The following is a 55675-nucleotide window of genomic DNA, read 5'->3' on the forward strand; positions in this document are numbered from 1 at the left end:
GTTCCTGGGGAGCGCCGTCTCTCGCGTGCCCGGCTTGCGGGGTCAAGTCCGCCGCCCTTGCGCCGACGCGTCGCGGGGGGCAGGGTTACGCCATCATGCGCATCTACCTGACCGTCATCGACGACACGCCAGAGGCCGAGGCCGCATTGCGCTTCGCCGCGCGCCGGGCGGTCAAGACCGGGGGCGGGGTGGAGGTGCTGGCGCTGATCCCGCCGCAGGAATTCATCGCCTTCGGCGGGGTGCAGGCGACGATCGAGGACGAACAGCGCCGCCATGCCGAGGGGCTGGTGGCGAAGGCGGCGGGGACGCTGCTGGAGGAATCGGGGCTGCGCCCGACCGTGACGGTGCGCGACGGCGACGGGGCGAAGGTGATCCGCGAGATGATCGCCGCCGATCCGCAGATCGCCGCGCTGGTGCTGGGCGCCGCGGCGAGCGGGGCGCCGGGCGACCTGGTCAGCCATTTCGCGGCGGAGGCGGGGACGCTGACCGTGCCGTTGATGATCGTGCCCGGCGGGCTGGACCGGGAGGCGATCGACCGGGTCAGCTGATGACCCGGCCGACGGTCGGCCCCTGCGGCCGTCGCGGGCGGATATCCACGCGACGCCCGCGACGACGGATCAGCAGCGGCAGCCCTTGGTGTAGCGGCGGCCCTTCGCGTGCCGCACCGCGGCTTCCTCGTACACCTCCTCGTACATCTCCCCACCGCCCGAATGGACCGTGACCGTGGTGATCGTCGCGGGCGGCCAGTAATAGCCGTTGGCGATGTAGCCGCCGCCGGCGAAAGCCTGCGTGCTGCTGACCACGACGCCGTTCGGCAGGACGGTCGTGCCGGGGTATCCCGGATAGGCGCCGTACCCGGCGCCCGGCGCGGGCATCGGGGCGGGGCGATGGGCGGGCGGCGGCGGGGCACCGTAATAGGTCGTGCCCGAATAGGTCGTGCCGGCATAATCGCCGCCGTAGCTGCCCTCCTGATACGCCACCACCGGGGGGGCGTCGTGACGGACCACCGGGCCGCCGCGTACGGGCGGCGGCGGATAGGGCGCGCCGTATCGCGGCGCCGGGGGAGGCGCGTCGTAGCGCGGCCGCGGCGCGACCGGCACGCGGCCGGCGCGATCCGATCGGTCGATCGCCAGTCCCGCCAGCGCCCCCGCGCCCGCGCCGATCAACGTCCCGCCGAGGCCGCCGCCCGTGACCGCGGCGCCCGCGAGCCCGCCGACGACGCCGCCGATCGCCGCACCGCCGACGCCGTCGTCGGCGTCGCGCGTGGGATAGGCCAGGCGCGGCGCGGCCGGGCCGTAGCCCCGATCGTCATAGCCGTAGTCGGCGTCCGGTGCGTCGAACCGGTCCCAGCCGACCCCGCCGACGCTGTCGTAGACCGACCCGCGCGCATCGACGAGCACCGCATCGTCGTAGTAACGCGACCAATTGTACCCCTGCGGCGGCTGCGGCAGGCCGTAGCGGCCCCAGTCGGACACGTACCACGTCGGCGCGATCCAGTAGCTGGGCAGCGTCCAGCCGCGCACCGGCCGGCGATAGGCGCCCCAGCCGCCGGGGGCGCGCATCCCGCCCCACCAGCGTCCGCCGATCCGCCCGCCCCAGCGCGCGCCGCCCCCGGCGTGCCCGCGGTTCCATCCGTTCGCGCCCGCGCCCTGGCGCGGTTGCGCGTCGGCGAGGCCGGTGGCGCTCAGGGCGATCGCCGCAACCCCCAGCATCATGGTCCGCATGTGAAATCCCCTGTCCATGTCATGCCGCGCGCGATGCGCGCTTTCTTGACCGGTTGCGTACCATTCGCACCCGGTCGTGCGAAAGCAACGCGACAGTCCCGGTTCGGGACGACAGGGACAGTTATACTATAGCCGGGGTGCCAGCAGGGACATCAGCGCCTCGCACCCCGCCTCGTCCTCCGCGTCGAATCGGCCGACGACGGGGCTGTCGAGGTCGAGGACCCCGATCAGCCGGTCGCCGACCACGATCGGCACGACCAGTTCGGCGGCGCTTTGCGCGTCGCAGGCGATGTGACCGGGGAAGGCATGGACATCGGCCACGCGCTGCGTCCGCCGTTCCGCCGCCGCCGTGCCGCACACGCCCTTGCCCAGCGGGATGCGGATGCAGGCGGCCTTCCCCTGGAACGGCCCCAGCACCAGTTCGCCGTCCACCATGCGATAGAAACCCGCCCAGTTCAGGTCGGGCAGATATTGCCACAGCAGCGCGGCGGCGTTCGCCATGTTCGCGATGGCGTCGGGTTCGTCGGCGGTCAGTGCATCGAGCGCGGCGGACAGGTCGCGGTACAGATCGGCGCGGGTGCCGGCGGCGATGTCGAAGACGTACATGAAGCGTCAGGTAGGGCGGCGGTCGACCGCGGGGAAGGGGGGATGCGAAACCCCTGTCGCCGTTGTGGGTTGACCCCACGTGTTGCGTGAAGGGATCGATGGATGCTCGAACATGTTCCCCACTGGCTCGGCGCCCTGCTGCATGATGTGCGCGCGGGGCATTCGAAGCTGGTGATCGTGCAGGACGGCTTCGCGGGCGACGCGGAGCTGGACCTGCGCAGTCCCGCGTTCGGGAACGGCGCGCGTCTGCCCGAACGGTTCACCGCCGACGGCGCGGGCGTCTCGCCGCCGCTGGTGTGGGGCGACGTGCCCGCCGGGACCGCGGGTCTCGCGCTGATCGTGGAGGACGCCGACGCCCCGTCGCCGCAGCCGCTCGTCCACGCCATCCTGTGGGACCTGCCCGCGGACGAGCGGACGATCGCGGAAGGCGCGATCCGCGCGGACGGCGACGGGGCACCGGACGGCCGCGACGTCGGGCGCAACAGCTATCTACGCGAAGGCTGGCTGCCGCCCGACCCGCCGACCGGGCACGGCAGCCACGACTATGTCTTCCAGTTGTTCGCGCTGTCGCAAGTCCCCGACATCGGCGCCACGCCGGGCCGTTCCGAATTCGTGGAGGCGATCCGCGGGCGTGTGCTTGCCGCCGGAATGCTGGTAGGGACATATTCGCGCGGCGAACGCCTGATGACTGGTACGGACGCGCCGATGGTGCCCGCGATGTGACTTTCCCGGGCACTTTGTAAGAACACGACGGCGACTTGTAAGAAATAGCGGCGATGGGTGCTGGACAGATTCCGATCGTTTATCGATTGTCATTCCAATTCAATCGGATGGCGTGGGCATGAGCATTTCCTTCTATGAAATGCCGCCTACCATCGCGGACGAGGCGGAACGTTGCCGGGCGGTGGCCCGCTCGGGCGCGCTGGAGGCGACGGGGGATCCTGTCCTTTGCTCGATCACGGTCGAGGCGAAGGACCGGATGCGCGCCAGCACGTCCCTCGTGTCGATCGTGCAGGGCGACTACCAGCATCTGGTGGCGGCGACCGGGGTGGAGATGGGCATCTACAGCCGCCGCATGTCCTTCTGCGGTCATGCGCTGGCATCGGGGCAGCCCGCGTTCTGCGTCCCGGACCTGTCGCAGGACCGCCGTTTCGCGGGCAACCCCTACGTCAGCGGCGAACTGGCGACGCATCGCTTCTACGCCGCCGCGATCCTGTACGATCGCAGGGGGATGGCGCTGGGCGTCCTGTGCGTGCTGGACGACCGGCCGCGCGACCCGCCGTCGCCGCAGGAGGCGGCGATGCTGCGCGACCTGGCCGATGCGGTCGTGGCGCGGCTGGAACAGCTTCGCTCCGGCGACGACTGACCGCGCGCGTCAGTCGCGCGGCTTGCCCCGTCCGGCCTTTACCGCGGACCGGCGCACCTTGCCGTCGACGCGGCGTACCTGCGACGCGCGCGTCGGCTTCGTCGGGCGGCGCTTCTTCGGCACGATCGTCGCCTCGCGGATCAGGTCGATCAGCCGCGTCCTGACCTCCTGCCGGTTCAGCAGTTGCGACCGCGACCCCTCGCTGCGCAGCACCAGCACGCCGTCGCGCGTCATCCGCGATCCCGCCAGCAGGGCCAGCCGGTGCTTCACCGCATCGGGCAGGGTGGGGCAGGCGGCGACGTCGAAGCGCAGCAGGACCGCGCTGTCGGTCGTGTTCACGTGCTGCCCGCCCGGACCGGCGGACCGGGTGAACGTCTCGACCAGTTCGTCGCTGTCGATCGCGATCGCGCGGGTAATGGGGATGGCGACCATCGACCGGCGTCGTCAGCCTTCGGCGAAGCCGAGCGCGGTGAAGCGGTCGGGCCACGGCGCCTGTGCGCTGACCGGCTCCTTCGTCCCGCGCGGGACCAGCAGGGATTGCGCGTGGAGCATCATGCCCCCGGCATGGGCCTGTCCGTAGAAGGGGTCGCCCGCCACCGCGGCGCCCAACCCCTCCAGCGCGTGGACCCGGATCTGATGCGTGCGCCCCGTTTCGGGCCGGAACTCCACCAGCGCGCGGCCCTCCAGCACGCGCAGCAGTTTCCAGTGCGTCCGCGCCGATTTCCCCTTCCTCGCGTCGCCGGTCATGCGCCAGCCCGCCTCCACGCTGGACACCTTCACGAGCGGCAGGTCGATCGTGCCCTCTTCGCCCGCGGGCACGCCGTCCAGGATCGCGACATAGCGTTTTTCCACCGTCCCGCCCTCGAACGCCTGCTGGAACCGTGCGTGCGCCTTGGGATTACGCGACAGGAGCAGGCAACCGCTGGTATCGCGGTCCAGCCGGTGGACCGCCACGGGCCAGCGATGGAAGCCGAACGTCAGGGAGGCGAGATGATTGTCGAGACTGATCGCGCCGTCACGCGGCGGATCGATGGGCAGCCCCGCGGGCTTGTCCAGCACCATGGCCTCGCCATCGAGGAAGAGAATTCGTTCCTGCAACATGCGCGCGTCCTTGCCACTCGCGGGGCGTGGTGGAAAGCGCTCGTATCCGCCGCGCTCCTGGCCGCCGCCCCGGCGCAGGCGCAATTGTGCGATTCGACGAACACCCCGATCGCGGCGGACGGGCGCGCGCTGAACCACCTGCCCTATGGCGACGTCGCGCCGGGGGAGCTGGCGGCGCTTCCGTCGGACCTCGCGACGTCCGCCTGTTCGTTGCGGCATGCGGTGGTGCCCGATCTGCAACGGCTGCTCGCGGCCGCGGCGGCGGACCCCGCGGTGGGCGGGCGCATCCTGGCGCTGTCGTGCCATCGTTCGATCGCGCGTCAGCAGGGCGTGTTCTGCGCCGAGCGTGCGACCGCGTCGGATACGCGCGCCCTGTCGGTCGCACCGCCGGGGCACAGCGAACATGCGACCGGCTATGCGCTCGACTTCGCCTTCCGTCCGCGCCGCTCCGGCTGTCCCGATGCGGAGGCGTGCATCGCGGCGACGCCCGCGTTCCGCTGGCTGTCCGCCAACGCGCCCCGATACGGGTTCGAGATGTCGTTCCCGGCGGGCAATGCGCAGAACGTGAAGTGGGAACCGTGGCACTGGCGCTGGGTCGGGGCGACCGCCGCGGCGCCGGGGGCGGCGCAGGCGCGCGCGCTGTTCGCCCGCGCACGCCGCGACTTCGCCGCGAACCCCGCGGTCGATCCGGTATCGACCGCGGTCATCCTGCGCGCCGTGTCCGCGCCGCCGGTTTACATGGGGGCGATTCCCCCGCCCGAGTGTCGCCGCGGCAAGTGCCGGATGCCGAAGCGCAAGCGGTGACGGGACGGCCCGTTTCCCGGGCGCAGGCCGGGTCCCCGCCGGGGTACCGCTGCGCCGGGGGCGTCCGGGCTACGCCAGCTTCGTCGCGGTCTGCGCGATCCGCTTGCCCTGATAGCGCGCGCCGTCCAGTTCGACCTGCGACGGCTGGCGGCTGCCGTCGCCGTCCGCGATCGTGCTGGCGCCATAGGGGGTGCCGCCCTTGACCGCGTCCACGCCCATCTGCCCCTGGAAACCGTAATCCAGGCCGACGATCGTCATGCCGTGGTGGAGCAGGTTGGTGATGATCGAGAACAGGGTCGTCTCCTGCCCGCCATGCTGGCTGGCGGTGGAGGTGAAGGCGCCGCCGACCTTGCCGACCAGCGCGCCCTTCATCCACAATCCGCCGGTGGTGTCCCAGAACGCCGCCATCTGGCTGGGCATCCGACCGTAGCGCGTGGGCGCGCCGACGACGATGGCGTCGTAACCCGCCAGCGCGTCCGGACCCTCGATCTCGGGATGCGCGCTGTCCGCCTTGAAACCGGCGGCCTTCACCACGTCCGCGGGCGCGGTTTCGGCGACGCGGCGGATATCCACCTCCGCGCCGCCCGCGCGGGCGCCTTCCGCGATGGCGTCGGCCATCTGCTCGATATGGCCGTAGGAGGAGTAATAGAGGACGAGAACCTTGGTCATGGGAGTTTCCTTCAGTGGAGGGATACGGGCGATCGAGGGTCAGGCGGCGTCGACGAGGACCAGTTCGGCATCGTCGATCGCGGTGATCGTGACGGTCCGCCCGCCGGACAGCGCGGCACCGTCGCGGGCGTCGAAACGCACGCCGTCGATGTCGACCACCCCGGTCGCGGGGACGAGATAGGCGTGGCGACCGTCACCGACCTGATGCGTCACGGTCTCACCGGCCTTCAGCGTGGCGCCCATGACCCGCGCATCGGCGCGGATGGGCAGCGCGCCCTGCTCGTCGATGTCGGGGCGGAAGCCCGACGCCAGCGTCACGAACCGGCCCGACCGGTCGTCCTTCGGAAACGGCTTCGCGCCCCAGCTGGGGTTGCCGCCCGCGCGTGCCGGCTCGATCCAGATCTGGAACAGCGTGGTGGGCGCGTCCTCCAGATTGTATTCGGCATGGCGAACGCCCGATCCGGCGCTCATCACCTGCACGTCGCCGGCCTCGGTACGACCGGTATTGCCCAGCGAATCCTGATGCGTGATCGCGCCGCTGCGGACGTAGGTGATGATCTCCATGTCGCGATGCGGATGCGGCGGGAAGCCGCTCTTCGCGCCGATCGTGTCGTCGTTCCACACGCGGATCGCGCCCCAGCCCATGCGGGCGGGATCGTGATACCCGGCGAAGGAGAAATGATGACGCGCGTCGAGCCAGCCGTGATCGGCATGGCCCAGCGTATCGAATGCGCGCCGGTCGACGCCGGCGTCGGCGCGACCGGTGCTGGGGCGGGCGGTGGTGGGGCGGGTATCGGTGTCGATCATGGCGGCCTCCTTGTCGCGACCAACATAGGGACCCGCGGCGCGTGGAAAATGGAAACGATTGAAACGTATCGTTTCGCGTCATAGAAATCCGGCATGAATCTCCCCGACCTGGAAGCATGGGCGATCTTCGCGGCGGTCGCCGACGCGCGATCGTTCAGCGGCGCGGCGGAGACGATCGGGGTCAGCAAGGCGACGGTGTCGAAGGCGGTATCCCGGCTGGAGGGACGGCTGGGCGTGTCGCTGTTCCACCGCACGTCGCGCCGGCTCGCGCTGACCGAGGCGGGGACGGGACTGGCCGATCATGCGCGCGCGATCGTGGCGCAGGCGTTGGCCGCGGAGGAAAGCGCGCGGGCGGGCGCGACCGTCGCCGCCGGCCGCATCCGGATGGCCGCGCCGATGAGCTTCGGCGTGGCGCATGTCGCGCCCCTGGTCGCGGGCTTCCTGGTCGCGCATCCGGCGGTGGAAATCGAGCTGCACCTGTCCGACGCACGGGTCGACATCGTGGCGGAGGGGTTCGACGTCGCGTTGCGGATCGCCGACCTGCCCGACAGCAGTCTGCGCGCCCGCCGATTGTGCCAGATCGAGGCGCATCTGGTCGCCGCGCCGGCCTATCTGGCGGCCGCGGGGACGCCCACGCATCCGTCGCAATTGTCCGATCACCGTTTGCTGGGCTACACCAATGTCACCGGGCCATGGCGTTTCCGCGGCGCCGACGGCAGCGACATCGCGGTCCGCGCGCAGGGCCCGCTGTCCGCGAACAGCGGCGATGCGATGGTCCCGGCACTGCTCGCGGGACTGGGGATCGCGCGGCTTCCGGCGTTCATCGTCGATGCGGAACTGGCGCGCGGTACGTTGGTCACGATCCTGGACGAATGGGCGCCCGCGCCGGTGAACCTGCATCTGCTGACACCGCCCAGCGCGCTGCGTCCCGCACGGGTGGAGGCGCTGATCGCCTGGCTTGCGGAGCGGTTGCGCGGATAGACCGGGGGCATGTGACGGCGGCGTTACGGAACTGCAACCATCCTCGTGCCATGGACGTTTCTCGTGTAGGACAGGCAAGGTACGCAGATGTGCCTGCGTTTGGAGGGAATTCGGGGACATGACGGGTCGCAAACCCTGGCGCAGAAGGCTTCCGGTGGTGGCGGCCTGTACGCTGGCCATCGGGGTGACGGTCGCCAATTCGGGCCTCGTCTCGTCCCGCGGCATGTCCGCGGCGCGTGCGGCCGTGGGACGGGTCGCGCAGGTCGTGACCGATCCCGCCGCCCTGTTCGCCGCACGCTCGCCGGGCGCGCGCGACGGTGGCGCGCTGACGGATAGCAAACTCGCCTATTCCGATTCGTCGGTTCCCGATGCGCGTCAGCCGACGGAACGCGTCCTGACCAGCATCCGCGATCGCGCGCCGGTATCCGAGGCGGGCGAGCCGGGCGCGGTGCCGATCGACCTGGTCGATGCGACGCCCATCATCCCCTTCGTCGCGGCACCCCCGGGTAGCGACCTCATCGGCGGCGTGCCGATCGCGGGCCTGCCCGGCGGTGGTGGCGGCTTGATCGGCGGCGGCGGCGGCGGCGGCGGCGGTGGAGGCGGCGGTGGCGGTGGGGGCGGCGGCGACGGCGTGCCCGAACCCGCGACCTGGGCGATGCTGCTGATCGGTTTCTTCGGCATCGGTGCGGCGTCGCGACGTCGTGTCGCGCGTCGTGCGCATGGGGTGGCGTAGCCTCGCGGCGATCGCCGCTGCGGTCGCGGTTACCGGATTGTTCCTCGCCGGTCCCCGCCTCGCCGCTTCGCGAGTGGAGCCGGCGTTCGAGGCGGTGCCGCCCGCCCCGGCGCCGGGCGATGAGGCACGCGTCCGCTATCCGCGCGACCGGCAGCCGGTCCTGACCGCCCCGGACGGATCGCGCCGCCGGGTCGCGAGCCTGCTGAACGTGCGGCAGACGATGCACTATGGCGACTATGTGTGGGACGACGCGGGCATCGGTTCGGGGCCGGTGTGGGTGCAGGTCGACCTGTCGCGGCAGATCGTGTCCGTCTTCCGCAACGGGGAAGAGATTGGCTCCGCGGTGGTCCTGTACGGCACCGATGGCAAGCCGACGCCCAGCGGAGTGTTCCCGATCATGCAGAAGGCGCGCGACCACCGGTCCTCGCTATACGACGCCGCGATGCCGTTCATGCTGCGGCTGACCGGCGACGGGGTCGCGATCCATGCCAGCGACGTGCGGCGCGGCCGCGCGACCCATGGCTGCATCGGCGTACCGCCCGCCTTCGCGGAGAAGCTGTTCGCCGTCGTCGCGCACGGCGATCCGGTGGTCATCCTGCCGCCGACACGGTCAACCGCCGCTTAACCAGCCTCCACAACCGCGCCGACAGGATGCGCGGGCCACACCATCCTCCGTCATTGCGGAGGATCGGTCCCTATGCTCGCCCGGATGCTGTTGCCGCTCGCCGCCGCGCCGCTGCTTGCGGGCGCGAGCGCGGGGATCGAGGAGCGGTTGCTGGCGCGGCACAACGTCGAACGCGCCACGCGCGCGCTGCCGCCGCTGCGCTGGGAACCCGCGCTGGCGGTTTCGGCGCGCCGCTGGGCCGACGATCTGGCCGCGCGGGGGGCCTTCCACCACGCGCCCGAAAATCCGCGCGATCCGATGGGGGAGAATCTGTGGGCGGGCACGCGCGGCCGTTTCTCGCCCGAGGCGATGGTCGACGCCTGGGCACGCGAGAAACGCTGGTTCAAGCCGGGCGTGTTCCCCGACAACAGCATGACGGGCCGCGTCGCCGACGTGGGCCATTACACCCAGCTGATGTGGCGCGCGACGCGGCAGGTCGGCTGCGCGGTGGCGCGGGGCGCGCAAGAGGACGTGTTGGTGTGCCGATACGCGGAGGCGGGGAATTACCGCGGCGAGGTGGCGTTCTAGCGATCGCCACCCCGCGGCGGCGGACGTCAGTCCTCGCGCCGCTCCGTCTTGTCTTCCCGGTCCGGCGCATTCTCCGGCTGGACCCCGGCCAGGATGTTGCCCGGCTGCTTCTCTTCCGTCGCGCGCTCTTCCATCGCCGTCGCGGCGGTGTCGTCGTCGCCGTGCTTCGCTTCGTCCGCCATGTCGTGCTTCCCGTGAAATGGCCGGCGCGAAAGGGCATCGGCACCGTCCCAACGGACCGCGCCGGTCCGCGGGGGCAACGGACACAAAAAAAGGGCGGCCCCGCGCGGGACCGCCCTTTCGTCGTCCGTCGGATCGCGGCGGGAGGATATCCCGTCGCGGCCCGCCCGATCGTGCGGCTTACTTCAGCTCGACGGTTGCGCCGGCTTCTTCCAGCTGCTTCTTGACCTTCTCGGCCTCGTCCTTGCTCACGCCTTCCTTGACGGCCTTCGGCGCCGACTCGACCAGGCTCTTCGCCTCGGTCAGGCCCAGGCCGGTGATCGCGCGGACTTCCTTGATGACGTTGATCTTCTTCCCGCCGTCGCCGGTCAGGATCACGTCGAACTCGGTCTTCTCCTCGACCGCCGGGGCGGCGGCGCCGCCGCCCGCTGCCGGCGCTGCGACCGCTGCCGCGGCCGAAACGCCCCACTTCTCTTCAAGCAGCTTCGACAGCTCGGCCGCTTCCAGGACGGTCAGCTCGCTCAGGCTCTCAACGAGCGCGTTCAGGTCTGCCATGATAACTTCTCCATTGTGCCGGAGGCGACGCGCGCCCCCATCGTTTCGACGAATATAAAACCAGCTTGGCCTGACGGATCAGGCGGCTTCCTTCTCGGCGTAGGCCGACAGGACGCGCGCGAGCTGTGCTGCGGGCGCCTGCGCGATCGTGGCGATCTTCGTGGCGGGTGCCACGATGAGGCCGACGATCTTGGCGCGCAGCTCGTCCAGCGACGGCAACGTCGCCAGTGCCTGCACACCTGCCAGGTCGAGCGCGGTCGCGCCCATCGCCCCGCCGACGATCTCGAACTTGTCGGTCGTCTTGGCGAAGTCCACGGCCACCTTGGCGGCCGCGACGGGGTCGACGGAGGTCGCCAGCGCCACGGGACCGGTGAGCATGTCGCTCAGCGAGCCGTAGTCGGTGCCGTCCAGCGCGATCCTGGCAAGCCGGTTCTTCGAGACCTTGTAGGTCGCGCCGGCGTCCCGCATCCTGTTGCGCAAGTCGGTGGACTGCGCGACGGTCATGCCGAGGTTGCGGGTGACGACCACCACGCCGACCTCGGAAAAGGTGCGGTTCAGTTCGGCGACGGCCTGGGTCTTCTGGTCACGATCCATGCCATTCTCCACGTACATGGACACGCCACCCCGAAGGCGGGCGTGCCCGGTTGCTGAAGTCCAACGATGGGGAATGGCGGCGGACCGACTCGTCGCAACGGGCCGGTATCGAATGCCTTGCTCCCCGTCTCGGCGGGACATTAAGGCCCCGAAAGGCCACCCACTGTCTCGGACGGAGCGCCGGCCGCAGGGCCGACGCTTGGGCGGGCCGTTAGCGGCATCGTGCGCGATGGTCAAGGACCGCTGCGCCGATCACCGTTCGCCCCGAGCGATGTCGAGGGGCACGCGCAACGCTCAGGCTTCGACTTCGGCGCTTTCGCGCCGAAGTTTATCCTGAGCCTGTCGAAGGGCTCGGCCCGAACGGAAGGGCGCGCCCCCTGCCACAAAACCGCAACGCCCGCGTCACGCCCGCGTCGCGCAATTGCAACCGCGGTGCAGCACATCGCCGCCAAAGCCGCGGCAACGGCCTATCGGGGGACATCACATGACGACGACCATCCTCGCCTACGACGACGGCGATATCGATACCAACCGCGCGTCCAACCCGCACCTTTCCGACATCGTTTCCGAGCGTTACTCGCGGCGGCAGGCGCTGTTCGGCGGGCTCAGCGCGATGACGACCGCGGCGTTCGGCGCCAGCCTGCTGGCGGCGTGCGGCGACGACAAGGACGGCGCCGGCCGCGCCCCCGTCGTGGTGACCGCGGGACAGGACGTGTCGACGACGGCGGGCAAGCGCGTGACGCTGACCCCGCAGGCCAGCGACAATGCCGCGACCACCAGCTTCACGCAGGTCGGCGGCCCCGCGGTCACGACCACGACCGTGGGCAACGCCGTCAGCTTCGTCGCCCCCGCGGTCGCCGCCGCGACGCCGCTGGTGTTCGAATTTTCCGCGACGCTGAACGGCCGCACCAGCAGCGCGCGCTCGACCGTCACGGTCGCGCCCGCGACGCTCGATTTCGCCGCGGTGACGAAGAACAAGAACGACATCGTCACCGTCCCCGCCAATTATGCGGTGACAATCCTCTACCGCCTGGGCGATCCGATCGCGGCGGGCGTCTCCGCTTATGCCAACGACGGCCGCGACACCGATTTCGCGCGCCGCGCGGGCGACCATCACGACGGCATGAGCTATTTCGGCCTGGCCGCCGCCGCCGCCGCCCCGGCGCTCAGCAACACGCGCGGCCTGCTGGTGATGAACCACGAGAACATCACCGAAAGCTATCTCCACGCCAACGGTCCGACGAACCTGGTCACCGGCGGCGTGCGGCCGGAGGCGGAGGCGATCAAGGAGATCGAGGCGCACGGCGTGTCGGTGATCGAGGTCAATCGCGCCGCATCGGGGGCGTGGAGCTATGCGCAGGCGTCGGCGCTGAACCGTCGCATCACGCCCAATACGGATATGGTCTTCAACGGACCGGTGCGGGGCAATGCCGCGCTCGCGACCGTCTTCTCGCCCGACGCCACGCGCGGTCGCGGCACGATCAACAATTGCGCCAACGGCGAGATGCCGTGGAACACGTACCTGACCTGCGAGGAGAATTGGGCGGGCTATTTCCGCCGCGACACCGGCGACGCGGCGCGCCGCACCGCGAAGCAGAACCGCAGTCTCGCGCGCTACGGCATCGCCGAGGGGCGGGCGGGCAATTACCTGTGGGCCAGCGTCGTCCCCGCCGCCGCGGGCGACACCCGCTTCGCGCGCTGGAACGCGACCGCGGGAACGGGCGCCGCGACGCAGGATTTCCGGAACGAACCCAACCAGTTCGGCTGGGTGGTCGAGATCGACCCGTACAACGCCGCCTCCACCCCGCGAAAGCGTACCGCGCTGGGCCGCATGAACCACGAGGGCTGCTGGATCGGCCGCACCGTCGCGGGCGTGAAACCGGCCTTCTACATGGGCGACGATGCGCAGAACGAATATATCTACAAGTTCGTGTCGAACGCGGCCTGGTCCGCGGCGGATGCGACCGCGGCGGATCGCCTTGCGATCGGCGACAAATATCTCGACGCCGGCACCCTGTACGTCGCGAAGTTCGACGCCGACGGCACCGGCCGGTGGCTGCCGCTGGTCTTCGGTCAGGGCCCGCTGACCGCCGCCAACGCGGATTTCGCCTTCGTCGATCAGGCGGACGTGCTCATCAACACCCGCATCGCCGCCGACCTGCTGGGCGCTACGCGGATGGACCGGCCGGAATGGACCGCGGTGAACCCCGCCACGGGGGAGATGTACTGCACCCTCACCAACAACAGTTCGCGCACCGCCGCCACCGCCGACCCGGCGAACCCGCGCGCCTATACCGATCCGAAGACCGACGGCCGGTCGGCGGGCCGTGGCAACGTCAACGGCCATATCGTGCGCCTGCGCGAGAACGGCGACACGACGGAGGCGACCGCCTTCACCTGGGACGTGTACGTGTTCGGCGCGGGGGAGGATCTGCCCGCGGCCAACATCAACCTGTCGTCCCTGTCCGCGGACAACGACTTCTCCTCGCCCGACGGCCTGTGGTTCGGCGCGGCCACGAACCCCAGCGGCCAGGTGAACCCGTTGCTGTGGGTGCAGACCGACGACGGATCGTACACCGACGTCACCAACAACCAGATGCTCGCCGCCTTGCCCGGCCGCGTCGGCGACGGCGGCGCGCGGACGGTCGCGAACGACCTCGGCGGCGCGACCAGCAGTGTCGCGACCCGCATCGGCGCCGCGCCCGGTGCGCGGATGAAGCGCTTCCTCGTCGGGCCGAAGGAGTGCGAGATCACCGGCATCACCTCCACCCCCGACGGCGAGTCGCTGTTCGTGAATATCCAGCATCCCGGCGAGAACGGCGGCCCGTCGAACATCACCTCCAGCTGGCCCGCGACCCAGTCCGGCCAGCAGGGAACGAGCCGCCCGCGGTCGTCGACGATCGTCATCACGAAGGTCGACGGGAATGGCGTGGTGGGGCTGTAGGTCGAACAGGGACAGCTGAGAAACCCCTCCCCTGAAGGGGAGGGGCTTTAGGATCGATCCGTCCGCCTGGCCCCGGCCTCCCGCACGGCGGCGAGCGTCGGCCAGCCGTCGACTGCCATCAGCAGGTCCGCCTCCGCCAGCAGGCAGCGCAGCACATGCGCGCAACCCTCCGCCCCGCCGATCGCCAGGCCGTAGCTGTACGGCCGCCCCACGCCGACCATGTCCGCCCCCAGCGCGACCGCCTTCACGACGTCGCTGCCCGAGCGGATGCCGCTGTCGAACAGCACCGGTACGCGACCCGCGACCGCATCGGCGACCGCGGGCAGCATGTCGATCGCCGCGATCCCGCCGTTCGCCTGCCGCCCGCCGTGGTTGGAGACGTAGACGCCGTCCGCGCCGCTATCGATCGCACGCCGCGCGTCGTCGGGGTGGCAGATGCCCTTCAGCACGATCGGCAGCGTCGTCAGCGAGCGCAGCCATGCCATGTCGTCCCACGTCAGCACCTTCCCGAACGTCGCGCCCCACGTGCCGATGGCGGTGCGCAGATCGTCCTCGGGCGGCTTCGCCAGCAGCGCGCGAAAGGCGGGGTCGACGAAGTAATTCTTGAGCACGTGCCCGCGCAGCTGCGGGAAGTTCGAGACGTTCAGGTCGCGCGGGCGCCAGCCGGTGACCCAGGTGTCCAGCGTGACGACGATCGCCGCGTATCCCGCGGCCTCCGCGCGGGCCATCAGGCTGGCGGCGACATCCCGATTACGCGGGGTGTACAGCTGGAACATCGCGGGCACGTCGCCGCATGCCGCCTTCACATCCTCCAGCGGGTCGTTCGACAGGGTGGAGGCGGTCAGCGGGACGCCGGTCGTCGCGCTGGCGCGCGCCGCGGCGATGTCGCCGTGCCCGTCCTGCGTGCACATTCCCGTCACGCCGATCGGCGCCATGAACAGCGGGGAGGGCAGGTCCATCCCGAACGCCCGCACCGACAGGTCGCGCGTGGTCGTGTCGACCATCATCCGCGGCACCATGCCCCAGTGGCGGAAGGCGCGCGCATTCTCGTCCTGCGTATGTTCGTCGCCGCAGCCGCCCTGGACGTAGTTCAGGACGTGCGTCGGCATCGCCGCCTCCGCACGCGCACGCAGCGTCGCGAAATCGACCGGCCATTCGGGGATGATCCCCGACAGGCCCGCGCCGTAGATCGCCGTCTGAAGGTCGCCGAAATGCGCCATGCCCGCTCTCTCCCTCGTTTCGCGGAAGCATCGCGGGCCGGCGCATCCGGCGCAAGGGCTTCGGATCAGGCGATCGTCAGCCCCACGTCCACGTTCCCGCGCGTGGCATTGGAATAAGGGCAGATCTCGTGCGCCAGCGCGACGACCTTCTCCGCCTCCGCGCGGTCGAGGCCGGGCAGGTCGACGACCAGGTCCGCGGTGATGCCGAACCCGCCCGCGCTGCGCGGACCGATACCGACCGTGGCGGTCACCTTCGTATCGTCGGGTACCTTCGTCTTCAGCTGCGCGCCCGCGACCTTCAGCGCGCCGATGAAGCACGCGGAATAGCCCGCCGCGAACAATTGCTCCGGGTTCGATCCCGTCCCGCCCGCGCCGCCCAGCTCGCGCGGCGTCGACAGCTTCACGTCGAACGAGCCGTCGTCGACGGCGGCCCGGCCGTCGCGACCGCCGACGGCGTGGGCGGTGGTACGATATTTGACGTCGACGGACATGACGGCCTCCTGCACATCGCGATAACATTTGTCGCGATACATAGTTCGTACCGGCGCGGCGATCGGCTGTCCAGCAAAACATGTCGCGATAAACGATTTCGTGATACGCACGCCGCGCCACGGAGTTTCTGCCGCATGTCCCCGCCGCTGCCGCTCGACGACCAGCTCTGCTACGCGCTCTACGCCGCCTCGATGGCGGTCCAGCGGGTGTACAAGCCGATGCTCGACGAACTGGGCATCACCTATCCGCAATATCTCGTCCTCCACACCTTGTGGGAGGAGGACGGCCGCACGATCGGCGGGATCGCGGAGCGCTTGTCGCTCGATTCCAGCACGGTCACGCCGCTGGTGAAGCGGCTGGAGGCCGCGGCGTTCGTCGCGCGCCGCCGCGATACGCAGGACGAACGTCGCGTCGACGTCCGCCTGACGCCGCGCGGCCGCGCCCTGCGCGCCGCCTGCGGCTGCCTGGGCGAGACGCTCGTGGCGCGCGCGGGCATCGATCTGCCGGATCTCGGCACGCTCAGTCGCGACGTCCGCCGCCTGCGGACCGCGCTCGCAGGCGACAAGACCCAACATGATCCGGATAAGTCGTTGCCGCGTTGACTTTATCCGGGTCGCGGACGATCCTGATCGATGGGGGCGCCACGGCGGCCGATGCCCCGGGGAACCCTGCTTCGTCCATGACCGCCTTCCCGAACGGCCTGATCGACAGCCTGGGCGACACCGCCGTGGGCCGAGAAATCCTGGCGTGCGACTGGTCGCGCCTGGCGGTCGGGCCGCCGGACGGCTGGCCCGCCTCGCTACGGTCGCTGGTGACGATGATGCTGGCCTGCCCGACGCCGATGTTCCTGGCGTGGGGGCCGGACCTCAACTCCTTCTACAACGACGCCTATCGTCCGATCCTGGGCGTGCGCGCGGACGGCGCGATGGGACGGCCGTTCGCGCAATTGTGGGGCGATATCTGGGACGATATCGGGCCGCTTGTCGATGCGACGCGCCGCGGGGAAGGCGTCGGCGTCACCGACATGAAGCTGGACCTGCGGCGACGGGGCGTGGCGGAGGAAAGCTGGTGGAGCTTCACCTATTCCCCCGTGCGGGACGAGGACGGCGCCATCGCGGGCCTGTTCTGCGTCACGCAGGAAACCACCGCGCGCGTGCTGGCGGAACAGGCGCGCCACGCCGCGGACGAGCGGCTTCACCTCGCGCTGTCGGCGGGGAACAGCATCGGGGTCTGGGACTGGGACGTGGTCGCGGACCGGGTGACCGCGGACGGCCGGTTCGCGTTGCTGTACGGGCTCGACCCCGACGATGCCGCGGCGGGCGCGCCGGTTTCCGCCTTCTTCGACGGCGTCCACCCCGCGGACCGGCCGCGGGTGGAGGGCGAGATCCAGGACGCGATCGCGACCGGCACCGTCTTCGCCTCCGAATATCGCCTGCTCGGCCAGGCCGGCGCGGAACGGTGGGTGTCCGCGCAGGGCCGCGGCGTCTACGACGCGGACGGGCGCTGCCTTCGCTTTCCGGGAGTCAGTTTCGACATCACCGAGCGTCGGCGTGCGGTCGCGGCATTGCAGGCGGCGAAGGAGGAGCGCGAGTTCATCGTCGACCTCACCGCGCGGCAACGCAGCCTGACGGAGCCGGAGGCGCTGCTGCGCTTGTCGCTGGAGGCGCTGGGAACGCGGCTGGGCGTCGATCGCGTCGGCTTCTACCGCAGCCTGCCCGACGGTCGCGTGCGCCACGGCCCGTGCTGGACCAACGGCCGCCTGGCGCCGATCGTGGGCGACATGCCCGCCGACCGTTTCGGCGCGCGCATCCGGGCGTGTCGCGAACAGGGTATTACACTCGCCTATCCCGACGCGCGCGACGATCCCGGCGGGGGACTGGATGAACTGGCACGGGACGGGGTCGTCGCGGGGGTGTGCCAGCCGCTGATGCGCGGGGGGCGGTTCGTCGGGGGCATGTTCCTGCACGCAGGCGAGGTACGCGCGTGGTCCGCCACCGATCTGGCGCTGATCCGCGAGGTCGCCGAACTGACGATGCTGGCGGTCGACCGGACGGAGGCGACGATCCGGCTGGAACAGCGCGTCGGCCAGCAGGAGGACGCACTGGCGCTTCAGGCCGGGGAATTGCGCGACCAGACCGTGGGCCGCACGCTCGCGGAAAACCAGCTGCGCCAGTTGCAGAAGATGGAGGCGGTGGGCCAGCTGACCGGGGGGATCGCGCATGACTTCAACAACATGCTGGCGGTCATCATCGGCGGGCTGAATCTGATGCAGCGCCGCCTGGACCGCGGCGACATGAACGTCGGCAAATATGCCGATGCCGCGATGGAGGGTGCGTTGCGCGCCGCGACGCTGACGCAGCGGTTGCTGGCCTTCTCCCGCCAGTCGCCGCTGGCGCCCGAGCCGATCGATGCGAACGCGATGATCGGCGGCATCGCCGAATTGCTGGACCGGACGCTGGGGGAGCGGGTGCAGCTGGAAACCGTGCTCGGCGCGGGATTGTGGCGCGCGAAGGCGGATCCGAACCAGCTGGAGAATGTCGTCGTCAACCTGGCGGTCAACGCGCGCGACGCGATGCCCGACGGCGGGCGGATGACGGTCGAGACCGGCAATACACACATCGACGAACGGTACGCCGCGGACGAGGGCATCCAGCCAGGGCAGTATGTCATGATCGCGGTGACCGACAGCGGCACCGGCATGACCCCCGCGGTGATCGAGAAGGCGTTCGAGCCGTTCTTCACGACCAAGGACGTGGGCAAGGGGACCGGCCTGGGATTGAGCCAGGTGTTCGGGTTCGTCCGCCAGTCGGGCGGGCATGTGAAGATCTACTCGGAGGTCGGGCACGGCACGACGGTCAAGCTGTACCTGCCGCGCTATTTCGGCGACGCCCCCCCGGCGCAGTCCCGCCGCGTCCCGGCGGACATGCGCGGCGGGTCGCCCGACGAGGTGATCCTGGTCGTGGAGGACGAGGCGCGGCTGCGCAACTTCACCGTCGAGGCGCTTCGCGAGCTGGGCTACACCGTCGTCCATGCCGGCGATGGGGAGGAGGCGCTGGCGATGATCGACGCGGGGCAGGGGGCGACGTTGCTGTTCACCGACATCGTCATGCCCGGGATGACCGGACGCCAGCTGGCCGACGCCGCCGTGCCGCGGGTGCCGGGGCTGAAGGTGCTGTACACCACCGGCTATACCCGCAACGCCGTCGTCCATCACGGAACGCTCGATCCGGGCACCAACTTCCTGGCCAAGCCGTTCGGCATCGACGATCTGGCGGCGAAGGTACGGGACGTCCTGGACCACGATTAGCGTCGGACGCCGCCTGCCCGCGTTTCAAATCGGGTAATCGGGCGCTGCCCGACGGCTTCACAAACACCGATGCTTCGGCATGATGCGCGGGTGCCATGGGGATGGCGCGCAGGGGGGAATGCCGGATGGGGGCGGGACGATCGATCGTCGTGGCGGGGGCCGCGATGGTCCTGGCGGCGTGTACGCATACGAAGCAGATGGCCGACACGGGCTTCGTGCCGCCGGAGGGCAGCTACCGGTTGGTGGTGATGCGCCCCGACGTGTCGGTCGGATCGATCACGACCGGCGGCGGATTCGAACCGCGCGAGGAATGGACGACGCAGGCGCGCGCCAATCTGGTCGCATCGATCGAGCGCCAGCAGGTCGGGCGCGGCGGCGCGGTGACGATTGTCTCCACTCGCGCGCAGGCCGGGGCTGATCCGGCGCGGGTGGCGGACCTCGAACGGCTCCACGCCGCGGTGGGCCGGTCGATCGCGACGCATAAATATGCCGGGCTGAAACTGCCGACGAAGAAGGACCGCTTCGACTGGACGCTCGGCCGCGATGCGGTCGCCTATGGGCAGGCGACCGGCTACGATTATGCGTTGTTCGTGCGCGCACAGGACAGTTTCGCCAGCACCGGACGCGTCGCGGTGCAGGCGGTGGCGTTCCTGGGCTGCATGGTCGGCGTCTGCCTGATGCCGGGCGGCGGGCGGCAGGAGGCGTTTGCGTCGCTCGTCGACCTGAAGACCGGGCGCGTGGTGTGGTTCAACACCCTGTCGTCGGGCAGCGGCGACATCCGCGAGCAGGATGGCGCGGACAGGATGGTCGCCAACCTGCTGGGCCGGATGAAGCCGGGCCGCGACGCGAAGGGGGACGGCGACCCGCGCCCCGTATCCACCGCGACGCGATGACTGCGATGACCGTCGTATCGCGCCGCGGCTTCGTTGCCGGGGGCGCCTGCGCCTGCGCCTTCCACGGCGGCAGCGCCGCCGCCGCGGACGCGCGGATCGCGCCCGCATCGATGACCGCGCTGGCGCCGCCCGGCTTTCGCCCCACCGACACCGACGAACGCGGCATCTGGCACGCGTCCGAACGGCTGGAGGAGGAGGTGTCGAGCAGCGAGCTGCTGGTGAAATCGCCCGCGGTCCAGCGATATGCGAAGGACGTCGTCGACCGCGTGATGGGCGACCGCGCGCGCGAGACGCGCGTCTACGTCGTCCACGATCCCGACTTCAACGCGTCGATGGCACCCAACGGCATGATGCTGGTCCACACCGGCCTGCTGGCGCGGATGCGGGACGAGGCGCAATTCGCCGCCATCCTGGGCCACGAATGCGGGCATTACCTGCGGCGACACTCGTTGCAGCAATGGCGCGATACGAAGACCAAGAGCGCGATCATGGCGTTCGTGCAGGCGGGCGCCGCGATCGGCGCGGGCGTGACCGCGGGGATCGGCGGCGACGGCCGAAGCTGGATCGACCTGGCGGACTCGATCAACGGCTCGCTGGCTTTGTCGATGCTGCGGTTCGGCCGCGATCAGGAGCGCGAGGCGGATGCCTATGGCGTCAAGCTGATCGACACCGCCGGCTATCCGCCCGAGGCCGCGGGCGAGGTCTGGGCGCAGCTGATCGCGGAACGGCGGGCAAGCGCCGCGGCGCGGCGGAAGAAGTATCGCGACCGCAGCGCCGGGGCGCTGTCGACGCATCCCGCCAATGCGCTGCGGCTGGCCGACCTTTCGGCGTCGAGCCGCGAACTGCGCGATGTCGTCGTGACCGGCCGACGCTATGACGCCTGCAAGGCGCGGTGGAACGACGCGATGGCGCCGATCCGCGCCGACCTGCTGGCGGAGCAGGTGCGGCTGAACGATCCGGGCGCCAGCCTGTACCTCGTCAACGCACTGGCGGGGGACGGCTGGACCGGGCTGCTGCGCTACAACGAGGGCGAGGCGTATCGCCTGCGCGACGAGGCCGGCGACGCGGCCCGCGCATCCGCGGCCTATGCACAGGCCGTGGCATTGACCGACGCACCGGCGGAGGCGTGGCGCGCGCACGGCTACGCGCTGCTGAAACAGGGGCAGGGCGCCGCGGGAAAGGACGCGCTGTCGCGCTACCTGGCGGCGCGACCGGCCGCCAACGACGCGGGCATGGTCCGCTTCACTCTCGCCCAATGAAGGAGAATCGGGGCATGAACCGTCGTCGTCTCGCCGCGCTCGCGGCCGCCCTTCTGGCGCTGTCCGGCTGCGGCGCGAAATATGCGCTGGTTCCGCCCGCGCCGGTATCGGTCGCGAAGGGCGGCATGACGGTGACGCCGGGCATGGCGTGGAACCGGATCCCGAAGGGCGGCTACGACATCGCCTGGGAGGAGAATTGGACCGAGAACGGGCCGCTGCTCGATTCGATGGGCTTCGTCGCCGGACTGCCGGACGGGCAGGCGATCGCGAAGCAGCGCAAGAAGGACGACCGCAAGGTCCCCGTCTTCCGCGCCGACATGTCGCCGCAGGACCTCGTGTCGATGATCGAGAGCTTCTACCGCATCAAGGCGGGCGCGACCGTCTTCACCGCCGACGCCGTGGCACCGGCGACCTTCCTGGGGCGGCCGGGGTTGCAGTTCGACTATTCCTACGTCGGCGGCGACCAGGTCGGGCGCCGCGGCCGTGCGGTGATGGCGGTGGTCGACGGCAAATTCTACCTCGCCTCGCTCGACGGCACCGCGCTGCATTATTTCGACGCGGCGCTGCCGGAATTCACCGCGGTGACGCAGTCGGCGCGGCTGGGGTAAGGGATTGGGGGGCAAATCCTGCCTCCGTGAACATCGGGATAGGAAAACCCCACCCCCGTTCGTGCTGAGCGACGTCGAAGCACATGCGCCACGCGTACCCTTCGACTCCGCTCAGGGCGAACGGGGGTGGGGTGAAACCGGATCGGGTCGGGACCCCGCCAAAACCCTTCCGTCATGCCGGGCCTGTCCCGGTATCCACCGCGCCGCATATCCGCCACCATCGATACCGCGTGACCGTGGACCCCAAGGCGACGGGGCCCCCGACCCGTCCGACAGGACCGCTTCGCCAAGCTTCCTCGTGCTCCCGCGAAGGCGGGAGTCCAGACTGGGTCCCCGCCTTCGCGGGGACACGATAGGCGATAGAGCTGGAGAAGATGGGCGCCGCTCAGACCCGGGATTACGCAGCTATGACCGCAAATCTCACCCGCACGCAAAAGGGGCCGGGAAGGTCTCCCCTCCCGGCCCCCGTCGGCGTCTCGCGAGAAGCGACGCTTACGCGCCCGCGACTTCCGCGGTGTCGATCTTGATCCCCGCGCCCATGGTCGAGCTGATCGCGACCTTGCGCACGTACTTGCCCTTCGCGCCCGACGGCTTGGCCTTCACCACCGCATCGACCAGCGCGTCGAAGTTGCGGCGCAGGTCGGCCTGGTCGAAGCTCGCCTTGCCGATGCCCGAATGGATGATGCCGGCCTTCTCGACGCGATATTCGACCTGACCGCCCTTGGCGGCCTTCACGGCCTCCGCGACGTTCATCGTCACCGTGCCCAGCTTCGGGTTCGGCATCAGGCCCTTGGGACCCAGCACCTTGCCCAGCCGTCCGACGACGCCCATCATGTCCGGGGTCGCGATGCAGCGGTCGAAATCGATCTTGCCGCCCTGGATCGTCTCCATCAGGTCCTCGGCACCGACCACGTCCGCACCCGCCGCAAGCGCCTCCTCGGCCTTCGCGCCGCGCGCGAACACGCCGACGCGCACGGTCTTGCCGGTGCCTGCGGGCAGCGTCACGACGCCGCGGACCATCTGGTCCGCATGGCGCGGATCGACGCCCAGGTTCAGCGCGACCTCGATCGTCTCGTCGAACTTGCTCGACGCGCCCGACTTGGCCAGCGCGATCGCCTCATCGACGCCGTGCAGCTTCTCGCGGTCGATCGTGATCGCCTTCTGCTTCTTGCTCGTGAATGCCATGATCTCAGCCCTCCACCACTTCGAGGCCCATCGCGCGGGCGGAACCTTCGATGATCTTGGTCGCGGCCTCGATGTCGTTGGCGTTCAGGTCCTTCATCTTCGCGGTCGCGATCTCGCTCAGCTGCGTGCGCGTGATCTTGCCCGCGGACACCTTGCCCGGCTCCTTCGAGCCCGACTTCAGGTTCACGGCCTTCTTGATGAGGAACGACGCCGGCGGCGTCTTCGTCACGAAGCTGAACGAACGGTCGGCGTAGACGGTGATGACGGTGGGGAGGGGCGATCCCTTCTCCATGTCGCCGGTCTGCGCGTTGAACGCCTTGCAGAATTCCATGATGTTCACGCCGCGCTGACCCAGCGCGGGGCCGATCGGCGGCGACGGATTGGCGGCGCCGGCGGGCACCTGCAACTTGATATAGCCGGTAATCTTCTTCGCCATGAGGCAGCCTCACTCACTCTGTTTCAAGTTTAGCGGTTCGAGCAGGCGCACGATGCGCCCTCCCGCGGGGTTTCCATCCGTAAAGCTGGAAGGTGGCGCGCGTAGCCGAGTGTGTGTCCGAAAGCAACCGTGCGATCGACCGGTTCATCGCCCGGCGGAACAAAAAAAGAACGGTAGCCCCTTGAAAATCACCCACCCGCCGCAGACCTCCCCCCGATGCCCGCGCCCGCCGGTCCCCGCCCGCTCACCCGCGTCCAGGCGCTGGAGAATCGCGCCTTCCTCGCCGCGCTGCGCGCCACCGGGAATGCGCACGCCGCCGCACGCGCCACCGGGATCGGCCGCGCGAAGATGCTCAAGCGGCGCGCCGCGCACCCCGCCTTCGCCACCGCCTGGGACGCCGCGCTCGCGGTCGCGCAGGCGCGGCTCGCCGATCCGGCCGCGTCCCCGGTGCGGGAGGCGCCCCGCCTCGTCCGCCTGAAATCCGGCAAGGTGCAATTGCGCGCGCATCGCCCCGGCCGCCTGACCCGCGCCGCGGAACAGGCGTTCCTGTCGGCACTGTCCGCCAGCGCCAACGTCCGCCTGTCGGCACGCGCCGCGGGCTTCAGCCACGCCGCCTTCTACGCCCGCGCCCGCGAGCATGACGGGTTCGCGCGGGAGATGCGGCTGGCGATCCAGCGGGGCTACGAACGTCTCGAACTCGCCCTCCTCGACAGCACGCTGGCGGAGGCGCACGCCGATGACGACTGGCGCCACAACGATGCCCCCGCGATGCCGCCGATGACCCCGGATCAGGCGCTCCAGCTGCTCCACCTGCATCATCGCACCGCGGAACTATGGGGCTATCTCCACCACGAACGCCGCCTGCCGTACGAGACGAGCGAGGAGATGCAGCAACGCGTGGCCACGGTCTGGCGCGCCAAGCAACGCCGCTTCCGCGAGGACGATGCGATCGCGGCGGCGGCGACGCTTGCAGGAGGGCGCACGCGCTTCGAACCGCCGCCCCCGGTGCTCCCCGATCTGGCGCAGGTGGCGGCGGCGATGGATCGGGAGCCTGCGCGGGATGATACGGAAGGGGAGGCGGGCGACGAAGCACCGGTGGCCACCGCGAACGGTCGCGTGCGGCGCAGGCATCCGGGCAAGGCGCTGTTCGGGGGCTGGCGGGTGGGAAATACTTAGACGATGGTAGTTGGCGCGTAGGTACCAAGCTGTCTGCGAACAATCCCTTTACGCACCCAAAGACCCAGCATAGGATTAATCTCGTCACGCGGGATCGGCAGGGAGAAGGAAAGAAATGAAATTATTTTTATACCTAACCGCCTCTTTTATCGGGGTTTTCGAACCCAGCGCCGGACACGGATATCTTCCTGATAATCAAACGATCCTATCGAAATTATGGGACGGATCTTCGCAAGACAGTAAAATGCAGGGGGTCGAATCGACTATGAGGTCCCCTGCGGCTCTCCGCAATCGGTTTCTGAATGATAGTTCGGAGAATAACCTTCTCGAAAATTCGGTAGCTAATCAGATTGTGATAGACTTCAATAGACTGTCAAAGCCGGGTTCAGCAAAGGCTTCAATATTATGCAAATCTGAAATATGCCAAATAATAATAAGAAAGGATGGACCAACAGACAAATTCTATGAGGAAGTTAATAAGCAGAACGCAAGTATAGTTAGTATCATATCCGATGTAAGCGAAAAAGAAAATGTGCGAGGGACTGTAGCATTCTCGGATATGTCAAATCAGAAAGACGGATACGTAATTATCGCCTATTTGTGGAAGTAGGATATCGAGTGGAGGAATAGATGCTATATCGAAAAAACTGTTGGGTATTTTTATCGTCGTAATGCAGATGATGTCGGCGGCTCCATCGAACGCGCAACAGGTTTGTGGGAACTGCACTAGGGTGGTTCCTAACGGAAATTCTTGTTCATATGGCGGCTCAGGATCGCTAGCCTATAGAATATGTATTACAGAAGTAATTAGAGGAGTATCTGGATGTTTCTTGTCAGGAGCCGTCTGTACGAGAATTTCTTATAAGGATGAGAATGGCGTAGAGCGCGTTGCTAATGAGGAATGCGCCATTGACGTGAACCAAAATACAAATTGAAGTTCAGCTATACTGTAACAGGCGAACAACCAGATTTGATGAAAATATAGTAAGTGCTGCTAACGCCTGCTGGTGGTCGCGCGGATGAAAACACTTGAGTGGTATTGTCTGATGGGGTTGCGTGATGGCCTGTGAATAGTCTTGCCGACGCAAGTGATTGTCCACGCAGAACGTCCTCACGACGGACAGCGAAGTCGGGTCAGGGCGCTGGCCCCGAACTGGTTGCGGAATAATAATTGAATCGGGCACACGCGGGCAAACCACGCGTTCAAGGACGGGCTGGTCGTCTGCCTGGCGCTGCGGATCACCCGACGGCGCTTATGCGCGCCGCATCGTGCAATAGCTGGCGCAAGTTCCTCGCGCCGGTCGCGGCGGGCGGCTCGCCGCCCGCGCTGCGCCCGCCCTTACTTGCTGCGCTCGACCTGCTCAAATTCCAGCTCGACCGGCGTCGCGCGCCCGAAGATCGATACCGACACCTTCACGCGCGACTTGTCGAAGTCCAGTTCCTCGACCGTGCCGTTGAAGCTGGCGAACGGGCCTTCCAGCACCTTCACCGCATCGCCGATCTCGTAGTCGACCTTGACCTTCTGCTTCGGCGCCGCGGCTGTTTCTTCCTTGCTGTTCAGCATCCGCGCCGCCTCGGCCTCGCTGATCGGCTGCGGCTTGCCGAACGAACCCAGGAAGCCCGTCACCTTGGGCGTGTTGCGCACCAGATGGTAGACGTCGTCGTTCATGTTCAGCTTCGCCAGGACGTAGCCCGGCATGAACTTGCGCTCGACCGCGATCTTCTTGCCGCGGCGCGCCTCGGTCACGGTCTCGGTCGGAACCTCGATCTGCTCGACCAGCTGTTCCAGCCCCATGCGGGTGGCCTCGGCCATGATCGAATCGCGGACCTTGCCCTCGAACCCGGAATAGGCGTGGATGATGTACCAGCGCGCCATGACGTATCTTCCCGTAAAATCGCGTTCAGTCGGACAAGCGTTGCAGGATCGGCTTACTGCGCCAGGCTCAGCAGGCCCTTCACGATCGCGTTGAACAGCGAGTCCACCGCGAGGAAGAACAGGGCCAGCACCGTGGTCATGATGACGACCATCACGCCGGTCATCATCGTTTCGCGCCCGGTCGGCCATACGACCTTCGCGGTCTCGGCGCGGACCTGGCGGATGAATTCGGTCGGGGACGTCTTGGCCACGATGGTCTCAGCCTCTTGCAACAACATGTCCCGCACATGGGTCCGCCACCCCTCCGGTCGGAACCGAGAGGCGTGGGGGCCGTCCGTGCTGTCGGATGGCGTCCGCATCTAGCGACTGCGCAGGCGGGAGGCAAGGGCGGGCAGACGGGCCGATGGACGGGGCGGGCGGACAGGGGCGGGCGGACAGGGCCGCCGCCACGAAAAAGGGGTCGCGCGCCCGTGGACGCGCGACCCCCGATCGCGTCAAGCGTCGATACGGATCAGTTGCTGTCCGAATCTTCGCTGTCGTTGACGATCGCGATCACGCCGATGGCGGCTATGCCGGCCAGGATGATCGCGCCGAAGATGCCGGCGCCGGCCAGCTCGTTGTTCTTCGAGGTTGCCGTCGCGGCGCGCGACTTGGCGACCGAGAGGCTGGCGGCCGGGTTGGCAGCAAGCGCCGGCGAGGCCATCAGGGTGAGGGCAGCGGCCCCGGCGAGAAACGAACGCATGCATTGTCCTTTCGTAGTCGCGCCGCAACGCGGCGTCGGTGTCGAACGCGCGAACAGAAAAAACGCTCCCCAGCAGGGCAACAGATCAACCGCTCGATGACGGACCCTAGCGATTACCGCATCGCAGCGCCACCATTTGTGACAGAAGAAAATTTCGATCGCGATCGAACTGTGTCCAAAATATCGAAGATGAGGCGACGATGATGAAGTTCCTTCCAATCCTGGCCGCGGTCGCCGCCAGTGCCGCGACAGCACCCGCCGCCGCGCAGATATCCGTCGAGGGCGCGGGCGCGCGTGCCGACGGACGCTGGGGCGGAGAGATCGGCGTCGGCTACGGCATCGGCGCCGCGGGCTTCCGCCTCACCCCCGTCGTGGGCGCCTTCGTCGCGGACGGCGACACGCGCGTCGTGGGGAAAGTGGAGGCGACCTATGCCGTTCCGTTGCTGGCGACGATCGGCGGCGGCGTGCGCGTCGGCGAGGGGGATGCCACGCCCTACGCGACCGTCGCGCTCCCGCTGCTGCCGCTGGTCAGCGTGAAGGGGAATGTCGGCGACGGCTATTATACGCTGGGGCTGAAGCTAAGCCTCTAGCGACGGACGGATGGCAGGAGTGGAGGGATTCGAACCCACGACCCTCGGTTTTGGAGACCGATGCTCTAACCAGCTGAGCTACACTCCTACACGCCCCCTGTTACCGCGCAATTTTATGTCGTCAAGCCGCTCGCGACGCATCGGCGCGACGTTCGACCAGCGCGCGGGCCTCCGCGACGGGCAGGGGACGCCCGAAGTAATAGCCCTGGATCCGGGTGCAGCCGAGGCCACGGATCGTCTCCAGTTCGCGTTCCGTCTCCACGCCCTCCGCGGTCGTGGCCATGCCGAGGCTGTTCGCCAGCGCGACGACGGCGCGGATGATCGCGACGGGCTCCGGTACGCCTTGCGCGGCGGCGGCGACGAAGCTGCGGTCGATCTTGATCGTGGAGAAGCGGGTGCGCGCCAGATAGCCGAGGCTGGAATAACCGGTTCCGAAATCGTCGAGGCTCAGCTTGACGCCCAGGTCGAGGATACGTTCGAGCACCCGCACCGCGCCGGTCCCCTCGCGCAGGAACACGCTTTCGGTCACTTCCAGTTCCAGTCGATGCGCCGCCAGGCCGGTCTGCGCCAGTGCGGACGCCACGGTCGCGGCGAATTGGGGGCTGTGCAATTGTTCGGGCGATACGTTCACCGCGACCGACAGGTCGCCGGACCAGCCCGCGGCCTCCGCGCAGGCGCTGCGCACCACCCATTCGCCGATGGGTCCGATCAGCCGCGTCTCCTCCGCGATCGGCACGAACTTGGCGGGGGGGATGTTGCCCAGCGTCGGATGCTCCCACCGCAACAGCGCCTCGAAACCGCGCAGGGCGCCATCGGCGGCGGCGACGACAGGCTGGTATTGCAGCCGCAGTTCGCCGTTCTGCAACGCCTTGCGCAGGGCCATCTCCAGCACGCGGCGTTCCTCCGCCGCGACGTGCAACTGCGGTTCGTAGGCGTGGAAGACGCCGCCGCCGCGATCCTTGGACCGATACAGCGCCAGGTCCGCCGACCGCACCAGCGTCTCGGCCGTGCTGCCGTCGCGTGGCGACGTGGCGACGCCGACGGAAGCGCCGATGTACAACGTATGCTCGTCCAGATCATAGGGTTGCGACAGCGCGTCGATGATCGCGCGTGCCAGCCGCTCGACCCGTTCGCCGTCGCGCGCGTCGCGCACCACGACCGCGAATTCGTCGCCGCCGAGGCGCCCGACGATATCGCCGTCGGTGGTCAGCCGCGCCAGGCGCTCCGATACCCGCCCCAGCAACCGGTCGCCCACGGGATGGCCCAGCGTGTCGTTCACCACCTTGAAGCGATCCAGGTCGATCATCATGAAGGCGCAGCGGGACTGCCAGTGCGTCGCCTCCTCCAGCGCCCGGGTCAGCGCCTCGTTCACCGACAGGCGGTTCGGCAGCCCCGTGAGCGGATCGAACCGCGCCATCCGGGCGATCTTGTCGGCGGTGAGGCGTTGTTCGGTCACGTCGGAACCGACGCCGCGGAACCCCGCGAACTGGCCCGTGCCGTCGAAACGCGGGCTGGCCGCGATCGACCACCACCGCTCCTTCCCCCCGATCCCGACGGGAAGCACCAGGTCGCGGAAGCTCTGCCGCGCACGCATCTTTTCGGACAGGTCGCGCAGGGCGGGGGACACGTCGCCGCTTTCCCATGTCGATCCCGCGAGGACCTGGAGGAACGGCGTGCCGTCGATCGCGCCCGGTTCGACGCCGCAGGCGATCGCGAAGCGCGGCGACGCCTTCACGATGCGCCGTGCCGCATCGGTTTCCCACAGCCAGTCGGCGCCGGCGTCGCCGAACTCGCGCAACAGCATCGACACGGTCTCGTCACGGTCCGCCAGCGTCAGTTCCGACCCGCGCAGGTCGACGAGGCCGCGTGCGCGGCCGATCGCGATCAGGATCAGCAAAGCGGCGAACAGCGTCACCGCCGCCGCCGCGATATAATTGCCGGTGAACGCCAGCGGCAGCGCGACGGCGGCGGCGATCCCGCCGATGAACAGGCCGACCGCCAGGACCAGCGGCGCCATCGCCACCGCAGCCGCGGTCATCAGCACGGACAGGACCATCCACAGCCCGAGGGCGGTCGCGGCGTCGGCGTCCGGCCCCAGCATCAGCGGCGCGACGCTCCATGCCAGGCCCAGCGCCAGCCCCTCGGGCCAGGTCCGGCGCAGGTCGGCGACGGAGGCGTAGCCGTCGGGCGAATCGGGCGTGCGCAGGCGCCGCACGGTCACCGCCACCGCGATCGCGGCGATCGCGCCGACGTGGCCCCACAATTGCCAGGCCGGGATCACCGCGCCGAACATCGTCACGATGATGGCCGCACTGACCAGATTGGCGGCCAGGAGGAACAACACCATCTGCCGTCCGGCGTGCAGCTGGGCCGCGCGGATCCGCCCCCACATCGCCGCATCGTCGCCGTCGCGAAGTCCGATCAGTGCACGCAGGGGCAACGCCCGGTCATGGGCGGGATGCGGCGATTTGGGGGCAGGAGAGACGCTCACGCCTGCCACGATAGGCTGACCGAGGTTGATTAATCGTTTCCGCACGGCGACTTGCCGTGCGTGGCGTCAGGCAGCCAGGTCGTAGGGCTTTATCTCGCCGGACAGATACAGGTTGCGTGCCTTCGCCCGCGACAGCTTGCCCGAGCTGGTGCGCGGGAGGGTTCGGGGGGGGATGAGTTCCACCACGCAGTTCATGCCGGTGACGGAACGCACGCGTTCCCTGATCTCGTCGCGCAGGCGGACGCGTTCGTCCTCGTCCGAGCTGCGGCATTGCACCAGCACCGCGGGCGTCTCCTCCCCACCGGGGGTCGTGATGGCGAAGGCGGCGATGTCACCCGCCTTGAAGCCGGGCAGCTGCTCGACCGCCCATTCGATGTCCTGCGGCCAGTGGTTGCGGCCGTTGACGATAATCATGTCCTTCGCGCGGCCGACGATGAAGATGTAGCCGTCCGACATGTACCCCATGTCGCCCGTGTCCAGCCAACCGTCCTTCATGCAGGCCGCGGTCGCCGCGTCGTCGCGGAAATAGCCCAGCATCACGCTGGGACCGCGGCACCACACCTTCCCGATCGCGCCGTCGGGCAGGGGCGTGCCGTCTTCCTCGCGCACCTGGATTTCCATGTCGCGCACGGGCTTCCCGCAATTCACGATCGCGCGGAACCGCTGCGGCCGGTCGCCCACGGCGTGCCCGCCCGACAGGTCCGTCTCCTCGACCAGTTCGACGCGGATGCCCTCGCCCAGCGGCATCAGCGACACCGCCAGCGTCGATTCGGCCAGGCCGTAGCTGGGCAGGAAGGCCGTCGCCTGGAACCCTGCGTCGGCGAAGGCGTCGACGAACGCCTGCATGACGTCGGGACGGATCATGTCCGCCCCGTTGCCCGCCACGCGCCAGCGCGACAGGTCGAAACGGTCGGACGCCTTCGTCTGGCTCGAAATCCGGCGGGCACAGATGTCGTAGCCGAAAGTGGGAGAATAACTGAGCGTCGTACCCGGGTTGCGGCTGATGAGATCGAGCCACGACAGCGGGCGCCGCGCGAAATCCTCCGTCTTCATATAGTCGGTCGACACCTGGTTCGCGACCGGGGACAGGAAGCAGCCGACCAGCCCCATGTCGTGATACCACGGCAGCCACGAGACGCAGCGGTCGGTGTCCGCGATCTGCATGCCGTGCGAGTGCGCCGCCAGATTGGACAGGAGCGCGCGGTGCGTGATCGCCACGCCGTGCGGGAAGCGCGTCGAACCGCTGGAATATTGCAGGTAGCAGACGTCGTCCGCGGTCGCGGCGGGCAAGGCGGCGGCGACCGCCGGGCGCGCCAGGAAATCTTCCCACGCGATGCCCTCCACCCCGGCGGCGTCCGCCGCGGCGCCCGCCATCGCGGCGATCTCCTGCGGGTATACGAGCACCTTCGGATCGCAGCTGGCCAATTGGACGCGCAACTGGTCGATGTACGATTCGCGACCGCCGAACGACGTCGGCAACGGCAGCGGGACGGGCCACGCGCCCGCCAGTACCGCGCCGAAGAACAGTTGCGCGAATTCCGCCCCCGTCTCCGCCACCAGCGCGACACGATCACCGCTAATCACGCCGGCGGCGGCGAAGCGATGCGCCGCGGCCACGGCGTCGTCGCGCAGTTCGGCGAACGAATATCCGCGCACCAGCGTCGCGCGGGCGTCGTGGAAGTTCAGCCCGCGGTTCCCCTTCGCGGCATAGTCCAGCGCCTCGCCCAGCGTCGCGAAGTCGCTGAACCGCCGCGGCAGCGTGTCGGCCGTCGGGGTCGGCAGCATGGCGGTTTCATTCGTCATCAACATCGCAAACCCTGTCGCGCGGAACCTCCGCAACCCGAACGGCCGGATGCGCGCAGGCGCAGGCATCCAAAATCGAATGACAAAATCCACGGTCAGTGTGGCACAAACATGGCGTGACCCGTCGTGACCGCCCGCCGCCGCCGCCGCCGCCGCCCCTGGATGCCGTCGCGCTCGATCGGCTGGCGTTGCGGTACGTGGAGCGTTTCGCCACCACGCGCGGGAAACTGGCGGATTATCTGTATCGCAAGGTCCGGGAACGGGGTTGGGCGGGCGACCGACCGGCCGATCCGGCGGCGGTGGCGGACCGGATGGCGGCGCTCGGCTACGTCGACGATCGCGGATATGCGGTGATGAAGGGCGCCGCCCTGGGTCGGCGGGGATATGGCGCGCGCCGGGTGGCCGATGTCCTGCGCGTCGCGGGCGTCACGCCGGACGACGCGGGGCCGGCGCTGCACGACGCGCGCGAGGAGGCGTGGGGGCGCGCGCTGGAACTGGCGCGGCGCAAGCGGATCGGCGCCTTCGCGGCCGAACCCGCCGACGCGCGCCTGCGGGCACGCCAGCTGGCGCAGATGCTGCGCGCGGGTCACGACCTGTCCATCGCCCGGCGCCTGATCGACGCGGCGCCGGGGGAGGTCCCCGAAATCGAATGAGGGCGGCTTGTGCCCCGTGGTTAATTCAGTATGCGTCGCGGACAGGGGACGACGCGACGTGCGAGACGAAACATCCGCACCCGCCGGCGATCGCGATGCCTTAGCCGGCCGGGATACTGACGCAACGGCCCCCGGGACCGTGGCGCTGTCGGGCGTGCTCAAATGGTTCGACGCGACGCGCGGGTTCGGCTTCATGGTCGCCGACCCGATCGACGACGGTCCGGAGATCGGCGATGTCCTGATCCATTTCAGCGTCCTCCAGTCGTTCGGGCGGCGCGCATTGCCGGAAGGATCGCGGATCGAGGCGCTGGCGGTGCAGGGCGCGCGCGGCTGGCAGGCGACGCAGATCGTCGCGGTCGACACCAGCGGCGCGGTCGAGACCGTGCGCGAACGCGACCGCGAACGCGTCGATCCCGCCGCGACCGACGGGGCAGGCGACTGGGAGGATGTGGCGGTGAAGTGGTTCAACCGCCTGAAGGGCTACGGCTTCCTCGTGTCGACGACGCGCGACGGCGACATCTTCGTCCATATGGAGACGATGCGCCGCGCGGGCATCGAGGATATCGTACCCGACCAGCCGCTGCGCGCGCGCATCGTGCCGGGGCGCAAGGGGCCGCTGGCGGTGACCGTGGCGGTGCCCGAATGATCCGGCGGCTGGCGCTCGCGGCACTTCTGCTGGCGGCCCCGTCCGCGTGCAAGGCGCCCGATGCAGCATCCAGCACCGCGTCCGCGACCATACCCCTGACGATCGAGAGTGGGGGAACGCGCCATGCCTTCCGCGTGGAGTTGGCGAAGACGCCGGCGCAGCAGCAGCGCGGCCTGATGTTCCGCCCGCCGCTGGCGGACGATGCGGGCATGCTGTTCTTCCCCTACCCCGCCGATGGCGGGCCGCCGCGGGAGGCGAGCTTCTGGATGAAGGACACGCCCAGTCCGCTCGACATCGTGTTCATCCGCGCGGACCGCACGATCGCCGCGATCGGGGCGGACACGATCCCCTTTTCCGAAATTCCCGTCACCAGCGGCGAACCGGTCGCGGCGGTGCTGGAACTGCGCGCGGGGCGTGCGGCCGAATTGGGATTGCGGGAAGGCGATAAGGTCGGCTGGTAGCGGTTGAAGCCGCGCCCGCCGCGGGGTAGGGCGTCCGCACGATGGGCATCAACCTCAACCCCTTCACCTGGTGGACCGGCGCAAGCTGGGGCACGATCCTCTACGGCCTGCGCGGGATGAGCCGCGTCGGCGAGGATGCGGTCGGCAACACCTATTGGCAGGGCGGCAGCGACACCGCGGGGCGTCCGCGCCGCTACGTCATCTACGTCGGCGCCAACGATGCCAGCCGCGTGCCCGCGGAATGGTTCGGCTGGCTGCATCACCAGCACGATCAGGTTCCCGACGACCGCGCCCTGCCCCCCGTCCGGGCGTGGCAGAAGCCCGCGGTACCGAACATGACCGGCACCGCGCTCGCCTATCGTCCCGCGGGGGCGCTGGAGAAGGGCGGCCGTCGCGCCGCCGCGACCGGCGATTACGAGGCCTGGGACCCGGAAGCGTGAGACGCGCGCTCGCGATCGGCGGGCTGATCGTGGTGGCGGGCGCGGGGCTGGCGTGGACCGGCGTCACGCTGCTGGGTAATGACGGTGGCGCGCGACGCGTTTCGACCGCGGTGCCGCCGCCTGCCGACGACGGTGCGGTCGCGGAGGAGGCGACCGAAGGCGATCCCGTCGATGCCGGCGCCACCCCGATGGCACAGCGCGTGGCCGTGCTGGGATTGCTGAACAAGCGCAACGGCGTCAGCCGCGACGTGACGCTGCGTCCGGGCCAGGCGATCCGCGTCGGCGACGTCGTCATCCGCCTTCGCGCGTGCGAGCGTACCGCGCCGTGGGAGAACGAGCAGCTGACCGGCGCCTTCGTCCAGCTGGACGTGCGCAGCGCGGATCAGGTGTGGCGACGGACCTTCTCGGGCTGGCTGTACAAGGAGCGGCCCGCGTACAACGTGGTCCTGCACCCCGTCTACGACGTGTGGACCAGGAGTTGCGCGACGACCTTTCCGGGCACCGCGCCCGCCGCATCGGGGACCCCCAGCGCATCGAGCGCGCGGAAATCGCCGCCGGCCGCCACGCCCGAACGTCCCTCCGCCGGGCCGTCGCCGGTAGAGGCGGACACCGCCGCGCCGAGCAACGCCATGTAATCGGCACGGCTGATCTCCTCCGCGCCCAGCGACGCGAGGTGATCGGTCATGAACTGGCAGTCCAGCAGCGTGAACCCGCCGACGCGCAGCCGCGCCACAAGCGACGCGATCGCGACCTTCGACGCGTCGGTCGCGCGGCTGACCATGCTTTCGCCGAAGAAGGCGCGACCGATCGACAGGCCGTAGAGACCGCCCACCAGCCGGTCGTCGTCCCAGCATTCGATCGAATGCGCGCGGCCCATGGCGTGGAGGCGGCGGAAGGCCTGTTCGATCGAACGGTTGATCCACGTGTCGGGGCGATCGGCGGCGGATTCGGCGCAGAGCGCGATGACGGCGCCGAAGGCGCGATCCGCGGTGACGCGGAAGCGATCGGCGCGGAGCGTCCGGCGCAACGAACGCGACAGATGGAAGCGGTCGAGCGGCAGGATCGCGCGGCGTCGCGGCTCGACCCAATAGATATCGTCCGCGTCGCGGGCGTCCGCCATCGGAAAGACGCCGACCGAATAGGCGCTCAGCAGCAGCGCGGGGTCTAGCGGCTCCGCGGCCGTTCCGGTCACGGCAGCGGCACAAATGGAACGCGCGCCGCGGACGGACCGCGACGCGCGAGAAAAGACATGTCCACCGCGCCGGTCGCGGCGGCGGGGATCAGGCGTGGCAGGACAGGTTGCCCTTGCCCGGAACCTTGATCTCGACCGAATCGGTGTTGCCGGTCATCGACCAGCCGCCCTCCGCGGTCAGCGGCTTTCCGGCCTCTGCCCCCTTCAACGTCGTGGGGGTGCCGTCCTTTTCGGTGCGGATGACGGCCTGCTTGTCGCCCTGGAAGAAGGTGACGTAGGCAAGGCTGCCGTCCTTGCACCGCATGGTCTTGTCCGCCTTGATCGCGGGGGGCAGTTCGACCGGGGCGGCATTGGCCAGGGTCGAGGCCATGGGATCGGGGTTGGTGTCGATCACCTGCGGCTGATCGGGCTGCGAATTGCAACCGGCGAGCAGGAGGAACGCGGTGACGGCGAAGGGGAGGGGAAGCTTGGTCATAGCGACCGTCCGCTTCGCCCAACCTCCGTCGAGCGTCAAGGCGACATGTCGCATTGCGGCGGTCACTCGTGGAATTCGTGCGCTTCCGGGATGCGCCCGAATGCGATCTTCGTTCCCACCCGATCCAGCCGCCCGCCGTTCAACGGCCCGACCGACACGGCATTGCGCCCGAAGCGCCGGTTGATCGCGTCCATCGCGCGGCTCAGCGCCAGTCCGCGGGTTTCGCGCGCCAGCGGATCGTCGGGATCGAGGTGCGCGAACAGCGACCCCTGTTCACCGGCCACCGCCTCGATCTCCGCCAGGGTCACGCCGATCATGCGGCAGCCGAGCCGGTGCGACCGGCCCTCCGCCGCCAACCGGGGGAACAGCGTTTCCAGCCGGTCGAGGACGACGAAGCTGTCCTGCGTCGCGGGCAGTTTCACCGACGTGCGCCACGTCGACTTGTCGTCCTCGAACCGCGCGTGGAGGACCAGCAGGCGCGCGCGATACCCCTTGCGCCGCAGCCGGCTGGCGGCCTTCAACGCCAGCCGGCGGGCGGTCAGCCTGACCGGCGCATAGCCGCGCTTGTTCGGGCTCAGGACGTGGCTGTGGCCGATCGTCCGGCTCTGCGTCCCCTTTTCGGGCAGGTCGACGCCGTGGAGGAGATACCACAACCGGTCGCCGTTGGTGCCGCCCCACGCGTCGCCCGCGTCGCGCGGCCGCCTCGCCAGCAACTGCCGGATGTCGTTGACGCCGTCGCGCGCCAGCCGCCGCTCCATCTTCGCGCCGATGCCCGAAATGTCGCGCAGGCGAAGGCCGTACAACGCGTGCGGCAGGTCGGGTTCCTCGAACACCACCAGCCCGTCGGGCTTCTGCATGTCGGACGCCAGCTTCGCCAGCAGGCGATTGGGCGCAATCCCGACCGACGAGGTCAGGCAGGCGCCGACCCGCGCGCGAATGCCCGCCTTGATGCGCTTCGCGAGCGCCACCGCGGAATCGCGGTCGTTTTCATTGTCCAGCAGCCTGCACGCGACCTCGTCGATCGAGCAGACCTTCGTCACGGGGATGTGCCGTTCGATCTCGGCCACGATCGCGTCGTGGAACGCGACATAGCGTTCGTGCCGTGCGGGCGTGACGATAAGGTCGCGGCAGAGGCGCCTTGCCTCCCACACCGGCGTGCCCGTGGAGATGCCGAACCGCTTCGCCTCTACCGACGCGGCGATGGCGACGGTGGTGTCGGAGCCGACCGGGGCGACGATGACGGGCCGTCCGCGCAGGGCGGGCTGCACCTGTTGCTCCACGCTGGCGAAATAGCTGTTCAGGTCGAGGAACAGCCAGCGCAGCGGGCGCGGGGGCAGGGCGGGCGACTCGACCATGTCCGCGAACATAGCATGAACATTGTCGGATCGCGCGGGTGATGTGCGTGTGGATGAAGCCGTCGCCCTTGCCCAGCAATGGCTCGCCGGTGTCCTTGGCCAGCGCGGAGGCGAAGCAGTCGTAGACGGTCAGTCGGGCGGGGTGGGCGATAGGCCCGCCGCGCGATGTCTGCCTGCGCGGATGGTGACCGGGACGAGTTCAAGCATCGTCGCGTTCCTCCGACGCCTGCTGGAGCCCGGCGCGGATCGTTTCGGTCACGTTATTTCCGCTGCGTTCTGCCAGGGCGCGCGCCAGACGGACGGTGTCGGGATCCTTGATGTTCGGCTGCACGCCCATTTCCACCTCCGTCGCCTGACAGCCACACTTGCGCTCGACAAAGCGCGCATCGCTTGCCGCCGCGCCGCGCCCGCCGCATCTAGGCCACATGACATCCGCCCCCCCGCTCGTCGCCGATACGCTCGCCCTCATCGGCAATACCCCGCTGGTCCGGCTGAAGGGGCCGAGCGACGCGACCGGGTGCGACATCTTCGGCAAGTGCGAATTCGCCAATCCCGGCGCCAGCATCAAGGATCGCGCCGCGCTGTTCATCGTCGAGGATGCGGAGGCGCGCGGCGCGCTGACGGCGGGCGGGACGATCGTCGAGGGAACGGCGGGGAACACCGGCATCGGCCTGGCGCTGGTCGCGAACGCCAAGGGCTATCGCACGATCATCGTCATGCCCGACACGCAGTCGAAGGAGAAGATGGATACGTTGCGCGCACTGGGCGCCGAGCTGGTGACGGTGCCCGCCGCGCCCTATTCGTCCGCCGCGCATTTCGTCCACACATCGCGTCGCATCGCGGAGGAGACGCCGGGTGCGGTATGGGCGAACCAGTTCGACAATATCGCCAATCGCCGCGCGCATATCCTCGGCACCGCGGAAGAGATCTGGTCGCAGATGGACGGCCGCATCGACGGCTTCGTCTGCGCCGCGGGCACCGGGGGCACGATCGCCGGCGTCGGCATGGGCCTGAAGGCGAAGGACGACGCGGTGACCATCGCACTGGCCGATCCGCACGGGGCGGCGCTGTACGAATATTACGCGCACGGCGAGCTGAAGGCGGAGGGATCGTCGGTCGCCGAAGGGATCGGGCAGGGGCGCATCACCGCCAACCTGGACGGCGCGCCGATCGACACGCAGTTCCGCATCGGCGATCAGGAAGGCCTGGACTGGACCGACCGGCTTCTGTCCGAAGAGGGGCTGTGCCTGGGCCTGTCGTCGGGCATCAACGTCGCGGGCGCCGTCCGACTGGCGCGAGAATTGGGGCCGGGGAAGCGTATCGCCACGATCCTGTGCGACACGGGCTTCCGCTATCTGTCGACGCTGTACGATCCCGCCTGGCTGGCGTCGAAGGGCCTCGTCCGGCCGCCCCGCTGACGCGAATCGACACATGCGCGGCGAGCGGGTAGAGCCGTACGACGAATGACAGTGCTCCCGCCCGATCGATCCCATGCCGAACAGGTGCGCCAGCGCGCGCGCGTCGGCCTTGTCGGCCTCGCCGCCGTCGTCCTGCTGATCGGGCTGGCGAGCGCGATCCTGGCCACCGTGAACCGCGAACAGCCCGTCACCGCCGCGGGCGCCGCGCGTCCGGACGTCGTCGCCAACATGGCGGATGCCCCGGTGGCATCGGTTGCCGGGAGCGAGCCGCTGGTCGAGATGGGGGTCGCCCCCGCGACCGGCAACGCGGCGGCGCCCGCGACGCAGGCCACGCCCGCGCAGTGAAGCATCACCGGGCGCGTCGGGGAAATCCGGGGAAGCGCTCCAAATCCTCGCGCAATCGCCAAATGTTCTTTATATGTTCCGTGACGTCGTGCGGTGGTTTTCCGGCGCAGGCGGGCATTCGTGTCGATTGCGACCAAAGGCTTTCGGCATGACGAAGAAAATTCGAGCTTGATCCCCGACTTTCCCCGATCCTCCCTTTTCTTCCCCCGATCTCCCTGATACACCTTTGTCTACGACATTGGGGGCAGGACCAGCGTTGTCTGAAGACCGACACATCCGCGGCCGGCGATGGCCGTTCGCGGGGCGCGGAATCCTGTGTCCGGTTGCGAGGTGGGCGTGGCAGACAGGGTGGACTATCAGGGAAAGGGATTGGGGCTCGTCGACCCGTCGAAGGGTCGCGTCGCCATCCCGAACACCCTGCGCGCCAACCTGGCCCAGAACGCCCCGCGCGAGGACGGCAAGGATGGCGGGACCGTCATCGTCGCGCCGCACCCCACCTATCGCTGCCTGATCGCCTACGATCCCGGCTTCGTGCCGCTGTGGAAGGCGAAGCTGGAGACGATCAACGTCGCGCAGATGGCCGCCTCCGGCCGTAACGACTGGAACATCCTCGACCGCGCCGGCGGCGCCGAGCCGCTACCCTTCGACGGGTCGGGCCGTTTCATCCTGCCGGCGTTCGAGCGCAAATATGCGCGGATCGACGATGCGGCCTATTTCCACGGATCGTTCGACTGGATGATGATCTGGTCCCCGCGCGTCCTGATGGAGACCGCCGAGGTCGACGCCTTCATCAAGGAGGCATGCGCCTTCGCATGCGAGGAAAAGGGGATCGTGCTGTGAGCGTTTCCCCGCACGTCCCCGTCCTGCTGGCCGAAGTCGTCGCCGCGCTCGCCCCCGCCCCCGGCGAGCGCCATGTCGACGCGACCTTCGGCGCGGGCGGCTACACCCGTGCGATCCTGGCGACGGGTGCCGCGGTCGTGGCGTTCGACCGCGACCCCGACGCGCTGGCCGAGGGTGCCGCGCTGGCGGAGGCCGAGCCGAACCTGACGCTGGTCGCGTCCGATTTCTCGCGCCTTGACCGCGAACTCGATGCGCGCGACCTGGCCCCGGTCGACGGCGTGACGATGGACATCGGCGTGTCCTCGATGCAGCTCGACCGGGCGGAGCGCGGCTTCTCCTTCCAGTCCGACGGCCCACTGGACATGCGGATGAGCCGGGAGGGCGAATCGGCCGCGGACTTCCTGAACAACGCGGAGGAGTCGGCGATCGCCGACGTCCTGTATCAGTACGGCGACGAACCGAAATCGCGCCGCGTCGCGCGCGCGGTCGTGGCCGCGCGACCGCTGGAGACGACCGCGCAATTCGCCGCGGTCGTGCGCAGGGCGCTGGGCCATCGCCCGCACGAGAAGAAGGATCCGGCGACCCGCGCGTTCCAGGCGGTCCGCATCCACGTGAACCGCGAGCTGGAGGAGCTGGAGCAGGGCCTCGCCGCGGCGGAGCGCGTGCTGAAGCCCGGCGGGCGGCTGGCCATCGTGACGTTCCACAGTCTGGAGGACCGGATGGTCAAGCGCTTCCTGCGCGACCGTTCGGGCGGCGCTCCCGCCGGATCGCGCCACGCGCCGGTCGCGGCGGCGATGCAGGCGCCCAGTTTCGAGATCACCGCCCGCGCCGTCCGCGCGGGCGAGGCCGAGGTCGCCGCGAATCCGCGCGCCCGTTCAGCAACACTTCGAGTCGCGCGGCGTACCGCGGCGGCACCCTGGCAGGAGGCGTAACATGGCGGCGATGTATCGGTTGAAGGGGATCGGGTGGCTGGGCAGCTGTGCCTTCGCGGCCATCGGCTTCTACCTCGTCTCGTCGCAGGTGGCGGCGGAGCGCAAGAAGCTGGAGCAGATCGACCGCCAGATCGTGTCCGCCGAGCGTGATATCCGCGCGCTGGAGACCGAATTCGACGTGCGCGCCAATCTGGCGCAGCTGGAGCGCTGGAACGGCGACACGCTGGCGCTGACCGTGCCGGTAGCGGCGCAGTTCGTCTCCGACGAGGGCGCGCTTGCCGCGCTGTCGCCGCGTCCGACGGCGATCATGCCCGGCCAGCCCGAGCTGCGCACCGCCGCGCTGATCGTGCCCGCCGCCCCCGTCGCGCCCGTCCTGACCCCGGCATCGGTCGCCGCCGCGCCTGCCGTCCATTCTGCCCCCGCCGCCACCCCGCCCGCCGCTTCGACCGCCGTGTCGACCGTTGCCATCGCCGCCGCGGCGCCGCTGCCCCGGATGGTGAAGGTCGCCGCGGTCCGGATGGCGATGAAGGTGACGGCGCAGCCCGCGTCCGCGACCGGGAACGAGCGCCCTCGCGCCATCCGCGCGGTGGCGATGCTCGACAAGTCGCTGCTGTCCGACACCACGCTGGGCGACCTGCTGAGCGGCGCGCGCAGCGAACGCGGCCGCCTGCGTTGACGACGCTGGCCGCCCGGCCGATCCGCGGCGCGCGCGGACAGGACCAGCGTCAAGCGTTGCTGGCGACGCAGCACCTGCGCCTGATGGTGCTGATGCTGCTGTTCGCCGCAGCGGTGACGGTGGTCGTCGGGCGGCTGGCGTTGCTGGGCGTGCTGGAGGGCGGGGGCGCGGATCGCGCGCGCGCGCTGACCGCGGCGCGCGGCGACATCGTCGATCGCAACGGCGCGCCGCTGGCGCGCACGATCGACGCGTGGACGATCGGCGTCCATCCGGACAAATTGATCGGCGATCCCGCCACGATCGCGCAGAAACTGGCCGACCTGATGCCCGACAAGGGCGATCAGGCGGCGTTCTACGCGCAGATCACCAAGCCGGTCAGCTTCACCTATCTCAATCGCCGCGCCAGCCCCGCGCTGGTCGAGGCGGTGAACGCGATCGGCGAGCCGGGTATCGTGTTCGAGCGCGAAACGCAGCGGCTGTACCCGCAATCATCGCTCGCCGCGCATGCGCTGGGCTTCATCAGCAACGGGCACGGGCAGAGCGGGATCGAGCGCGCGCTGGACGACCGGCTGACGAACCCCGCGACATCGGGCACCCCCGTCGCGCTGTCGATCGACGCGCGCGTGCAGGCGGCGATGGAGAGCGAGCTGGGCGGCGCGATGGCCGCGATGCAGGCGCGCGCGGGCGCGGGCATCGTGCTGGACGTGCGGACGGGCGAAATCGTGTCGATGGCGTCGCTGCCGCTGTTCAACCCCAATCGCGTCGGCATGGCGGGCACGGAACAGCTGCGCAATTCGGTGACGCAGTCGGTGTACGAGCTGGGATCCGCGTTCAAGCCGATCACGATGGCGGTCGCGATCGATTCGGGTGTCGTCACCGACATGAGCCGCCGCTTCGACGCCACCGCGCCGTTGCAGGTGGGGCGGTTCCGGATCAAGGACGACCATTCGCAGAACCGCTGGCTGAACATCCCGGAAACGCTGATCCATTCGTCGAACGTCGCCACCGCGCGGATCGCCGACCTGGTCGGGCGCGCGCGGCTGGAGGCGATGTTCCGTAAGCTGGGCTTCGATACCAAGCCCGACATCGAACTGCGCGAGAAGGGCGGCCCGCTGTGGCCCAAATTCTGGGCGCGCACGACGACGATGACGACCGCGTACGGCCACGGTATCGCGGTGACGCCGCTGCACCTCGCCAACGCCTATGCCGCGCTGGTCAACGGCGGTGTCTGGCGCCCGTCGACGCTTCTGAAGGTGGAGCCGGGCCATGTGCCGCAGGGCCGCCGCGTCATCAGCGAGGCGACCAGCTATCGCATGCGGCAATTGCTGCGCCTGATCGTGCTGGACGGCACCGGGCGCAAGGCGGAGGCGCCGGGCTATCGCGTCGGCGGCAAGACCGGCACGGCCGAGGCCGCGTCGGGCGGCGGTTACGACCGCAACCGCAACGTGTCGACGTTCGCGGCGGCTTTCCCGATGGACGCACCGCGCTATGTGGTGCTGGTGATGATGGACTCGCCCAAGCGCGTCGCGGCGAACTCGTTCCAGACGACCGCGGCCTACACCGCGGCGCCGGTGGTCAGCCGCGTGATCGCGCGGACCGGCGCGATGCTGGGCGTGATGCCCGACGATCGCCGCGATATCGACACGAACCAGCTGGGGAATCTGGTCTGGCGCGCGCCGGGAGAGCAGCACGGGGCCGACGCGGAATGAGCGTGGTGGCGGCATGAGGCTCTCCGCCCTCGTCCCCGGTGCCCCGGACGCGCCCGTCACCGGCTTCGCGATCGACCATCGCAAGGTCGCCCCCGGCACGATCTTCGGCGCGTTCGAGGGCGCGCGCGTGAATGGCGAGGATTTCATCGCCGCCGCGATCGACAGCGGTGCGGCTGCGATCGTCGCGCGGCCGGAGGCGCGGGTCGAGGGCGGGTTCCACATCGCCTCGCCCGAACCGCGCGCCGCCTTCGCCGCGCTGGCCGCGCGCTATTTCGCGCCCTTTCCGGCAACCTGCGTCGCGGTGACGGGGACGAACGGAAAGACCTCCACGGTCGAGATGACGCGCCAACTCTGGCGCATGGCGGGCGCGCATGCCGCCTCGATCGGGACGCTGGGCGTCACCACCGCGGACGACCGGACGACGACCGGGCTGACCACGCCCGACGTCGTGACCTTCCTGTCCAACGTCGGCGGCCTCGCGCGCGAAGGCGTCACGCATCTGGCGTTCGAGGCGTCGAGCCACGGCCTGACGCAATATCGCACCGAAGGGCTGCACGTCGCCGCCGCCGCCTTCACGAACCTCAGCCGGGATCATCTCGACTATCACGGCGACATGGCCGCGTACTTCACCGCGAAGCTGCGCCTGTTCGCCGAGGTTCTGGCGGCGGACGGTACCGCGGTCGTCTGGGCCGACGATCCGCAGTCCGAACGCGTCATCGACCTGGCGCGGGAGCGCGGCAACCGCATCCTGACCGTCGGGGAGCACGGCGACGACCTGCGGCTGGTCGAGCGGCATCCGACGTTGCTGGGGCAGGGCCTCGTCATCCGCGCGGGCGATATGGATCACAAGGTGACGCTGCCGCTCATCGGCGCCTACCAGGCGGCCAACGCGCTCGTGTCCGCCGGGCTCGTCATCGCGACGGGCGGCGACGTCGCCGCGACGATCGCGGGACTGGCGCGGCTCCAGCCCGTCCGCGGCCGGCTGGAGCGCGCCGCCATCGCCGCATCGGGCGCGCCGGTCTATGTCGATTATGCGCATACGCCCGATGCCCTGGAGGCCGCGACCGCCGCTCTGCGCCCGCATGTGGAGGGGCGGCTGATCCTCGTCTTCGGCGCCGGCGGCGACCGCGACGTGGGCAAGCGCGAGCCCATGGGTGAGGCGGCGGCGCGGACCGCGGACATCGTCATCGTCACCGACGACAATCCGCGCAGCGAGGACCCGGCCGCGATCCGTCGCGACGTGCTGAAAGGCGCGCCGGACGCGCAGGAGATCGGCGACCGGCGCTCCGCGATCGCTGCCGCGATCCGCATGGCGCAGGCGGGCGACATCGTGCTGATCGCGGGCAAGGGCCACGAACAGGGGCAGATCGTCGGCGACCTCGTCCTGCCGTTCGACGACGTGGCCGTCGCGCGCGAGGTGGCGGCGTGACCCTCTGGACCGCCGCCGGGATCGCCGCCGCCACGAATGGCACCGCCAGCACCGACTTCGCCGCCACCGGCGTCGCGTTCGACAGCCGGGAAGTGGGGCCGGGCGACCTGTTCGTCGCGCTGACGGGCGAGAGCACCGACGGCCACCGCTTCCTCGACCAGGCGTTCGCGCAAGGGGCGGCGGGGGCGCTGGTATCGCGCGAGACGGCGCATCCGGCGGTACGCGTCGACGATACCTTCGTCGCGCTGGAGGATCTGGCGCGTGCGTCGCGCGCGCGCACCGCGGCGAAGGTGATCGGCGTCACCGGCTCGGTCGGCAAGACCTCCACGAAGGAGGCGCTGTTCGCCGCGCTCGACCGGTCGCCGGCGAAGGCCGCGCATCGGTCGGTCAAGAGCTACAACAACCACACCGGCGTCCCGCTCAGCCTGGCGCGGATGCCCGCGGCGACCGACTATGCGGTGTTCGAGATGGGGATGAACCACCCCGGCGAGCTGTTGCACCTGACGACGCTCGTCCGCCCGCACGTGGCGCTGGTGACCACGATCGCGCTCGCGCATGCCGAATTCTTTCCCGACGAGGTCGCGATCGCGGATGCGAAGGGGGAGATATTCCGCGGCCTCGAACCCGGCGGCATCGCGATCGTGCCGTTCGACAGCCCGCATTGCGCGCGATTGACCGCGGCGGCACGGCCCCATGCGGGGCGGATCGTGACCTTCGGGCTTGATCGCGGCGCGGACGTCCATCCGCTGGAATGGATCGCGGCGCCATCGGGCGGCACCTTCCTCACCGCGCGCGTGCGCGATCGGGAATTGAGCCTGACGATCGCACAGCCGGGCGACCATTGGGTCGCGAACGCACTGGCGGTGCTGGCCGCGGTGGATGCGGTCGGCGGCGATCTGGGGCTCGCCGGCCTGGCGCTGGGCGAGATGGGCGGGCTGGCGGGCAGGGGCGCCCGGCGGAGCGTGCGCGCCCGGAACGGCGCCGCGACCGTGATCGACGAAAGCTACAATGCCAACCCCGCATCGATGCGCGCGACGCTGGCCGTATTGGCGCGCGAACCGGGACGCCACGTCGCGATCCTGGGCGAGATGCGCGAACTGGGGGAGCGCGGGCCGGGCTGGCACGCCGAACTGGCCGAACCGATCCTGGCCGCGCGCGTCGAAGCGGCGGTCCTCGTCGGCGAAGCGATGACGCCGCTTGCTGAAGCGCTTGAGGGGAAGGTCGATTTCGTCCATGTGCCCGATGCCGCGACCGCGCTGGACCATGCCCTCGGGCTGATCGCGCCGGGGGATGCGGTACTCGTCAAGGGATCGAACGGGGTGGGCCTGTCGGCGGTTGTCGCAGGGCTCGCGGGGGGCGCAGGCTAGTGCTGTACTGGATCGCCGAACAGCTGGGGTTTCCCGGCGCGCTCAACCTCATCCGCTACCTGTCCTTCCGGTCGGGCGGCGCGGTGGCGACCGCGCTGGTCATCGGCCTGCTGATCGGGCCGAAGTTCATCGGCTGGCTGCGCGTGCGGCAGGGCAAGGGGCAGCCGATCCGCGCCGACGGGCCGCAGACCCACCTCGCCAAGCGCGGCACGCCGACGATGGGCGGGTTGATGATCCTGACCAGCCTGTCGATCTCGATCCTGCTCTGGATGGACCTGTCGAACCCGTACGTCTGGGCATGCCTGTGCGTGACGCTGGGGTTCGGCGCGATCGGCTTCCTGGACGATTACGACAAGGTCAGAAAGGCGAGCACCGCAGGCGTCCCGGGGCGGGTGCGGCTGTTGCTGGAATTCGTGATCGCGGGCGTCGCGGCGGCGATCATCATGCAGGAGAATGGCGCGCACCTGTACCTGCCGTTCACCAACCGCTATTTCATCGACCTGGGTTACGCCTATCCGCTGTTCGCGGCGTTCGTGATCGTCAGCTTCGGTAACGCCGTGAACCTGACCGACGGGCTGGACGGGCTGGCGACGATGCCGGTCATCATCGCCTCGGTCGCGTTCATGATTATCGCGTACCTCGCGGGCAACGTGAAGTTCGCCGACTATCTCGGCATTCCGCACGTGCCGCGGGCGGGCGACCTGGCGATCTTCTGCGGCGCGGTGGTGGGCGCGGGGCTGGCGTTCCTGTGGTATAACGCCCCGCCCGCCGCGGTATTCATGGGCGACACGGGCAGTCTGGCGCTCGGCGGCGCGCTGGGGACCATCGCGGTGGTGGCGCATCACGAGATCGTGCTGGCCATCATCGGCGGCCTGTTCGTGGTGGAGGCGATGAGCGTCATCATCCAGGTGTTCTGGTACAAGCGGACGGGCAAGCGCGTCTTCCGCATGGCGCCGATCCACCATCATTTCGAGCAGCTGGGCTGGAGCGAGCCGACCGTGGTGATCCGTTTCTGGATCATCAGCCTGGTGCTGGCGCTGGCGGGCCTGTCGACGTTGAAGTTGCGGTGATGCGGACGTGCGCAGCCCCATCACCGCACCCCGGCGAAGGCCGGGGTCCAGGCAAATGATCGTTTCGCGCGCCTGGGCGGGGAAGCGCTACGCGGTGCTGGGGCTGGCGCGGTCGGGCGCGGCTACCGTTCGCGCGCTGCTGTCCGGTGGCGCGAGCGTCGTGGCGTGGGACAGCGACGCGGCGAAGCGTGAGCATATCCTTCCCGGTACGGCGCAGCAGGTCGATCATGCCCCGCATGATCGAGGATTGTCCGGGGGACAATCCGACCTGCTGCGCCGTACCGGGAAGGATATGGTCGTCGCCGACCTCGACACGCTCGACCTTACCCCTTTCGACGCGCTCGTCGTCTCCCCCGGCGTGCCGGTCAACACCCACCCGCTCGCCGCGCGCGCGCGCGATGCGGGCGTGCCGATCATCGGCGACATCGAATTGTTCGCGCAGGCGCGCGCCGACCTGCCGCCGCACCGCGTCGTCGGCATCACGGGCACCAACGGCAAGTCGACCACCACCGCACTGGTCCACCACATCCTCGACACCGCGGGCATCCCGGCGCGGATGGGCGGGAATATCGGCCTGCCGATCCTCGCGCAGGAGCCGTTGCCGGACGGCGGCGTCTACGTCCTCGAACTGTCCAGCTATCAGATCGACCTGACGCGGACGCTCGATTGCGACGTCGCGGTGCTGCTGAACGTCACGCCCGACCATCTCGACCGGTACGATGGGTTCGATGCCTATGCCGACGCCAAGGCGCGCCTGTTCGCGATGCAGTCGCCGAGGCATGCGGCGATCGTCGCGATCGGCGATGCGGCCTCGGCACGGATCGCGCGCGGCCTGTCGTCGCGCGGCGCGGCGCTGACGAAGATCGCGCCCGGCGTGTGCCTGGACCAGTCGCGCTGGCCGTCGTTGCAAGGTCCGCACAATGCGCAGAACGCGCTGGCGGCGATCACCGCGTGCGAGGCGCTGGGGCTGACGGCGGTGCAGATCGATCGCGGGCTGGAAACCTTCGCCGGCCTGCCGCACCGGATGGAGCGCGTCGCGGTCGTCGACGGCGTGACCTATGTGAACGACAGCAAGGCGACGAACCCGGACAGCGTCGCCCCCGCGCTCGCCGCCTTTCCGCGCATCCACTGGATCGTCGGCGGCCGGGCGAAGGGGGACGATCTCGACGCGTGCCTGCCGCAGATCGGGCATGTCGCGCGCGCCTACACGATCGGGGAGGCGGGTCCGCGCTTCGCCGAGGTGCTGCGACCGTATGTCGACGTCAGCGAGGCCGGGACGCTGGAAGCGGCGGTCGCACAGGCCGCCGCCGCCGCTTCCGCGGGCGACGTCGTGCTGCTGTCGCCCGCCGCGGCCTCGTTCGACCAGTTTCGCGATTACGAACACCGGGGGGCCGCGTTCCGCGCGGCGGTGGAGGCGCTGACATGAACGACGCGACACGCATCGCCCGGGGGAAGTTGAAGAACCGCGGTGGCCGTGGCGATCCGTCGCCGCTCGGCACGTGGTTCTGGGACATCGACCGCGTGCTGCTGCTGCTGGCGCTGTTCCTGATGGCGATCGGCCTGATCGCGGTCGCGGCCGGTTCGCCGGCCAGCGCGGTGCGCTATTCGGGCGAGCATCTGAAATTCACCCCGCTCCATTACTTCTGGCGGCAGGTGATGTGGGTCGCGGCGTCGCTGCCCGTGCTGATCGGCGTGTCGATGCTGCCCGTCACGCTGGCGCGGCGCATGGCGTTGATCGGCGCGGCGGTGTGCATCGCGCTGCTGGTCGCGGTGCCCGTCGTGGGCGTCAGCGTGAACGGCGCGCGGCGCTGGATCGGCGTCGGCATCGCGCAGGTGCAACCGTCGGAGTTCCTGAAACCCTTCTTCGTCGTAACCGTCGCGTGGCTGCTGTCGCTTAAGTCGCGTGACGAGGACCTGCCGACGACCGCGATCACCGCGGGGCTGACCGGCGCGATCGCGATATTGCTGATGCTCCAGCCCGATTTCGGGCAGACTATGATCTTCTCCATCATCTGGCTCGCGATGGTCACGATCGCGGGCGTGCCGACGCGCGTGATCCTCGGCCTGCTCGGCCTCGTGCCCGTCGGCCTCGTCGCGGCCTATGTCTTCTACGGCACCGCGCGGACGCGGATCGACGCCTTCCTGTTCCCCGGCGCGGAAGGGGAGGGGGCGAGCGACCATTTCCAGACCAACGCCGCGCATGCGACGTTGACATCGGGTGGCTGGACAGGCACCGGACCGGGCGGCGGCACGGTGAAGTTCGGCCTGCCCGAGGCGCATACCGATTATATCTTCAGCGTCGTGGGCGAGGAATTCGGGCTGATCGCGTGCATGGTGGTGGCGATCGTCTTCCTCGCGCTGGTGGTGCGGGTGTTCGTGAAGCTGCTGGACGAACAGGACCCGTTCAAGCTGCTCGCCGCGTCGGGCCTGGCGGTGCAGTTCGGGGCGCAGGCGCTGATATCGATGGCGGTCAACACCGGGCTGGCGCCATCCAAGGGCATGACGCTGCCGTTCATCAGCTACGGCGGGTCGTCGATGCTGGCGCTGTCGATCGGGATGGGGTTGCTCCTGGCGTTCACCCGTCGCAATCCGTTCCTGATGCGCAGTCCCTATGTAAAAAGCTGGAGCGCCAATTGACGCGCCCGAAGCATTTCGTCCTCGCCGCCGGGGGTACCGGCGGGCACATGGTCCCCGCCGCCGCGCTGGCGACCGAACTGGCGAAGCGCGGCCATCGCGTGGCGCTGGTCAGCGATGCGCGCGGCGTGCGCTTCCCCGGCCTGTTCGAGGATGTGCAGACGCACGTCATCCCCGCCGGGCGCTTTTCCGGCGGCCCGATCGGCTGGGCACGCGCGGCGCGGCAGATGATGCAGGGGCGCGCGATGGCGACGCAATTGTACCGCACGTTCAAGCCCGCGGCCGTGATCGGCTTCGGCGGCTATCCCGCCTTTCCCGCGCTGTCCGCCGCCTTCGGCGCGGGCATCAAGACCGCGGTGCATGAACAGAATGCGGTGCTGGGCCGCGTCAACCGCCTCGTCGCGCGGCGCGTCGATGCGATCGCGACCAGCTATCCCGACACGCAGCGGCTGAAGCCGCGCTATGCCGCGAAGGCGCATATGGTCGGCAATCCGGTGCGCGAAAGCGTGCTGGCGCTGCGCACGAAGCCCTATCCGCTGCTGGACGAGGAGAGCATCTTCCGCATCCTCGTCACCGGGGGCAGCCAGGGGGCGAGCATCCTGAGCAAGGTGGTGCCCGAGGGCCTGTCGATGCTCCCGGTCGCGTTCCGCCGCCGGTTACAGGTGACGCACCAGGCGCGGATCGAGGACATCGACGCCGCGCGTGCGAAATATGCCAGCCTCGATATCGCCGCCGACCTGGCGACGTATCTTCCCGACCTGCCGGAGCAGCTTGGCTGGGCGCATCTGGTCATCGCGCGCGCGGGGGCGTCGACCATTTCCGAGCTGACCGCCGCCGGGCGGCCCGCGATCCTCGTCCCGCTGCCGACCGCGACCGACGATCACCAGACCGCCAACGCCCGCGCGATCACGCAGGCGGGCGGCGCGCGGACGATCGCGCAGGCCGATTTCACGCCCACCGAACTGGCGAAGCAGATGCAGAAACTGGGCCTCGACCCCGAGGCGCTACAGAATGCCGCGGGCCGTGCGCGCGCCTGCGGCTCGCCCGATGCGGCGACCGATCTGGCCGACCTGGTCGAGAGCCTCGACGCCCCGCGCGCGCCGCAGATGGTCGGGCTGGCACGGCCGAAGGAGGCGTTCGCATGAAGGGCCCTTCGACAAGCTCAGGACAGGCGACACCTTTCATCGGAGAGATCCGATGAAAGGCGTCGCGACCGACATCGGTACGATCCACTTCGTCGGCATCGGCGGCATCGGCATGTCCGGGATCGCGGAGGTCATGCACAACCTGGGCTATGCCGTGCAGGGCAGCGACGTGGCGGAGGGCTATGTCGTCGAGGGCCTGCGCGCGCGCGGCATCGCCGTGTCGATCGGCCATGACGCCGCGAACGTCGACGGCGTCGCGGTCGTCGTCACCTCCACCGCGGTGAAGCGCGGCAATCCGGAGGTCGAGGCGGCGCTGGCGAACCGCATCCCCGTCGTGCGCCGCGCGGAAATGCTTGCAGAGCTGATGCGGTTGAAATCCACCGTCGCGGTGGCGGGCACGCACGGGAAGACCACGACGACCAGCATGGTCGCGGCGCTGCTGGACGCCGGCGGGATCGACCCGACCGTCATCAACGGCGGGATCATTAATTCCTACGGCTCGAACGCACGGCTGGGCGCGAGCGACTGGATGGTGGTCGAGGCGGACGAGAGTGACGGCAGCTTCCTGCGCCTCGACGGCACGATCGCGGTCGTGACGAACATCGATCCCGAGCATCTCGATCATTACGGCAGCTTCGAGAAAGCGAAGGACGCCTATGTCGAGTTCGTCGAGAACGTGCCCTTCTACGGCGCCGCCCTGCTGTGCCTCGACCATCCGGAGGTGCAGGCGCTGATCCCGCGCGTGCGCGACCGGCGCATCGTCACCTACGGCTTCGCGGCATCGGCGGACGTGCGGGGGGTGAACGTCACGCCCTATCCCGGCGGGAACCGGTTCGAGGCGATGATCCGCCATCGCGACGGCAGCGTGCGGTCGATCGAGGGTATCGACCTGCCCATGCCCGGTCGCCACAACGTGCAGAACGCGCTGGCCGCGATCGGCGTGGCGCTGGAACTCGGCATCGACGACGCGACGATCCAGAAGGGGTTCGGCCTGTTCACGGGCGTGAAGCGGCGCTTCACGAAGGTCGGTGAGGTGCGCGGTGCGACGATCGTGGACGATTACGGCCATCACCCGGTCGAGATCCGCGCCGTCCTGGCCGCCGCCCGCGAATCCGCGCAGGGGCGGGTGATCGCGGTGGTGCAGCCGCATCGCTATTCGCGGCTCGGTAACCTGATGGAGGACTTCCGCGGCGCGTTCAACGACGCCGACGCGATCTACGTCACGCCGGTCTACGCCGCGGGCGAGACGCCCGTCGCGGGCGTCGACGCGGAGGCGCTGGTCGCGGGCCTGCGCGATCGCGGGCACCGGCAGGTGGATGTCGTTGCCGACGCCGATGCGCTGGCGACGTTGCTGGCGGGGGAGATTCGCGCGGGCGATCAGGTGATCTGCCTGGGCGCGGGCGACATCACGAAATGGGCCGCCGGGCTGGCCGCGGCGATCGAGGCGCGGTCGTGAGCGGTGGCGTCGATATCCTCCCCGGCACGGGGAGGATATTCAGGTGCGCGGTCGCCTGACCGAAAACGCCCCCCTCGCGCCGCTTGTCTGGTTCAAGTCCGGCGGTCCCGCACAATGGCTGTTCGAGCCCAAGGACGCCGACGATCTCGCTGCCTTCCTGCGTGATCTAGACCCCGCGGTGCCGGTGATGGCGCTCGGCCTCGGCAGCAACCTGATCGTCCGCGACGGCGGCGTTCGCGGAGTGGTCGTGCGGCTGGGCAAGCCGTTCGCGACCGTCACCGCAGCTGGCGACACGCTGACCTGCGGCGGCGGGGCGAGCGGCATCCTCGTCTCCTCCACCGCGCGGGATGCCGGCATCGCGGGCGTGGAGTTCCTTCGCTCGATCCCCGGCACCGTCGGCGGATTCGTGCGGATGAACGGCGGAGCCTACGGCCGGGAAACCGCGGACATCCTCCTGTCCGCGGACGTGATCCTGCGCAGCGGCGAACGCCGCACGCTGCCGGTCGCCGACCTCGGCTACACCTACCGCCATTCCGCGCTGCCCGACGGAGCCGTCGTGGTGAGCGCCACCTTCCGCGGCCACGCCGGAAAGCCGGCCGCGATCCAGGCGGAGATGGACCGCATCGCCGCCGCGCGCGAGGCGTCGCAACCGCTGCGCAGCAAGACCGGCGGCTCTACCTTTAAGAACCCGCCGGGTCACAAGGCATGGCAACTGGTCGACGACGCCGGCTGTCGCGGCCTCACCCGCGGCGATGCGCAGGTGAGCGAGAAGCACACCAATTTCCTCCTCAACCTCGGCCACGCCACCAGCGCGGATATCGAGGCGCTGGGCGAGGACGTCCGTGCACGCGTGAAGGCGCAGGCGGGCGTCGACCTGGAATGGGAAATACAGCGCGTGGGAACGTCCGCATGACCGCCCCGCTTCACATCGTCGTCCTGATGGGCGGCTGGTCCGCGGAGCGAGAGGTGTCGCTGATGTCCGGTGCGGGCATCGCCGACGCGCTGGAGGCGAACGGCCATCGCGTCACGCGTATCGACATGGACCGCGACATCGCCGCGCGGCTGGCCGAAGCGAAGCCCGATCTGGTCTTCAACGCGTTGCACGGCACGCCGGGGGAGGACGGCAGCGTGCAGGGCATGATGGACCTGATGGGGTTGCGCTACACCCATTCGGGCCTCGCCACGTCGGTGATCGCGATCGACAAGGTGCTGACCAAGCAGGCGCTGGTGCCGCACGGCATTCCCATGCCCGGCGGGCGCGTGGTGAGGTCGGCGGACATCCACGAGGCGGATCCGATCGCGCGGCCGTATGTGCTGAAGCCCGTCAACGAAGGGTCGTCGGTCGGCATCGCGATCGTGACCGCGGAGGGCAATTACGGCAACCCCATCGGCCGCGACGTGACCGGCCCATGGCAGGAATTCGACGAGCTGCTGGCCGAGCCCTATATCCGCGGACGCGAGCTGACGACCGCGGTGCTCGGGGATCGCGCGCTGGGCGTCACCGAACTGCGGCCGAAGAGCGGGTTCTACGACTATACCGCCAAATACACCGACGGCATGACCGAGCATCTGTTCCCCGCGCCGATCCCGGACGCTGTCGCCGCCGCCTGCATGGCGATGGCGGTCGAGGCGCATCGCCTGCTCGGGTGCAAGGGGTGCAGCCGCGCAGATTTCCGCTGGGACGACAGCCGGTATGAGGAAGGGCGCGGGGTCGACGGCCTGTTCCTGCTGGAGGTCAACACGCAGCCGGGGATGACGCCGCTCAGCCTGGTGCCCGAACAGGCGCGGCACACCGGCATGACATACGAGGCGCTGGTCCAGGCGATCGTGGAGGAGGCGTTCCGATGAGCAGAGCCGCGACCGTGCCCGCCCGCCGCGCACCCGCGACCCGCCGCCGCCCGGCGGCCAGGAAGTCGCTGGGCGATCGCATCGTCGCGACGCTGCCGGTCAGCGAGGCGACGTTGCGGCGACTGGTCTCATGGTCGCTGCTGGGCGTCGGCGGGGCGGCGGCACTGGCGGTGGCCAGCTGGATGGGCGTGCCGCAGGCGATCGGCGTCGGCGTCGCCGAGTCCGCCGCGCGCATGGGCTTGCGGGTCGAGCAGGTCGACATCACCGGCCTGAAGCGGATGGACCGCGAGACGGTCTATGCCGTCGCGCTGGAGGATCAGGGGACGCGCGCGATGCTGCGCGTCGATCTGGAGCATATCCGCGACCGGCTGCTCGCCTATGGCTGGGTCGCGGACGCCTATGTCGCGCGGCGACTGCCCGACCGGTTGCTGATCCACATTACGGAGCGGGAACCCGCCGCCGTGTGGCAGGCAAACGGCGCGCTGACGCTGATCGACGCGGAGGGGCGGCTGCTCGCGCCCGTTGATGCGGCGAACATGCCGAACCTGCCGCTCGTCATCGGTCCCGGCGCGGACCGGCAGGAGGCGGGGTATCAGGCGCTGCTGGCCGCCGCGCCCGCGTTGCGCCCGCGCGTGAAGGCAGCGTCGTGGATCGGCAACCGCCGCTGGGACCTGACCTTCGACACCGGCGAGACGCTGGCCCTGCCGCAGGACGATGCGGCGCAGGCGCTGGTGAAGTTCGCCGAAATGGACGGGGCGAAGCCGCTGCTGGGCAAGGGGTGGCTGCGTTTCGACATGCGTGATCCGCGCAAGCTGGTCGCGCGGCGGCCGGGGCAGGACAGCGCGCTGGCGGCGGATGCCGAACCGGCGGCGGAAGAGACGACGGCGCCGGCGCAGGGTGGGGCCCCTGCGACCGGCGGTGAGGCATAACAGGGGGCAAGAATGGCGAAGCTGGCACCGGACGGACTCATCACCGCGCTCGACATCGGATCGAGCAAGGTTTCCGCGATGATCGCGCAGAAGGGCGACGGCGGCGAACTGGTCGTGCTGGGCACCGGCCAGCGCGAGAGCCGCGGCGTGAAGCGCGGCTATATCGCCGACATGGCCGCGACCGAGGTGGCGGTGCGCGAGGCGGTGGAGCAGGCGGAACGGATCGCGGGCCTGAACATCGAGGACGTGTGGGCGGGCTTCTCCTCCGGCGGACTGGTCAGCGACGAGGCGTTCATCGAGGACGAACTGGGCGGGCAGCGG

Annotated in this window: 59 protein-coding genes, 1 tRNA gene and 1 pseudogene (1 of these 61 running past the window's edge); 38 read left to right on the top strand and 23 right to left on the bottom strand. The window is 69.5% G+C overall.

Annotated features, from left to right (window positions below):
- Window positions 1-95 precede the first annotated feature (95 nt).
- The gene (locus ASG29_RS04935; RefSeq protein WP_055981142.1) at window positions 96-548 is read left to right on the top strand and encodes a universal stress protein; all 453 of its coding nucleotides are present in this window, start codon (window positions 96-98) and stop codon (window positions 546-548) included.
- A 69-nt stretch (window positions 549-617) separates the two neighbouring features.
- Here ASG29_RS04935 and ASG29_RS17175 read toward each other — a convergent pair whose 3' ends face one another.
- Both ASG29_RS17175 and ASG29_RS04945 read right to left on the bottom strand, forming a co-directional pair.
- Complete coding sequence (locus tag ASG29_RS17175; protein ID WP_055981145.1) at window positions 618-1724, bottom strand: RcnB family protein; 1107 nt, start codon at window positions 1722-1724, stop codon at window positions 618-620.
- 126 nt (window positions 1725-1850) lie between these two features.
- Window positions 1851-2330 carry a GAF domain-containing protein gene (locus tag ASG29_RS04945; protein WP_055981148.1) on the bottom strand — a complete coding sequence of 160 codons (480 nt, stop codon included), beginning with the start codon at window positions 2328-2330 and terminating at the stop codon, window positions 1851-1853.
- Between the two features lie 102 nt (window positions 2331-2432).
- On the opposite strand from ASG29_RS04945, the gene ASG29_RS04950 reads away from it, so the two are divergent.
- Entirely contained in the window at window positions 2433-3053 is a 621-nt protein-coding gene (locus tag ASG29_RS04950) for a YbhB/YbcL family Raf kinase inhibitor-like protein (RefSeq protein WP_055981151.1), read from the top strand.
- A 118-nt stretch (window positions 3054-3171) separates the two neighbouring features.
- On the top strand, window positions 3172-3696 hold the full coding sequence (locus ASG29_RS04955) for a GAF domain-containing protein (protein WP_055981154.1): 525 nt from the start codon (window positions 3172-3174) through the stop codon (window positions 3694-3696).
- Window positions 3697-3705: 9 nt separating this feature from the next.
- Here the strand turns inward: ASG29_RS04955 and arfB are convergent, their stop codons facing one another.
- Window positions 3706-4128: an alternative ribosome rescue aminoacyl-tRNA hydrolase ArfB gene (arfB, locus tag ASG29_RS04960; protein WP_055981157.1), complete on the bottom strand. Its 423-nt coding sequence runs from the start codon at window positions 4126-4128 to the stop codon at window positions 3706-3708.
- 12 nt (window positions 4129-4140) lie between these two features.
- Window positions 4141-4797 (bottom strand): RluA family pseudouridine synthase, encoded by a 657-nt coding sequence (locus tag ASG29_RS04965; protein WP_055981160.1) that lies wholly within the window; start codon window positions 4795-4797, stop codon window positions 4141-4143.
- Window positions 4798-4881: 84 nt separating this feature from the next.
- Here ASG29_RS04965 and ASG29_RS04970 point away from each other — a divergent pair, with 84 nt between their 5' ends.
- Complete coding sequence (locus tag ASG29_RS04970) at window positions 4882-5601, top strand: M15 family metallopeptidase (RefSeq protein ID WP_235532781.1); 720 nt, start codon at window positions 4882-4884, stop codon at window positions 5599-5601.
- Between the two features lie 69 nt (window positions 5602-5670).
- Here ASG29_RS04970 and wrbA read toward each other — a convergent pair whose 3' ends face one another.
- On the bottom strand, window positions 5671-6270 hold the full coding sequence (gene wrbA / locus ASG29_RS04975; protein ID WP_055981162.1) for an NAD(P)H:quinone oxidoreductase: 600 nt from the start codon (window positions 6268-6270) through the stop codon (window positions 5671-5673).
- 39 nt (window positions 6271-6309) lie between these two features.
- Window positions 6310-7077, bottom strand: a complete 768-nt coding sequence (locus ASG29_RS04980; RefSeq protein WP_055981165.1) for a pirin family protein — start codon at window positions 7075-7077, stop codon at window positions 6310-6312.
- Between the two features lie 93 nt (window positions 7078-7170).
- Here ASG29_RS04980 and ASG29_RS04985 point away from each other — a divergent pair, with 93 nt between their 5' ends.
- The 4 genes from ASG29_RS04985 (at window position 7171) to ASG29_RS05000 (ending at window position 9983) form a co-directional block, all read left to right on the top strand.
- Window positions 7171-8058 carry a LysR family transcriptional regulator gene (locus ASG29_RS04985; protein WP_055981168.1) on the top strand — a complete coding sequence of 296 codons (888 nt, stop codon included), beginning with the start codon at window positions 7171-7173 and terminating at the stop codon, window positions 8056-8058.
- A gap of 118 nt (window positions 8059-8176) precedes the next feature.
- Window positions 8177-8791, top strand: coding sequence for a PEPxxWA-CTERM sorting domain-containing protein (locus ASG29_RS17180; RefSeq protein WP_200932370.1), 615 nt, complete (start codon window positions 8177-8179; stop codon window positions 8789-8791).
- A complete protein-coding gene (locus ASG29_RS04995) occupies window positions 8742-9416 on the top strand; it encodes a L,D-transpeptidase family protein (protein WP_235532782.1) in 675 nt (224 codons plus the stop codon). The genes ASG29_RS17180 and ASG29_RS04995 overlap by 50 nt, the downstream gene beginning before the upstream one ends.
- Before the next feature lie 72 nt (window positions 9417-9488).
- Window positions 9489-9983, top strand: a complete 495-nt coding sequence (locus tag ASG29_RS05000; RefSeq protein ID WP_055981174.1) for a CAP domain-containing protein — start codon at window positions 9489-9491, stop codon at window positions 9981-9983.
- 26 nt (window positions 9984-10009) lie between these two features.
- On the opposite strand, the gene ASG29_RS16635 is transcribed toward ASG29_RS05000, so the two are convergent.
- The 3 genes from ASG29_RS16635 to rplJ form a co-directional block, all read right to left on the bottom strand.
- Window positions 10010-10165: a hypothetical protein gene (locus ASG29_RS16635; RefSeq protein WP_156457896.1), complete on the bottom strand. Its 156-nt coding sequence runs from the start codon at window positions 10163-10165 to the stop codon at window positions 10010-10012.
- 178 nt (window positions 10166-10343) lie between these two features.
- Window positions 10344-10718 (bottom strand): 50S ribosomal protein L7/L12, encoded by a 375-nt coding sequence (rplL, locus tag ASG29_RS05005; RefSeq protein WP_055981177.1) that lies wholly within the window; start codon window positions 10716-10718, stop codon window positions 10344-10346.
- A 78-nt stretch (window positions 10719-10796) separates the two neighbouring features.
- Window positions 10797-11312 carry a 50S ribosomal protein L10 gene (gene rplJ, locus ASG29_RS05010; RefSeq protein ID WP_055982229.1) on the bottom strand — a complete coding sequence of 172 codons (516 nt, stop codon included), beginning with the start codon at window positions 11310-11312 and terminating at the stop codon, window positions 10797-10799.
- A 484-nt stretch (window positions 11313-11796) separates the two neighbouring features.
- Here rplJ and ASG29_RS05015 point away from each other — a divergent pair, with 484 nt between their 5' ends.
- Window positions 11797-14256 carry a PhoX family protein gene (locus ASG29_RS05015; RefSeq protein ID WP_055981180.1) on the top strand — a complete coding sequence of 820 codons (2460 nt, stop codon included), beginning with the start codon at window positions 11797-11799 and terminating at the stop codon, window positions 14254-14256.
- A 47-nt stretch (window positions 14257-14303) separates the two neighbouring features.
- Here ASG29_RS05015 and ASG29_RS05020 read toward each other — a convergent pair whose 3' ends face one another.
- On the bottom strand, window positions 14304-15476 hold the full coding sequence (locus ASG29_RS05020; RefSeq protein WP_055981183.1) for an alpha-hydroxy-acid oxidizing protein: 1173 nt from the start codon (window positions 15474-15476) through the stop codon (window positions 14304-14306).
- Window positions 15477-15541: 65 nt separating this feature from the next.
- Window positions 15542-15967 carry an organic hydroperoxide resistance protein gene (locus ASG29_RS05025; protein ID WP_055982232.1) on the bottom strand — a complete coding sequence of 142 codons (426 nt, stop codon included), beginning with the start codon at window positions 15965-15967 and terminating at the stop codon, window positions 15542-15544.
- Between the two features lie 135 nt (window positions 15968-16102).
- On the opposite strand from ASG29_RS05025, the gene ASG29_RS05030 reads away from it, so the two are divergent.
- From ASG29_RS05030 to ASG29_RS05050, 5 genes are all read left to right on the top strand, one after another.
- A complete protein-coding gene (locus ASG29_RS05030; RefSeq protein ID WP_055981186.1) occupies window positions 16103-16570 on the top strand; it encodes a MarR family winged helix-turn-helix transcriptional regulator in 468 nt (155 codons plus the stop codon).
- 77 nt (window positions 16571-16647) lie between these two features.
- On the top strand, window positions 16648-19275 hold the full coding sequence (locus ASG29_RS05035; RefSeq protein ID WP_055981188.1) for an ATP-binding protein: 2628 nt from the start codon (window positions 16648-16650) through the stop codon (window positions 19273-19275).
- A 125-nt stretch (window positions 19276-19400) separates the two neighbouring features.
- On the top strand, window positions 19401-20168 hold the full coding sequence (locus ASG29_RS05040; protein ID WP_055981191.1) for a hypothetical protein: 768 nt from the start codon (window positions 19401-19403) through the stop codon (window positions 20166-20168).
- A complete protein-coding gene (locus tag ASG29_RS05045; protein WP_082515656.1) occupies window positions 20165-21427 on the top strand; it encodes a M48 family metallopeptidase in 1263 nt (420 codons plus the stop codon). Before ASG29_RS05040 ends, ASG29_RS05045 begins: the two co-directional genes overlap by 4 nt.
- 14 nt (window positions 21428-21441) lie before the next feature.
- Entirely contained in the window at window positions 21442-22035 is a 594-nt protein-coding gene (locus tag ASG29_RS05050) for a hypothetical protein (protein WP_156457897.1), read from the top strand.
- A 492-nt stretch (window positions 22036-22527) separates the two neighbouring features.
- On the opposite strand, the gene rplA is transcribed toward ASG29_RS05050, so the two are convergent.
- Window positions 22528-23220 (bottom strand): 50S ribosomal protein L1, encoded by a 693-nt coding sequence (rplA, locus tag ASG29_RS05055; RefSeq protein WP_055981199.1) that lies wholly within the window; start codon window positions 23218-23220, stop codon window positions 22528-22530.
- Window positions 23221-23224: 4 nt separating this feature from the next.
- Window positions 23225-23656 carry a 50S ribosomal protein L11 gene (gene rplK / locus ASG29_RS05060; protein ID WP_055981202.1) on the bottom strand — a complete coding sequence of 144 codons (432 nt, stop codon included), beginning with the start codon at window positions 23654-23656 and terminating at the stop codon, window positions 23225-23227.
- Between the two features lie 216 nt (window positions 23657-23872).
- Between rplK and ASG29_RS05065 the strand changes: the two genes are divergently transcribed.
- On the top strand, window positions 23873-24832 hold the full coding sequence (locus tag ASG29_RS05065; RefSeq protein ID WP_055981205.1) for a hypothetical protein: 960 nt from the start codon (window positions 23873-23875) through the stop codon (window positions 24830-24832).
- 1339 nt (window positions 24833-26171) lie between these two features.
- Here the strand turns inward: ASG29_RS05065 and nusG are convergent.
- The 3 genes from nusG to ASG29_RS05080 all read right to left on the bottom strand — a co-directional run bounded on the left by nusG (window position 26172) and on the right by ASG29_RS05080 (window position 27450).
- Window positions 26172-26708 (bottom strand): transcription termination/antitermination protein NusG, encoded by a 537-nt coding sequence (gene nusG / locus ASG29_RS05070; RefSeq protein WP_055981208.1) that lies wholly within the window; start codon window positions 26706-26708, stop codon window positions 26172-26174.
- A gap of 53 nt (window positions 26709-26761) precedes the next feature.
- Window positions 26762-26959 (bottom strand): preprotein translocase subunit SecE, encoded by a 198-nt coding sequence (gene secE, locus ASG29_RS05075; protein ID WP_200932371.1) that lies wholly within the window; start codon window positions 26957-26959, stop codon window positions 26762-26764.
- A 260-nt stretch (window positions 26960-27219) separates the two neighbouring features.
- The gene (locus ASG29_RS05080) at window positions 27220-27450 is read right to left on the bottom strand and encodes a hypothetical protein (RefSeq protein WP_055981214.1); all 231 of its coding nucleotides are present in this window, start codon (window positions 27448-27450) and stop codon (window positions 27220-27222) included.
- Window positions 27451-27650: 200 nt separating this feature from the next.
- Here ASG29_RS05080 and ASG29_RS05085 point away from each other — a divergent pair, with 200 nt between their 5' ends.
- A complete protein-coding gene (locus ASG29_RS05085; RefSeq protein WP_321163180.1) occupies window positions 27651-28040 on the top strand; it encodes a hypothetical protein in 390 nt (129 codons plus the stop codon).
- A gap of 11 nt (window positions 28041-28051) precedes the next feature.
- On the opposite strand, the gene ASG29_RS05090 is transcribed toward ASG29_RS05085, so the two are convergent.
- The 3 genes from ASG29_RS05090 to ASG29_RS05100 form a co-directional block, all read right to left on the bottom strand.
- A tRNA-Trp gene (locus tag ASG29_RS05090) sits at window positions 28052-28128 on the bottom strand.
- 33 nt (window positions 28129-28161) lie between these two features.
- Window positions 28162-30432 (bottom strand): putative bifunctional diguanylate cyclase/phosphodiesterase, encoded by a 2271-nt coding sequence (locus tag ASG29_RS05095; RefSeq protein ID WP_082515760.1) that lies wholly within the window; start codon window positions 30430-30432, stop codon window positions 28162-28164.
- Between the two features lie 165 nt (window positions 30433-30597).
- Window positions 30598-32334: a fatty acyl-AMP ligase gene (locus ASG29_RS05100; protein WP_055982237.1), complete on the bottom strand. Its 1737-nt coding sequence runs from the start codon at window positions 32332-32334 to the stop codon at window positions 30598-30600.
- Between the two features lie 116 nt (window positions 32335-32450).
- Between ASG29_RS05100 and ASG29_RS05105 the strand changes: the two genes are divergently transcribed.
- The 5 genes and pseudogenes from ASG29_RS05105 to ASG29_RS17810 form a co-directional block, all read left to right on the top strand.
- On the top strand, window positions 32451-32987 hold the full coding sequence (locus ASG29_RS05105) for a regulatory protein RecX (RefSeq protein ID WP_055981220.1): 537 nt from the start codon (window positions 32451-32453) through the stop codon (window positions 32985-32987).
- A gap of 139 nt (window positions 32988-33126) precedes the next feature.
- Window positions 33127-33633 (top strand): cold shock domain-containing protein, encoded by a 507-nt coding sequence (locus ASG29_RS05110; protein WP_235532783.1) that lies wholly within the window; start codon window positions 33127-33129, stop codon window positions 33631-33633.
- The gene (locus tag ASG29_RS05115; protein ID WP_055981222.1) at window positions 33630-34094 is read left to right on the top strand and encodes a DUF192 domain-containing protein; all 465 of its coding nucleotides are present in this window, start codon (window positions 33630-33632) and stop codon (window positions 34092-34094) included. The genes ASG29_RS05110 and ASG29_RS05115 overlap by 4 nt, the downstream gene beginning before the upstream one ends.
- Before the next feature lie 41 nt (window positions 34095-34135).
- Window positions 34136-34534 (top strand): NADH:ubiquinone oxidoreductase subunit NDUFA12, encoded by a 399-nt coding sequence (locus ASG29_RS05120; protein ID WP_055981224.1) that lies wholly within the window; start codon window positions 34136-34138, stop codon window positions 34532-34534.
- A 188-nt stretch (window positions 34535-34722) separates the two neighbouring features.
- Window positions 34723-34956: pseudogene (locus ASG29_RS17810) on the top strand (DUF2155 domain-containing protein); the annotation flags it as partial.
- Window positions 34957-34991: 35 nt separating this feature from the next.
- Here ASG29_RS17810 and aat read toward each other — a convergent pair.
- From aat to ASG29_RS16990, 4 genes are all read right to left on the bottom strand, one after another.
- A complete protein-coding gene (gene aat, locus ASG29_RS05125) occupies window positions 34992-35654 on the bottom strand; it encodes a leucyl/phenylalanyl-tRNA--protein transferase (protein WP_055982243.1) in 663 nt (220 codons plus the stop codon).
- Between the two features lie 160 nt (window positions 35655-35814).
- Window positions 35815-36201, bottom strand: coding sequence for a hypothetical protein (locus ASG29_RS05130; RefSeq protein WP_055981226.1), 387 nt, complete (start codon window positions 36199-36201; stop codon window positions 35815-35817).
- A 62-nt stretch (window positions 36202-36263) separates the two neighbouring features.
- Complete coding sequence (locus tag ASG29_RS05135) at window positions 36264-37556, bottom strand: type VI secretion protein ImpB (RefSeq protein WP_235532784.1); 1293 nt, start codon at window positions 37554-37556, stop codon at window positions 36264-36266.
- A 199-nt stretch (window positions 37557-37755) separates the two neighbouring features.
- Entirely contained in the window at window positions 37756-37893 is a 138-nt protein-coding gene (locus tag ASG29_RS16990; protein ID WP_162242939.1) for a type II toxin-antitoxin system VapB family antitoxin, read from the bottom strand.
- A gap of 88 nt (window positions 37894-37981) precedes the next feature.
- Here ASG29_RS16990 and ASG29_RS05140 point away from each other — a divergent pair, with 88 nt between their 5' ends.
- The 17 genes from ASG29_RS05140 to ftsA form a co-directional block, all read left to right on the top strand.
- Window positions 37982-38974, top strand: a complete 993-nt coding sequence (locus ASG29_RS05140) for a cysteine synthase A (protein ID WP_055981232.1) — start codon at window positions 37982-37984, stop codon at window positions 38972-38974.
- 45 nt (window positions 38975-39019) lie between these two features.
- A complete protein-coding gene (locus tag ASG29_RS05145; protein WP_055981235.1) occupies window positions 39020-39319 on the top strand; it encodes a hypothetical protein in 300 nt (99 codons plus the stop codon).
- 336 nt (window positions 39320-39655) lie between these two features.
- Entirely contained in the window at window positions 39656-40159 is a 504-nt protein-coding gene (locus ASG29_RS05150; protein WP_055982246.1) for a division/cell wall cluster transcriptional repressor MraZ, read from the top strand.
- Window positions 40132-41091 carry a 16S rRNA (cytosine(1402)-N(4))-methyltransferase RsmH gene (gene rsmH, locus ASG29_RS05155; protein WP_055981238.1) on the top strand — a complete coding sequence of 320 codons (960 nt, stop codon included), beginning with the start codon at window positions 40132-40134 and terminating at the stop codon, window positions 41089-41091. Before ASG29_RS05150 ends, rsmH begins: the two co-directional genes overlap by 28 nt.
- A gap of 1 nt (window position 41092) precedes the next feature.
- Window positions 41093-41767, top strand: coding sequence for a hypothetical protein (locus ASG29_RS05160; protein WP_055981241.1), 675 nt, complete (start codon window positions 41093-41095; stop codon window positions 41765-41767).
- Complete coding sequence (locus ASG29_RS05165) at window positions 41764-43476, top strand: peptidoglycan D,D-transpeptidase FtsI family protein (protein WP_055981245.1); 1713 nt, start codon at window positions 41764-41766, stop codon at window positions 43474-43476. Before ASG29_RS05160 ends, ASG29_RS05165 begins: the two co-directional genes overlap by 4 nt.
- Window positions 43477-43489: 13 nt before the next feature.
- A complete protein-coding gene (locus tag ASG29_RS05170; RefSeq protein WP_055981248.1) occupies window positions 43490-44905 on the top strand; it encodes a UDP-N-acetylmuramoyl-L-alanyl-D-glutamate--2,6-diaminopimelate ligase in 1416 nt (471 codons plus the stop codon).
- On the top strand, window positions 44902-46272 hold the full coding sequence (locus ASG29_RS05175) for a UDP-N-acetylmuramoyl-tripeptide--D-alanyl-D-alanine ligase (RefSeq protein ID WP_055981251.1): 1371 nt from the start codon (window positions 44902-44904) through the stop codon (window positions 46270-46272). Before ASG29_RS05170 ends, ASG29_RS05175 begins: the two co-directional genes overlap by 4 nt.
- The gene (gene mraY / locus ASG29_RS05180) at window positions 46272-47342 is read left to right on the top strand and encodes a phospho-N-acetylmuramoyl-pentapeptide-transferase (protein ID WP_055981254.1); all 1071 of its coding nucleotides are present in this window, start codon (window positions 46272-46274) and stop codon (window positions 47340-47342) included. Before ASG29_RS05175 ends, mraY begins: the two co-directional genes overlap by 1 nt.
- 55 nt (window positions 47343-47397) lie before the next feature.
- Window positions 47398-48768: a UDP-N-acetylmuramoyl-L-alanine--D-glutamate ligase gene (gene murD / locus ASG29_RS05185; RefSeq protein ID WP_055981257.1), complete on the top strand. Its 1371-nt coding sequence runs from the start codon at window positions 47398-47400 to the stop codon at window positions 48766-48768.
- A complete protein-coding gene (locus tag ASG29_RS05190) occupies window positions 48765-49979 on the top strand; it encodes an FtsW/RodA/SpoVE family cell cycle protein (RefSeq protein ID WP_055981259.1) in 1215 nt (404 codons plus the stop codon). Before murD ends, ASG29_RS05190 begins: the two co-directional genes overlap by 4 nt.
- The gene (gene murG, locus ASG29_RS05195; protein WP_055981261.1) at window positions 49976-51121 is read left to right on the top strand and encodes an undecaprenyldiphospho-muramoylpentapeptide beta-N-acetylglucosaminyltransferase; all 1146 of its coding nucleotides are present in this window, start codon (window positions 49976-49978) and stop codon (window positions 51119-51121) included. The genes ASG29_RS05190 and murG overlap by 4 nt, the downstream gene beginning before the upstream one ends.
- Before the next feature lie 52 nt (window positions 51122-51173).
- Window positions 51174-52577 carry a UDP-N-acetylmuramate--L-alanine ligase gene (gene murC / locus ASG29_RS05200; RefSeq protein ID WP_055981264.1) on the top strand — a complete coding sequence of 468 codons (1404 nt, stop codon included), beginning with the start codon at window positions 51174-51176 and terminating at the stop codon, window positions 52575-52577.
- Window positions 52578-52614: 37 nt separating this feature from the next.
- Window positions 52615-53490, top strand: a complete 876-nt coding sequence (gene murB, locus ASG29_RS05205) for a UDP-N-acetylmuramate dehydrogenase (RefSeq protein ID WP_055981267.1) — start codon at window positions 52615-52617, stop codon at window positions 53488-53490.
- The gene (locus tag ASG29_RS05210) at window positions 53487-54425 is read left to right on the top strand and encodes a D-alanine--D-alanine ligase (protein ID WP_055981270.1); all 939 of its coding nucleotides are present in this window, start codon (window positions 53487-53489) and stop codon (window positions 54423-54425) included. The genes murB and ASG29_RS05210 overlap by 4 nt, the downstream gene beginning before the upstream one ends.
- Window positions 54422-55354, top strand: coding sequence for a cell division protein FtsQ/DivIB (locus ASG29_RS05215; RefSeq protein WP_055981272.1), 933 nt, complete (start codon window positions 54422-54424; stop codon window positions 55352-55354). The genes ASG29_RS05210 and ASG29_RS05215 overlap by 4 nt, the downstream gene beginning before the upstream one ends.
- 12 nt (window positions 55355-55366) lie before the next feature.
- Window positions 55367-55675, top strand: partial view of a cell division protein FtsA gene (gene ftsA, locus ASG29_RS05220; RefSeq protein WP_055981275.1) — the start only. It continues 951 nt past the right edge of the window; the window shows 309 of its 1260 coding nt (coding positions 1-309); its start codon is at window positions 55367-55369; its stop codon lies off the right edge, out of view.

The sequence above is a fragment of the Sphingomonas sp. Leaf412 genome (assembly GCF_001425405.1).
Taxonomy (GTDB): Bacteria; Pseudomonadota; Alphaproteobacteria; order Sphingomonadales; family Sphingomonadaceae; genus Sphingomonas.

Coding starts and splice junctions, on each gene's coding strand:
- ASG29_RS05030 (WP_055981186.1), top strand. CDS start 16,103: ATGTCCCCGCCGCTGCCGCTCGACGACCAGCTCTGCTACGCGCTCTAC.
- ASG29_RS16990 (WP_162242939.1), bottom strand. CDS start 37,893: ATGGGCGTGCAGCCGAACATCAAGGATCCCGACACCGTCCGTCTGGCG.
- rplK (WP_055981202.1), bottom strand. CDS start 23,656: ATGGCGAAGAAGATTACCGGCTATATCAAGTTGCAGGTGCCCGCCGGC.
- arfB (WP_055981157.1), bottom strand. CDS start 4,128: ATGGTCGCCATCCCCATTACCCGCGCGATCGCGATCGACAGCGACGAA.
- rsmH (WP_055981238.1), top strand. CDS start 40,132: ATGCGAGGAAAAGGGGATCGTGCTGTGAGCGTTTCCCCGCACGTCCCC.
- ASG29_RS05025 (WP_055982232.1), bottom strand. CDS start 15,967: ATGTCCGTCGACGTCAAATATCGTACCACCGCCCACGCCGTCGGCGGT.
- ASG29_RS04935 (WP_055981142.1), top strand. CDS start 96: ATGCGCATCTACCTGACCGTCATCGACGACACGCCAGAGGCCGAGGCC.
- nusG (WP_055981208.1), bottom strand. CDS start 26,708: ATGGCGCGCTGGTACATCATCCACGCCTATTCCGGGTTCGAGGGCAAG.
- ASG29_RS05035 (WP_055981188.1), top strand. CDS start 16,648: ATGACCGCCTTCCCGAACGGCCTGATCGACAGCCTGGGCGACACCGCC.
- ASG29_RS05215 (WP_055981272.1), top strand. CDS start 54,422: ATGAGCAGAGCCGCGACCGTGCCCGCCCGCCGCGCACCCGCGACCCGC.
- ASG29_RS05050 (WP_156457897.1), top strand. CDS start 21,442: ATGAACCGTCGTCGTCTCGCCGCGCTCGCGGCCGCCCTTCTGGCGCTG.
- ASG29_RS05065 (WP_055981205.1), top strand. CDS start 23,873: ATGCCCGCGCCCGCCGGTCCCCGCCCGCTCACCCGCGTCCAGGCGCTG.
- wrbA (WP_055981162.1), bottom strand. CDS start 6,270: ATGACCAAGGTTCTCGTCCTCTATTACTCCTCCTACGGCCATATCGAG.
- rplJ (WP_055982229.1), bottom strand. CDS start 11,312: ATGGATCGTGACCAGAAGACCCAGGCCGTCGCCGAACTGAACCGCACC.
- ASG29_RS05190 (WP_055981259.1), top strand. CDS start 48,765: ATGAACGACGCGACACGCATCGCCCGGGGGAAGTTGAAGAACCGCGGT.
- ASG29_RS04985 (WP_055981168.1), top strand. CDS start 7,171: ATGAATCTCCCCGACCTGGAAGCATGGGCGATCTTCGCGGCGGTCGCC.
- murC (WP_055981264.1), top strand. CDS start 51,174: ATGAAAGGCGTCGCGACCGACATCGGTACGATCCACTTCGTCGGCATC.
- ASG29_RS17175 (WP_055981145.1), bottom strand. CDS start 1,724: ATGCGGACCATGATGCTGGGGGTTGCGGCGATCGCCCTGAGCGCCACC.
- murD (WP_055981257.1), top strand. CDS start 47,398: ATGATCGTTTCGCGCGCCTGGGCGGGGAAGCGCTACGCGGTGCTGGGG.
- ASG29_RS05115 (WP_055981222.1), top strand. CDS start 33,630: ATGATCCGGCGGCTGGCGCTCGCGGCACTTCTGCTGGCGGCCCCGTCC.
- ASG29_RS05015 (WP_055981180.1), top strand. CDS start 11,797: ATGACGACGACCATCCTCGCCTACGACGACGGCGATATCGATACCAAC.
- ASG29_RS04950 (WP_055981151.1), top strand. CDS start 2,433: ATGCTCGAACATGTTCCCCACTGGCTCGGCGCCCTGCTGCATGATGTG.
- ASG29_RS04965 (WP_055981160.1), bottom strand. CDS start 4,797: ATGTTGCAGGAACGAATTCTCTTCCTCGATGGCGAGGCCATGGTGCTG.
- ASG29_RS04945 (WP_055981148.1), bottom strand. CDS start 2,330: ATGTACGTCTTCGACATCGCCGCCGGCACCCGCGCCGATCTGTACCGC.
- ASG29_RS05135 (WP_235532784.1), bottom strand. CDS start 37,556: ATGGTCGAGTCGCCCGCCCTGCCCCCGCGCCCGCTGCGCTGGCTGTTC.
- ASG29_RS05140 (WP_055981232.1), top strand. CDS start 37,982: ATGACATCCGCCCCCCCGCTCGTCGCCGATACGCTCGCCCTCATCGGC.
- ASG29_RS05210 (WP_055981270.1), top strand. CDS start 53,487: ATGACCGCCCCGCTTCACATCGTCGTCCTGATGGGCGGCTGGTCCGCG.
- ASG29_RS05120 (WP_055981224.1), top strand. CDS start 34,136: ATGGGCATCAACCTCAACCCCTTCACCTGGTGGACCGGCGCAAGCTGG.
- rplA (WP_055981199.1), bottom strand. CDS start 23,220: ATGGCATTCACGAGCAAGAAGCAGAAGGCGATCACGATCGACCGCGAG.
- aat (WP_055982243.1), bottom strand. CDS start 35,654: ATGGCGGACGCCCGCGACGCGGACGATATCTATTGGGTCGAGCCGCGA.
- ASG29_RS05045 (WP_082515656.1), top strand. CDS start 20,165: ATGACTGCGATGACCGTCGTATCGCGCCGCGGCTTCGTTGCCGGGGGC.
- ASG29_RS04955 (WP_055981154.1), top strand. CDS start 3,172: ATGAGCATTTCCTTCTATGAAATGCCGCCTACCATCGCGGACGAGGCG.
- ASG29_RS16635 (WP_156457896.1), bottom strand. CDS start 10,165: ATGGCGGACGAAGCGAAGCACGGCGACGACGACACCGCCGCGACGGCG.
- ASG29_RS05085 (WP_321163180.1), top strand. CDS start 27,651: ATGATGAAGTTCCTTCCAATCCTGGCCGCGGTCGCCGCCAGTGCCGCG.
- ASG29_RS05040 (WP_055981191.1), top strand. CDS start 19,401: ATGGGGGCGGGACGATCGATCGTCGTGGCGGGGGCCGCGATGGTCCTG.
- ASG29_RS05100 (WP_055982237.1), bottom strand. CDS start 32,334: ATGACGAATGAAACCGCCATGCTGCCGACCCCGACGGCCGACACGCTG.
- ASG29_RS05000 (WP_055981174.1), top strand. CDS start 9,489: ATGCTCGCCCGGATGCTGTTGCCGCTCGCCGCCGCGCCGCTGCTTGCG.
- ASG29_RS05095 (WP_082515760.1), bottom strand. CDS start 30,432: ATGTGGGGGCGGATCCGCGCGGCCCAGCTGCACGCCGGACGGCAGATG.
- ASG29_RS05130 (WP_055981226.1), bottom strand. CDS start 36,201: ATGACCAAGCTTCCCCTCCCCTTCGCCGTCACCGCGTTCCTCCTGCTC.
- ASG29_RS05145 (WP_055981235.1), top strand. CDS start 39,020: ATGACAGTGCTCCCGCCCGATCGATCCCATGCCGAACAGGTGCGCCAG.
- ASG29_RS05020 (WP_055981183.1), bottom strand. CDS start 15,476: ATGGCGCATTTCGGCGACCTTCAGACGGCGATCTACGGCGCGGGCCTG.
- rplL (WP_055981177.1), bottom strand. CDS start 10,718: ATGGCAGACCTGAACGCGCTCGTTGAGAGCCTGAGCGAGCTGACCGTC.
- ASG29_RS05080 (WP_055981214.1), bottom strand. CDS start 27,450: ATGCGTTCGTTTCTCGCCGGGGCCGCTGCCCTCACCCTGATGGCCTCG.
- ASG29_RS05160 (WP_055981241.1), top strand. CDS start 41,093: ATGGCGGCGATGTATCGGTTGAAGGGGATCGGGTGGCTGGGCAGCTGT.
- ASG29_RS04980 (WP_055981165.1), bottom strand. CDS start 7,077: ATGATCGACACCGATACCCGCCCCACCACCGCCCGCCCCAGCACCGGT.
- ASG29_RS05170 (WP_055981248.1), top strand. CDS start 43,490: ATGAGGCTCTCCGCCCTCGTCCCCGGTGCCCCGGACGCGCCCGTCACC.
- ASG29_RS17180 (WP_200932370.1), top strand. CDS start 8,177: ATGACGGGTCGCAAACCCTGGCGCAGAAGGCTTCCGGTGGTGGCGGCC.